The sequence below is a fragment of the Actinoplanes sp. NPDC051537 genome (assembly GCF_055586105.1).
In genome coordinates this window covers 66,084-123,754 of sequence record NZ_JBVJIU010000019.1, presented here as the reverse complement: position 1 = coordinate 123,754, position 57,671 = coordinate 66,084, and the positions used below count along the sequence as shown (strand labels likewise).

The following is a 57,671-nucleotide window of genomic DNA, read 5'->3' as shown; positions in this document are numbered from 1 at the left end:
GCGCGCAACGGCCGTCAGCCCGGGGTGGTGTCGGGCACGATCCCACGCTCTGTGCGTACCAACCGATAACGTTCAGTTACCAGCCGTGGCGGTTCCGGTACTCGTCGCGGTAGCTGTCGGTGTGGTCGTCGCCGTCTGCGGTTGCGAGACCACGATGGTGACTCGCGTGTCCGGTGGGACTTCCTGCCCCTCCGCCGGATCACTGTCGATCACCGTTCCCTCCGGCGCCGCCGTGCTGTTGCGATAGAGAACGCGATACCGCAGGCCGCTGCGATCCAGCGCCGCCCGCGCCTCGGCCAGCGACAGTCCGCGCAGCGCCGGCACGAGCACCTCGGTCGTGGTCGGCTCGGTCGTGGTCGGCGAGACCGACGGGGTCGTGGTCGTCGGCTCGCTCGACGGCGCGGTCGTGGTCGGCGGCGCGCTGCTCGGCGCGGTCGTCATCGTCGTCGCCACCGTGCTGGGCGTCGTCGCGGGTCCGGGCTCGTCGTCGGCGTTCTGCATGATCACGTAGACGCCCCAGCCCAGCAGGGCGAGCAGCACCAGCACGATGATCCCGATGAGGATCGGCATCCACCATCGATCGCGCTGACCCGGCGCGGCCACCGGCACCGGATCGTCCGACCAATCGGTGTCGTATCCGGGCCGCGCGGGCTGCGGCGCGCGCACCTCGGCCCGCCCCGACCAAGCCGATTTGGCCCGGCTCGCCGCCCAGTCGTCCTCGGCGGCCGGCATGACCGACGTCGCGTCATCGGGCTGCGGCGTCACCCGGGTCGCGTCATCGGGCTGCGGCGTCACGCGAGTGGCGTCATCGGGCTGCGGCGTCACGCGGGTCGCGTCATCCGACTTCGACGGCGGCGTCGCGCGTGTGGCGTCATCACCCGTCACCCGTGTCTCGTCGCTCTCGTCGGACATGCCCGCCCCTCCGCGTGTTTCACCCGCACGGGTCAACGTACTCAATCTTGAGGGTCTTGGGTTCCCCGGACCGGACAACACCCACCCGGTTTGACCACCGACGATGGATTAGCAGGTATAGGCAGTGACCGCTACAGTGCCCCGCATGGCCGACAGGGGCTGGACATCAGAGGTGGCCACCGCGGCCGGAGTCGCCGCGGGAACGGGCGCCGCGCAACTGGGTCTGGGCTACGGCCTGGGCGTCATCGTCTGGCCGGTGGCCGTTACGCAGGATCGCAGTGAGTGGCTGGGCAGCCTCGGCTGGGCCACGTGGATCACCGCGAGCGCCACCGTCTTCGGCGCCGTCATCGCGAGCAGGCTGGGTGGGGAGCGATCCGGCGGAGGTCGGCGGGCACTTCTCGCGATCTCAGCGGGGGTCGGCGCTCTGGTGGCCGTCGCGCTGATCGCGCTGCCGGCTCGTTCGGCCGTACGGCTGGACGCGCACTCGCCGCAAGCAATAGCGGCGGGTTATGCGTTGGTCGGCGTCGTCCTGGGCGTTCTGGTGGCCTACTGGGCCGTGACCTCCCGCCCGGTCGCCGCCAACCTCATCGCGACCGCCGCCTGGTTGTGGGCGCTGGCCATCACCGCGATCATCGCCGAGCTGTCGGTGAACCGCGACTCCGCCACGTACCTGACCAGCTGGCAGTTCGCCGGCGCCACCGACGGCGTCCGGTACGGCGTCATCTACTGGCCGAGCGCCGTGCTGACCCTGGCCGCCGCCTTCCTGATCGGCGTGATCGCCGTGGTCCCGGCCGTCCGCCGGGGCGACGTCGGCCTCGGCGCCGCCACCTCGGGCGCCGTCGGCCCGCTGCTGGTGGCCGCCTCGTTCCTGGCCCTCTCCCCGCGCCTGACCGACAGCCTCGGCCCGATCGAGTCGGCCTACCTGATCGCTCCCTACGCGGTGCTGGCCGGCCTGGCCGGCTCGGCCCTGACCGTGACCGCCGGAAAGTCCCTGGCCACCCGCACGGTCGACGACGCCGAGACCGCCGGCGAGCCCGAAGCGCCGCCGAAGGCGACCAACCCCACCGGCCGCGTCAAGGTCCCGGCCCAGCAAAAGGCCGAGCCCGAGCAGCCCCACCGTCAGCCGGCCGAGCCGACGTCGGCCGGGCCCACGTCGGCCGAGCCCAAGACAGCCGAGCCCAAGACAGCCGAGCCCAAGACAGCCGAGCCCAAGACAGCCGAGCCCAAGACAGCCGAGCCCAAGACAGCCGGGCCCACGCCGGCCGGGCCCACGTCGACCGGGCCAACACCGACCGCGGCGGCCCGCCCCGCGCCGACGCCGCGCCCGGTGAGCGGTCCGAAGCCCGACCCGACCCCGGCCTCCTCGTCGACGACCCGCACCCCGAACGCGCTCACCGACCCGCCGCGCGCCCCCGAGCCGGTCACCGCCCCGCCCAAGGCCCCGAAGCCGGCGACCGCCCACCCCGGCGCCGACGGCAACGACGCCGACCCGGAGATCGCGGCCGCCGCCCGCACCGGCCGACTGCGGGGAAGGAAGGCGGCGGCCAAGGCCCCGGCCGAGCCCCCGGAACCGAAGTCGACCGTGACCCCACCGCCGTCGATCCCGACGATCGCCCGGATCAACCCGCCGCCCGAGAGCTAGTCGGTGGGCCAGGTGTGCACGGGCTCGTTGCTCTGCTGAAGGGCCCAGTACCGCAACACCATGTCGTGCAGGGCGGCCTGGCGCGACAGCCCGCGACGCAGCTCGGCCGCGCACACGGCCTCGGTCTGCCAGGTGGCGCCGTTCCGGCCCAGCCGGCAGCGCTCATCGATGATGCCCAGCAAACGGTCCCGATGGGTGGGATCGACGCCGAAGCGGTCCAGGCCACGCTCGGCCTTGGGCAGCAGAACCGAGCGGACCAAGTCGGTCACCGGCACCTCGCCGAGGCCGGGCCAGTGCATGATCGCGTGGATGCCGTCGCGGGCGCCGCGGTGGAAGTTGTCCTCGGCGGCGGCGAACGGGAGCTGCGACCAGATCGGGCGCTCCTCGTCGGCGAGCTGCCGGATCAGGCCGAAGTAGAAGGCCGCGTTCGCCACCAGGTCGACGACCGTCGGGCCGGACGGGAGCACGCGGTTCTCCACCCGCAGGTGGGGACGGCCGTTCATGACGTCGTAGACCGGCCGGTTCCAGCGGTAGACCGTGCCGTTGTGCAGGCGCAACTCGCCGAGGCGGGGCACGCCACCGCCGTCGAGCACCGGTATCGGATCTTCTTCGTCCATGATCGGGAGCAGCGGCGGAAAGTAGCGGGCGTTCTCCTCGAAGAGGTCGAAAACCGACGTGATCCAGCGTTCGCCGAACCAGACCCGCGGGCGTACACCCTGAGCTTTCAGTTCGTCCGGGCGCACGTCGGTGGCCTGTTCGAACAGCGCGATCCGCGTCTCGGCCCACAGGCGCCGGCCGAGGAAGTACGGCGAGTTCGCCCCGATCGCCACCTGCATCCCGGCGATCGCCTGCGACGCGTTCCAGTGCTGCGCGAACCGGTCCGGCGGCACCTGGAGGTGGAACTGCACGCTGGTGCACGCGGCCTCGGGAACGATCGAGTCGCTGGCGCTCTGCAGCCGCTCGACGCCCCGGATGTCGACGTGGAACTGCTCGCCGCGCGCGCCCACCATCTCGTCGTTGAGCAGGCGATATCGGTGGTTGGCGGAGAGGTTGGCCAGCACCAGGTGATCGGGCGAGAGCGTGGGCAGCATGCCGATCAGCACGAGGCCGCTCTCCGCCTTGGCGGCACGGTCGGCGGCGCGCCGCAGGGTTTCCAAGATCTCCCGCTCGTACGCACCCAGCCCGTCCCCCGAGATCGACCGGGGCGGTGCGTTGAGCTCGAGGTTGAACTTGCCGAGCTCGGTCTGGAAGGTCGGGTCGGCCAGGTGGTCGAGCACCTCGGCGTTGCGCATCGCGGGCTGCGCGTCGTCGTCCACGAGGTTGAGCTCGATCTCCAGCCCCGTCATCCCGTCGACGGCCTCGAACAGCGCGTCGTCGAGCATCCGCGCCAGCGCGTCGAGACAGCGGCGCACCTTGTGCCGGTAGGTAACCCGGTCCTCCGGCGCAAAGGCGATGGTTGAGAGATCCTTGCCCACTTACCCTCCCGGCATCGCCAGGGACGAAACGGACTTCGATCACCACCCTGTGAGCGAACGTGTGCGCTCGGTCCACCTTGCCATTACCCGGAAGGGAGCGCCAGACGACATCGAGCCGCCGTCCGGATGCTGGACGGCGGCTCGCATGTAGACAGTTCGCAGAGCGTCAGTCCTGGCGGACGGCCTCGCCCTCGATCTCGATCTTGATCTTCTTGCCGACCATGACGCCGCCGGACTCGAGGGCCATGTTCCAGGTCAGGCCCCACTCCTCGCGGTCGATCTCGGTGTGCGCGCTGAAGCCGAAGACACCCTTGCCGTACGGGCTGGTGGTGGCGCCCTCGAACTCGACGACCAGCTCGACCGGCTTGGTCACGTCCTTGATGGTGAGCTCGCCGTCGAGGACGAACTCGGCGCCGGCGTGCGACTTGATGCCGGTGCTGCGGAACTCGAGCGTCGGGTACTTCTCGGCCTCGAAGAAGTCACCGCTGCGCAGGTGGTTGTCACGGTCGACCTGGCCGGTCTCGATGCTGGCCGCGACGATCGACGCGGTGACCGAGGACTGCAGCGGGTCCTCGCCGATGGTGATGGTCGCGGTCGCCTCGGCAAACTGCCCGCGGACCTTGCTGACCATGAGGTGTCGCGCCACGAATCCGACGCGCTTGTGCGCGGCGTCGAGCTCGTAGGTGCCCGCGGCCGGGATCTGGAGACCCTCGAACGGACGGGTGCTGGCGACGGACTCGGTCATGACTGGTTCCTTCTTTCGAAGCGCTGGTGGCGGTGTTTGCGTGACACAGCAACTATAGCGTACGCAATATTCCGCTTGTCAAGTGTTTGCGGTAGGATCTCTTACGTGAGTACCGACCTTGATGACCCCCGCTTCACCGCGGTCGGCCTGTTCGCCGAGGCGTACACCGGCCTGACCGCACGTTTTGCCACACAGTTCGAGGAGCACCGCCTCTCCGCCGTCGAGTTCGAGGTGCTCATGCGCCTCGCCCGCTCCCCCGGCAGCCGCCTCCGGATGACCGATCTGGCCGGTCAGACCTCCCTCTCCACCAGCGGCGTCACCCGCGTCGTCGACCGCATGGACCGCGACGGCCTGGTCTGCCGCGAAGCCTGCCCGAGCGACCGCCGCAGCTCGTTCGCCGTGATCACCCCGGCCGGCCGGCAGCGCCTCGAGGAGGTTCTTCCCGGTCATCTCGCCCTCGTGCAGCAGTGGTTCATCGGTCAGCTGAGTCCTGACCAATTGTCCGGCATGCTCGATTCGCTGCGGACGATTCGCGATGCGGTCAACCCCTGCGCTACTGCCGGTAGCGAGGAGACAACTCAGGTCGAGGCCGCCTGAGCCCGGCAAACGCACAACCGGCAGAACTACCGGCAGAACCGCCGACTCGGGCGACTAAAAGGGACATATCCCCCGGGTAGCCGTGGCGGCCGCGGCTACTGTGATCAGCGCAAGGGGGATGCGGCGCGACCGAGGCGACGTACGGGGCTGACGGGGGAGCCTTCGTTCTCGCCGCGTTTACTGGTGGGGCGTTGCGACGGCCGGCGCGTGGGGGGCACGAACGCCGGCCGTCCGCGCCACACCCCAGAAGACCCTGGAAGACCCCCAGCCTCAGAAGTCGGGCCCGACCTTCTCCAGCTCTCGGGGCAACAGGGTGATTCCCCCCGATTCGCACAATTCGCGCAGTCGGCGCAGGGCGGTGACCCGCTCTTCCCCATCGGGCGTGCTGACGGCGAGGCCCACCAGCGCCTCGACGATGTCCCGCCGATCGTGCGCCCCGTCGTAGGCCTCCGCGGCCCGCGCGAAGCACTCGGCCGCGTGCTTCTGCTCGCCCTGTCGCAGCGCGATCGCCGCCTCGACCACGGCGGCCGGCCCGTCCGGCGCCAGCTCGTCGGGCAACCGCAGCCGGGCCAGCACCTCGAGCGCCTCGTTGACCCGCCCGGCCTCGGCCAGCGCCAGCCCGATCGTGGCCCGCAGCCGGCGCCGGTGGTTGGGGTCGCCGACCCGCTCGAGCTCGGGCATCGCGCTCCGGCCCAGCCGCTCGGCCTCGTCCGGCTTGCCCTCCAGCCGCGCCACCTCGGCCAGGTTGGCCAGCGCGAGGGCGCGCAACCGCTCCTCGCCGCACTGGCTGGCCAGGTCGTCCACGGCCGCGAGCCGCCGCCGGGCCGCGGCCAGGTCGCCCTCGCGGATCTCGTGCCAGGTCAGGTTGTTCTCGGCGACGGCCATGTCCCGGGTCTTGTTGTTTCGCCGGGCCAGGGCCAGGGACGCCTCGCCGTGCCGCCGGGCCCGGTCGTGGCCGCCGGTGGTCATGAAGAGCGCCGCGAGCTGGGTGTGCGCGGCGAGCTGCCCGCCGACCGAGTCGAGCCGCTCGAACTCGGCCACCGCCGCCGTCACCGTCCCGATCTCCTCGGCGCCGGCGCCGTGCTCGATCGCGAGCTGGGCCAGCCCAATCTTGGCCCAGGCCCGGGTCGCCGGGTCGGCGTCGGCCGTGCGCGGGTCGTCGAGCAGGCGGCGCAGCCACTGCCGGCCGCTGACGTCCCGCCCGCGGAAGCGCCACCAGCGGGGCAGCGCCGCGGCCAGGCGCAGCGCGGTGTGCGGATCTTCGCCGGCCGCGAACGCGAGCGCGGTGCCGAGGTCGCCGGAGACGTCGTCGAGGCGGGTCGCGGCCTCGGCCAGCTTGGTGCCGATCAGGTCGGGAGCGATCTGCTGGGCGAGGTCGGCCAGCACCAGGGCGTGGCGCCGCCGCGCCTCGGTGAGCTCGCCCTCGGAGGCCGCCCGCTCGGCCGCATAATCCCGGACGAACTCGAGCAGCCGGAACCGGACCGTGCGGCTGCCCCGCACGCTGACCAGGCCCAGCTCGAGCAGGCGGTCGAGCAGGTGCACCACGTCGGCGCCGTCGGTCTGCGCGCCCGCGGTGATCTGCTCGGCGAGCGCCAGCGACCAGCGGTAGCGAAACATCGCGAGCAGCCGCAGCGCGTGCTGCTCGCCCGGGTTGAGCAGGCGGTAGCTGGCGGCCACGGCGTCGCGCAGGGAGACGACCGCCTCCAGCGAGGCGCCCGCGGGCCGGTCGAGGTCGAGCACGCGGTCGCCGTAGCGGTTGAGGATCTCGGGCACGGTCAGGACGCGTCCCCGGGCCGCGGCCAGCTCGATCGCGAGCGGGAGCCCGCCGAGGCGGCGGGCGAGCGTGGCCAGCGGCGCGATCTCGTCGGGCTCGAGCGGGGTGCGGCGAACCCGGCCCAGTCGTTCGAGGAAGAGACCCACCGCCGGGTACGCCGCGACGGCCGTCAGCACGTCGGGCGTCTCGGCCGGCGGGGCGACCAGCGGGGCGAGCGGCCACACGCGCTCGGCCGGCAACCCGATCGGGTGGCGACCGGTCGCCAGGAAGCGCAGCGCCGGGATGCGGTCGAGCAGCCGGGCCAGCATCTCGGCGGTCGACTCGGCCGATCGCTCGACCGCGTCGACGAACAGCAGCGCGGCCCGTCCCGCGAACCGGCCGGCCAGGTCGTCGGGGTGGCCCACGCCGAACGCGGCGGCGATGCTGCCGAGCATCTCGCCGACCGACGAGCCGTCGGTGATCACGACGCCCGCGACCCCGCCGGGGTACGACTCGGCGACCCGGTGCGAGATGGCGACGGCGAGGCTGGTCTTGCCGACCCCGGCCATGCCGACCAGCGTCACGCCGCGCGGACCGTCGGCGGCGGTGAGCCGGGTGATCAGCTCGGTGACGTCGTCGTCACGGCCGATCAGCTCAGTGCTCGGCGGGATCTGGAGGAACGACGTCGGCGGCAGCGCCTCGTCGGCCGCCTGGCCGCGGGCGGCGGCCAGGAACGTCTCCCGATCGGGCCCGGACAGGCCCAGCGCGGCGGCGAGCAGCTCGACCGTGGTGCGCTGCGGCCGGGACGCGCGACCACGCTCGAGATCACGAACCGTGCGCACCCCGATCGCGGCCCGGGCGGCCAGCTCCTCCTGGGTCAGCTTGGCGCGCAGACGGTTCCGGCGCAGCACGATGTCGAAGCTCGAGCCGGTCGGGCCCGCTCCCTCGTCTGCCGCCATGGTCCGAACCTATGCACGTAAGTCCATACCGGCGAGCAGACATCCAACCGTGTCGGAAAGCGGACCGATCAGTAGCAGGCTTATACGAACTTTGTCCGAATTAGAGGCCGAGCCCGCGAGCGATCAACATGCGCTGGACCTCGGACGTTCCCTCGCCGACCTCGAGGATCTTCGCGTCCCGGTAGAAGCGTCCGACGGCCGACTCGTTCATGAAGCCGTAGCCACCGTGCACCTGGGTGGCGTACCGGCTGTTCTCCATGGCCGCGTTGCTCGCGTGCAGCTTGGCGATCGCCGCGTACCGCTTGAAGTCCTCGCCGGCCAGCATCCGGGCCGCGGCGTCGTAGTAGCCGAGACGAGCCGTGTGCGCCCGCAGCTCCATGTCCGCGATCATGAACTGGACCGCCTGGTAGTCGCCGATCGGGCGGCCGAAGGCGCTGCGCTCGTTGGCGTACTTCACCGACTCGTCGACGCAGCCCTGGGCGAGCCCGACGGCCAGCGCCGCGATCGCTATCCGGCCCTCGTCGAGGATGCGCAGGAACTGGGCGAAACCACGCCCGCGCGGTCCGAGCAGGTTGCCGGCGGGCACGCGTACGTCATCGAAGGAAAGCTCGTGGGTGTCGGAGGCGCACCAGCCGACCTTGGAATAGCCCGGCGCCACCGTGAAGCCCGGGGTGCCGGCCGGCACGATGATCGTGGAGAGCTCCTTCGAGCCGTCCGGGTTCGTGCCGGTCGCCGCCATGACGGTGACCAGCAGCGTGATGTCGGTGCCGGAGTTGGTGATGAACGCCTTGCTGCCGTTGATCACCCACTCGTTCGTCGACTCGTCGAGCACGGCCCGGGTGCTGATCGCGGCCGCGTCGGTGCCCGAGCCCGGCTCGGTGAGACCGAACGCGGCCAGACCCTCGCCGCTGGTCAGCCGGGGCAGCCACTGCTCCTTCTGCTCGGGCGTACCGAACCGGTAGATCGGCGTGGCGCCGAGCGAGACCCCCGCCTCCAGCGTCACCGCGAGCGAGCTGTCCACTCTGGCGAGTTCCTCGAGGGCGATGCAGAGCGTGAAGTAGTCGCCGCCCATGCCGCCGAACTCCTCGGCGAACGGCAGGCCGAACAGGCCCATCTTCCCCATCTGCCGCACGAGGTCGTACGGGAACGTCTTGTTCTCGTAGTGCTCGGCGATGACCGGCGCGACCTGCTCACGGGCGAAGTCCCGCACACTGGCGCGCAGCGCCTCCTGCTCCTCGTCGAGCCGGAAGTCGACCATGTTCCCACTCCTGTCAGACGGGCGTGACGCCGTGCCGGCGCCGGGAGAAGCCGCGCTCCTTGCCGCGCGCGGCGGCAAGTCGGCGGACGATTTCGGTGCGCAGGTCGGCCGGCTCGACGACCGTGTCGACGACCAGTTCGCTGGCCAGCCGCATGATGTCGATGTCGCGCTCGTACTCGGCGCGGCGCTCGGTCACGAAGGCGGCCCGCGCGTCGGGGTCCTCGATCGCGGCGATCTTGTTGGCGTAGACCGCGTTCACGGCGGCCTCCGCGCCCATCACCGCGATCTTGGCGGTGGGCAGCGCGATCGTGGCGTCCGGATCGAAGCCGGGGCCGCTCATCGCGTACAGGCCGGCCCCGTACGCCTTGCGGACCACCACGCAGATCTTGGGAACCGTGGCCTCCGAGACCGCGGTGATCATCTTGGCGCCGTGCCGGATGATGCCCTGCTTCTCGACCGCCGAGCCGACCATGAAGCCGGGCACGTCGGAGAGGAACAGCAGCGGCACATTGAAGGCGTCGCAGAGCTGGATGAAGCGGGTCGCCTTGTCGGCCGAGTCGACGAAGAGAACGCCGCCCTTGAACATCGAGTTGTTGCCGATGACGCCGACGACCTCGCCGTTCATCCGGGCGAACCCGATCGTGAGCTCCCGGGCCCACAACGCCTGGATCTCGAAGAACGAACCGGCGTCGACCAGGCCCTTCACGTACCGCCGCATGTCGAAGGCCTGCCGCTCGCTGGCCGGGACCAACGCGCCGAGATCCACCCCCGCCGGCTCCTCGGCCCGCGTCGCGGGCGGCTGCTGCTCCCAGTTGGCGGGCAGGTAGGAGAGGTAGCGACGGACGGTGTCGAGCGCCTCGGGCTCGGTCTTGCAGAGGAAGTGACCGACCCCGGACTCGGCGCAGTGCACGCGCGCGCCGCCCATGGCCTCGAGCGTCGTCTTCTCCCCGGTGACCATCTCGACCATGCGGTCGGACCCGAGGTACATGCTGGCGTTGCCCTCGACCATGATGACCACGTCGCAGAACGCCGGGATGTACGCGCCGCCGGCCGCGGACGGGCCGAAGAGGGCGCAGACCTGCGGGATCGAGCCCGAGGCCCGCACCTGGGTGTGGAAGATCTTGCCGGCGCCCCGGCGACCCGGGAAGAGATCGACCTGGTCGGTGATCCGGGCGCCGGCCGAGTCGACCAGGTAGACCATCGGCACGCCGTACTGATAGGCGCGCTCGATGACTCGGATGATCTTCTCGACCGTGCGGGCGCCCCAGGAGCCGGCCTTGACCGTGGAGTCGTTGGCCATGAGGCAGACGTCGCGGCCGTCGATCCGGGCGGTTCCGGTGATCACACCATCCGCCGGGAGTCCGTCGGCAAGACTGTTGGCGTAGAGCCCGTCCTCGACGAACGAGTCCTCGTCGACCAGCAGCGCGACCCGCTCGCGGGCGAACAGCTTGCCCTTGGCCGCGTTGGCCTCGTGGTAGCGCTCCGCGCCGCCGGCCAGCACGCGCTTGCGGACCTGCGCGAGCGCCTCGTCGTCGATGGTCAACTTCGGTCCCTCCCGAGGCCCTTAACGACCGTTAGGAACTTAACGACCGTTAGGGTAGCGCACGCGATCGAGGATCGACAACGACGGACGGGAGCCTCCGCCGGCTGCGGAGACTCCCGTCCGTTTGTGGTGCTCCCGGCGTCGTGGAGGGACGCCGGTATTACCCGGCGCCTCGCGGCGCCGGTACGGGTCGCGCCCGGGACGGCGCTACCCGGTTCTCTTTCGCTGCCGCCTGTTTCAGCGCAGCGTTTCGAACTGGCTCAGCTGCTTCAGCGCAGCGTGTTGAGCAGGCCCAGCCCGGCGATGCCCGAACCGTCCGAGACGTTGCTGACGGTGCCGGTCAGGCCCTCGACCGGGGAGGACTCGCGGCCGCCGGTCTTGGTGGTGTCCGAGCCGGTGGCCGGCGAGACGGCGCCGTAGCCGCCGTTGTCGTCCGCGGCGTTGTCGTCGGCCGCGTTGTCGTTGTAGCCGTTCGAGGCCGGCTTCGCGCCGTGGCCGTAGCCGCCGTTGGCGGCGCCGTTGTCACCCATGTACGCGTCGTCGTCGCCGTTGTCACCGGCGTTGTCGTTCCCGTTGCCGTTGCCGTGACCGTGACCGTGGCCGTGGCCGTTGCCCTGGTGGCCGTTGTCGCCACCGAAGCCGCCGAAGTCGTCGCCGAGGTCGAGCCCGTTCACGCAGGCGGCGTGCGAGCTGGCCGCACCCAGGATGCCGAGCGAGTTGCCGCAGACGTTGATCGGCACGTTGATCGGGACGCCGATCTGGGTGCCGTTCAGGATCCCGTTGTCGTCGCCGTGGCCCTGGACGAAGTTGTCGTTGTGGCCCGACTCGTTGACCGAGACGGCGTGCGAGTCGGCGGAGCCGAGCAGCGCGACCGAGTTGCCCGACAGGTTCACCGGCAGGCTGATCGGCGCGTACAGCTGGGTGCCGTTCGCGATGCCGTTGTTGTCGCCGGCGATCTGCCAGCCACCCTCGGTGACGTGGGCGCTCTCCTTGCCGTGCCGGCGGTGGCCGCGCACGGAAACGTTGTTCGCGCAGAACGCCTGGGTGTAGCTGCCGCCCAGGATCGCGAGGGAGTTCCCGCACACGTTGATCGGAACGTCGATCGGCGCGTAGATCTGGGTGCCGTTCAGGATCCCGTTGTTGTCACCGGAGATCTGGCCGCCACCCCAGCCGCCCTCGGTGGTGTGCGCGCTCTCGGCCTTGCGGCCCCGCACGTTGTTGACGCCGACGGCGTGGGTGTCGGCGGCGCCGAGAACGGCGGCCGAGTTGCCGACCGCGTTCACCGGAACGCTGACCGGCAGGTACACCTGGGTGCCGTTGAGGATGCCGTTGTTGTCACCGGTGCGCTGAACGTCGCCGAGGTGACCGCTCTCGGTCGCGTTGACGCCGGCGGCGTGGGTGTTCGCCTCGCCGAGGATGCCCAGGGCGTTCCCGACGATGTTGACCGGGACCTGCACCGGGACGGCGATCTGCGTGCCGTTGAGGATGCCGTTGTTGTCGCCGGTCACCTGGTGGGTGTCGGCGTGAGCGGCGCCGGGGGCGAACAGCAGGGCGCCAGCGGCCAGGACACCGACGCTCAGAGTCTTGCGAACCCAAGTCTTCATGCGGAAGAAATGCCTTTCAGAAATGTTTCGGCAAATGGCGGGACATATTTAGTTGTTGACGTTCCGGAACTGCATTTCGGGCGCAGCGGTGCCCTGGCTCTTTTTCTTCTGCCCTGACTCCGCTTGTCGACGTGCGCCCATGTGGCGCTTCGGTGCGGTTGCGTGTGATTCAGGCGAGTGCGATTCGCCGCTTGTTCGCAAGCGGTTGAGGAATCGAGCCGGAACGCGACACCGATGGGTGCCGGCCGGACGCCATCACTCAGTCAGGTGAGACGGTCGGCGCCTCGGCGTCATAGCGCCGGACCTCGACGTCGGACACGATCGGCAGTCGGTGGCAGGCCATCGAGCTGTTCACGATCGCGGCCGGCAGGAAGGCCGCGGAGCCACCTTCCGTCGGTGTCCCCGACCCGCTGGTCGGAGTACCGCTGACGTCCCCGAGGTGCAGCTGCCAGTTGGCAGATCCGTCACCGCCGGGTGTGTCCTCGCCCGTGGTCGCCTGCTCGGTGGCCGCCGCGGGGGCGGTCCGGTGCCGGCGAACGATGTGGTGCGAGGCCGCCTTGATGTGCCGGGCCACGGCGCCGGCGCGAACCGCGCCCGCGGTCGGGGCCCGCAAGACCTTGCTGATCTTCGCGGAGCTCGCCGGTGCCACCGACGTCTCCGGTGCGACCTGGATCTCGGGCGCGACCTGGGCGTCCGGCGTGACCGCCGGCTCCTGGGGCCGCTCGTCGATCGGGCTTACGTCCGGGATGTCGGCCGTATCGGTCACCGCGGCGATGATCCGCCGCGGGGTGTCCGTGGATCCGCCGGTGAGGCGGAGTGGTCCGGCGACCTCCCGCAGAACCGTGTCGACGCCGCCCGTGACGGTGTCCACTGTGGTCCCGGTACTACCGTGGGTGACCTCGTTGACGGCTTCCACCGGGCGCGTGAGCACCCGTTTCGGAACCGCGAGGATGTCGGCCACGACGTGGTGCTGATGGGCCGGCACGGTCTCCAGCGGCTGGGCGGCCGCTGTCAGGAGTCCGGAGACCGGCGCGGTGGCGTCGCTGCCGACGACCGCGCCGAGCAACGAGCCGGTGGGCTCGTCGGCCCGGTCCGCGGCGTTCGCGGCGGCGCCGGTGAGCAGCCAGGCCGCACCGGCCAGACCGCCGACCACGAGCAGGCGCAGACCCCATCGGCTCCGTCGCCGCTCCGCCCCCTGGATGAGAGGCGGCAAGGACGGGGAGACATCGGTGGGGGGCACGGACGGCTGCGGGTGTGCCGCGCGCGCAACGCGCTCGACTCCCAGCCCCGTCATCGTTTCCGCCCCTCGTCGTCGGCATTTCGGCCGGTGGCGTATCCGCCGGGAATCCGGCGACATCGGCCACTCGTATTGGTAACGAAGCGGCCGAGCGGGGGTCACGCGGGCAAATCGGAAAAATGATCGCAGAGGGCTCCGGGATAAATCACGCCAATTCGGCTCTGCCCGTGGAATCACGCGGGAGTGAGGCGCGGTCCAGGTGGTGGCTGGCGTCGGCCACGAAGCGGCCGCATACCGGGGTTGTGTGTGGTCGTTTCGCGGACGCCGTCAGGCGCCGCCTGGGCCACGCCGCAGCCCCTCGTGATTTCACGGACAGAGCCGAGTGCGAGGTCCCGCTCGCAGAACACCCGACGGAAGAGTGCGGCCGAGCAGTTTCTCGGCCATCTCCGCGGTTTCGATCAGGCGGTCCAGGTCGATGCCGGTCTCGATGCCCATGTCGTGCAGCATGTGCACGACCTCTTCGGTCGCCACGTTGCCGGAGGCGCCCGGCGCGTAGGGACAGCCCCCGATCCCGCCCACGCTCGCGTCGAACTCGGTCACCCCGAGGTCGAGCGCGGTGATGATGTTGGCGAGGCCGGTGCCCCGGGTGTTGTGGAAGTGCAGTAGATCGGGGCGTACGGCGGAGAGCAGGTCACGCACCCGGCGAGGCGTCGCCATGCCGGTGGTGTCGCCGAACGCGATGCGGTCGGCGCCGTCGGCCCGGACCCGGGCCACGATCGCCGCCACCCGATCGGGATCGACGTCACCCTCGAACGGGCAGCCGAAGCTGGTCGCCACGATCACCTCGAGGGTCGCGCCGGCGTCGTGGACCAGCGGGATCAGCGCGGCGATGTCGGCGACGGACTCCTCTGTGGAGCGATTGAGGTTGCGGCGGTTGTGCGTGTCGCTGGCCGAGACGACGACCTCGATCTCGCGGAGACCCGCGGCGATCGCACGCTGGGCGCCTCGCGTGTTGGGAATGAGCGCGGAATACCGTACGTCCGGATTTCTTCGAATTTTGGCCCAGACGTCGTCCGCGTCCGCCATCTGCGGGATAGCCCGCGGATGCACGAACGAGACGGCCTCGATCCGCCGCACCCCGGTCTCGCTCAGCGCGTCGATCAGGCGAACCTTGGACTCGGTCGGGATCGGCTCCTCGTTCTGCAGCCCGTCCCGCGGCGCTACCTCTCTGATGCTCACCGACGTCATGGGGATCACCTCATCCGGGCGACGATGCCCGTGTCGTAGTCGCCGGTGAGGAACTCGTCGTTCTCCAGCAACTCCGCGAAGAAGGGCAGGTTGTTCTTGGGTCCGGCGATCACGAAGCCGGCCACCGCGGCGCGCGCCCGGGCGATGGCCTCGTCGCGGTCGGCGCCGAAGACGATCAGCTTGGCCATCAGCGAGTCGTAGGAGGGCGTGACGATGTTGCCCTCGGTGTAGCCGGAGTCGACCCGGACGCCCTCGCCCGACGGCTCGACCCAGGTCGTGATCGCGCCGGGGCCGGGCAGGAACCGCTTCGGGTCCTCGGCGTTGACGCGCAGCTCGATGGCGTGCCCGCCGGTCGTCTCCGGAATGGTGACCGGCTCGCCGGACGCGATCCGCAGCTGCTGCTCGACCAGGTCGATGCCGTGGATCAGCTCGGTGATCGGGTGCTCGACCTGGAGCCGCGTGTTCATCTCGAGGAAGAAGAACTCGCCGGTCGCGGGGTCGAGCAGGCACTCGACCGTGCCGGCGTTGCGGTAGCCGACCGCCTCGCCGGCCTTGACCGCGGCCTTCTTGAAGCGATCGCGCAGCGCCGCGTCGACCGCCGGGGACGGCGCCTCCTCGACCAGCTTCTGGTTGCGGCGCTGCACCGAGCACTCGCGCTCGCTCAGGGCGATCACCCGGCCGTCGGCGAGGCCGAGGATCTGCACCTCGACGTGGCGGACCCGGGGGAAGTAGCGCTCGATCAGCACCGAGCCGTCGCCGAACATCCGCTCGGCGAACGCGCGGACCTTGTCGTACTCGGTGCGCAGGCCGTTCTCGTCGTTCGCCACGGCCATGCCCATGCCGCCGCCACCGGCCGCGGCCTTGACCATCACCGGGTAGCCGATCGCGGTGGCCGCCTCGATCGCGGCCTCGACCGTCGCGGCCGGGTCGTGCGAGCCCGGCGCGACCGGGACGCCGGCCTCGGCCATCAGGTTGCGCGCGTTGATCTTGTCGCCCATCGCGGCGATCGCGTCGGCCGGCGGGCCGACCCAGATCAGGCCGTTCGCCTCGACGGCGCGGGCGAAGTCGGCGTTCTCGCTGAGGAAGCCGTAGCCGGGGTGGATCGCCTGGGCGCCGGTCGACTTGGCGGCGGCCAGGATCGCCTCGGCGTTGCGGTAGCTCTGGGCCGGGTTGGCCGGGCCGATGTTCACGGCCTCGTCGGCCTCGAGGACGAAGGGCAGGCCGGTGTCGGCCTCCGAGTGCACCGCGATCGTGCGAATTCCGAGCCGGTTCGCGGTTCGGATGACACGGCGGGCGATCTCACCGCGGTTGGCGATGAGCAGCGACTCGATCATTTTCTCTACTTTCCCGGCGCCGTTGCCGAGGTTCTTTACTTACTTTCCGAACTTATTTTCCGAGCAGGGCGTGCCCGGTGGCGTCGCGCAGCAGGGCGGCCCGGCGGCGGCGGTCGACCTCGCCGCCCAGGAACGGCGTCGAGTTCATCAGGCCGAACGCCGAGTGGGCGAGCACCCGGGCCTCCGCCGCCTCGAGCTCGGGCCGCAGCGTGCCCAGCACGCCGACCCACTCCTCGACGTAGAGGCGCTGGAGGCGGCGGATCTGCCGGCGCGGCTCGTCCGGCAGGCGGTCGAGCTCGTGCAGGTGCAGGGCGATGACGGCCGGGTTGGCCAGCGCGAACTCGACGTGGAAGTCGATCAGGTCGGCCAGGGCGGCGCCGGCGTCGTCGGGGTGCTCGGCGACCCGGGCCTTGCCGCCGTGCAGCAGGCCCTCGCTGACCGGGATCAGCGCGGCCACCAGCATCGCCTCCTTGCCGGCGAAATGGTGGTAGAGCGCCGGGCCGGTCACGCCGGCGGCCGAGCCGATGTCGTCCATCGATACGCCGTGATAGCCGCGCGCCGCGAACAGACCGACCGCGATCTCGAGGATCTCGTCGCGGCGCGACCGCCGCCGGGGCGCGGGCGGGCCCGGCCGCTGCTGCTGATCAACCGTCGTCACGAGGCAACTCTAACCCGCTGTCAAGCGATCGCCTTAACGGACGTTCAGGATGTGGACAGCGCCTCACGGATCTCCGCATACACCTTCTCAGCCACCTCGCGGCCCGGCGCCTCCGGGGCCATGCCGTCGAGCAGCTGCCGCATGACGGTCTCGGCCGCGGTCAGCTCGCCGGAGCGGAACAGCGCCTCGCCGTACATGCCGGCCAGCCGGTCGCCGTCGTCCTCGGCCCCGATCTCGCGCAGCCGGGCCGCCACGTCGCGCAGCACCGGCACGGCCTCGGCGTAGCGACCGCGAGACATCAGGACCCGGCCGTGCTCCCAGGCGGTCAGCCCGTTCTGCCAGATCGCGTTGGGCACGCCCGCCACCTCGGCGGGCAGCGCCGCGAACCGCTCGGCGGCCAGCCGGGCCGTCTCGAGGGCGGCGTCGGGATCGTCGGCGAAGTGCAGCGCCCCGATCCGCCGGCGCAGCACGCGCAGCTCGCCGATCAGGTCGCCGGCCTCGTGCAGGTCGTTCGCGGCGGCGAGGAAGGCGTCGGCCGCCTCGGCGTCCCGGTCGAGGTCGTAGAGCAGGCCCGCGGCCTCCTCGCCGACCTGGCCGCGGCCGGCCGGGTTGCCGGCGAGCCGCTCGATCAGCTCCCGGTAGCGGGCGACCGCGCCGGCCTTGTCGCCGATCTCCAGGTATTGCCGGGCCAGCAGGAATCGGGTGTTGTCGGCCTGGTCGTCGTCGCCGATCTCCTCGAGCGCGCGCAGCGCCTCCTCGGCGACCTCGGCCGCCTCGAACGCGCGACCGGCCATCGCGTACGCCTCGGCCAGCTCGTACCGCGCGTAGGCGCCGCCGGAGTCGAAGCCCCGCTCGGCGCAGAGCGCGACCGCCTCGACCAGGTCGGCGATCGCGTCGTCGGCCCGGCCGAGCCGCTTGAGAGCGTTGCCCCGGCCGACGTGGGCCGGCAGCGCCTCGCCCGGCTCGCCGGTGGCCAGCGCCGCCCCGAACGCCTCGAGCTGCGCCTCCGGGTCGTCGAGCAGCTGGCCGTAGAGGGTGGCGACATCGGCCAGGCGGCGGCTCGGGCCGTGCACCCGGTAGTACTCCCAGGCGTCCCGGGCCGCCGCCAGGGCCGCCTCGTGATCGTGGGCGTTGGCCCGGATTCGCGCCCGCAGCCCGGCGTGCATGGCGACCAGGCGCGGGTCGCCGGACTCGGCCGCGTACGCGTCGGCGCGGTCGCCGGCCTCGATCGCCTCGGCGACCTCCTGCCGGATCAGGTGCAAGATGGACAGTCGGGCCCAGGCGGCGGCGCGCTCGGCCGGACCGCCGTTCTTCTCCTGGTGGTCGACGTCGGCCTGGATCGCCGTGCCGTCGATGTCGCCCTCCTGGGCGCGGGCGGTCGCCACCCGGGCGCGCATCGCGAGCGCGTCGCCCTCGGCGCCGGCCGCCGCGTACATCTCGGCGGCCTCGGCCCACTTCGCGAGGGCGGCGTCGTCGCCGGCGGCCCGCAGCCGGGTGCCGGTCAGCGCCGTGAACCGGGCCGCGAGCAGCGGGTCGTCCAGCACCGGGAACCGCTCGGCGACGGCGTCGAGGGTCGCGGCCAGGGCGGCGTCCTGCTCCTGGCGGGACTGCTCGGCGGCCAGCTCCATCAGTTCGGCGGCGCTCGCCGTCGCCGGAACCTCCACCTCGGGTGCGGCAGCGGCGGGCGCCGGGGGACGGGCCGGGCGCGCGGTCGGCGAGAGCGAGACCTCGATCCCGTACGGCTCGGCGGCGATCCGGTCGGCGATCTGGCGACCCTGGTAGTCGTTGCCGTTCCGGGCGTCGAACCGGGCCGCCACCGCCATCGCCCGCGCGGCCATCTCGGTCGCCAGCGCGGCCACCGTGACCTCGCCGCTCTCCGGACGGCGCACGGTCAGGTCGCCGTGGCCCTGCTCGGTGAGCCGGCGCAGCAGCATCGCGGCGTCGGCCGCGAAGTTCATCTCGGCGGCCGGCGACGGCGCCTTCGCCAGCCAGTCGATGTGCCGCTGGAGCATCTCGAGGCCACGGGCCTCGTTGCCGGTGCGGCCGCAGAACGCGATGTGCGACCCGATGTTCCACAGGTCGGCGAGGTTGCCCCGCTCCAGCCGGTACGCCCGGCGGTGCGCGTCGGCCGCCTTGTCCAGGTCACCGGTGTGCAGGTAGGCCTGGGTCAGCTCGCGCAGGATGCCCTGCGGCTGCTCGTTGCAGGACAGCTCGCCGGCCAGCACCGGCTCGGCCATCTCGATGACGTCGGCGTAGCGGCGCCGCGAGTTCAGGTAGTTCGCCACGTCGGTCGGGTCGCAGCCGGCGCAGTCGGAGAGGCTGTCGCGCGGCGCGGCCTGCCACCGCGCGTACCACTCGTCGGCCTCGTCGTTGCGCCCGAGATGGTTGGCCACCAGGTAGCGGTGCTTGTGGACGGTCTGCAGGCTGTGACCGGCCTCGAGGTAGCGGCGTTCCATGTCGTCGAGCACCGCGAACGTGCGGTCGAGCGGGATCTCGGGGAACTGGCCGAGCGCGTTGACCATGTACTTGAAGTGCCACAACAGGGTGTGCATGCGGCGCTCGTGGTGCGGGCCCGGGTTGCGGTCGAAATCGCTGAGGCACCAGGAGAACGTGACGAACGACTTCACCTTCTCCCCGCCGTACGTGTACGCGTTCGTCGCGATCAGCCGGGCGGTGAACGCGAGATCGGCGTCGCCGGCCTCGTCGACCTGGCGCAGGATCTGCTCGACCAGCGCGATCTGGGCCGAGCCGTACGGCATCCGCCGCGCCTGGTCGAGCAGCTCCCACAACTCTTCGGCGGTCTTCATCGGTTCTCCCCCTCGCTGGGAACCGCCCGGTCCAGCAGGCCCATGAACGACGTGGTCAGCAGCGCCGCGTCGGCCGGCCGGATCGGGTGGTGGCCGAGCAGCAGCGCCTGGCCGTAGAGCGACTCGACGGCCAGCCCCGCGAGCTCGGGATCGCCGATCGCGACCACCCGGCGGACCAGCGGGTTGCGGTGGTTGAGCACGAGCTGCGGCCGCTCCGGCGGGGCGACCGAGGCGAGCGCGTCGAGCACGCCGCCCCACAGGTCGTCGGACTTGTCGCGGCTGGCCGTGAACTGGTCGTGGAACGCCGCGGCCCGGCTCACCAGGTACAGCGCCGGGACGGTGACCGGGTCGTACGCGCGAAGGACGACCTCGCAGCCGAGCCGGTCGAGCCGGCGCTGCGCGGCCGCCAGGAACGGTCGCAGCCGCAGCTCGGTCTCGGCGTCGAGCCCGGTGAAGCGGGTGGCCAGGTCGGCCGGCTCGAGCCGCTCGACCCGCACCTCGGGGTCCACTGTGGCCAGCCGCTCGATGATCTCGGTGTCGTAGACGTAGCCGCCGTTGACCAGGCCGACCTCCTGCGCCGCGGCGACGGCGGCGAGCTGGCGGAACTCGTCGGCGGTGGGCGCGAAGCGGATCAGCCCGTAGCGCTCGCGGAACTCGGCCAGCGTCATCGGGCCGGTGTTGGTCTCCATCGGCCACCACTGCTCGACCAGGCGCAGCATCTCGTCGTCGTGCAGGGCGAGCGCCTTGACCCCGAGGTGGTGCACGCCGAGGAAGCGGCTGAGCCGGCGCGGGTCGGTGGCGGCCATCCGCACGAGCCAGCCGCGCAGCTGGTCGGCGATCGCGTCGCGGGTGTCGTTGAGCAGGCCGTCGTCGTAGAGCGCCTCGCGGCTGGCGGTCGGGCGCAGCTCGGTGCTGTCGACCACGCAGCGGGCGAAGAACGCCCACTCCGGGAGCAGGCCCTCGACGCTCTCGGCCAGGAGCATCCGCTTCAGGTAGACCCGGTGCCCGCCGCGGGCCGCCGGGTTGACGGCCGTGGGCAGCACGAACGCGGCTCCGGTCAGGCCGGCCTCGGGCACGTTGAGCTCGACCACGTCGAAGGGGGTGAAGCCGAGGACACGTTCCGCGTACCCGAAAAGGGCCTCCCGGCTCGCCTCCCAGGGAACGGCGCCGCCGGTGACGCGACGGCCGTCGACGTCGATGGTCACGGGCAGCAGCGAACCGTAGAGCTGCACCAAATCCCGTACGGTCGCGGTTTGCAGAAGATGCTCGGAGCCGCGGCGCGGCAGCAGGGTGACCGTCGTCCCCGGCTCGCGCTCCTCCCCCGCACCCACCTCGTAGCGGCCGTCGGAGTAACCCGTCCAGAGGACCGCCGGCGCGCCCGCCCGGCGCGTGTGCACCCGGATCTCGTCGGCCACCATGAAGCAGGAGAGCAGGCCGATGCCGAACTGGCCGAGGAACTCGTGGCGCGCGAAGCCCAGCTCGTCCCGCTTCGAGCTGCGGCCGATGGTGGCGAGCAACTCGTGCACCTGCGCCTCGGTGAGCCCGATGCCGTTGTCGGCGACCCGCAACGCGTCGCCGCCGGTCGTGATCTCCACCCGGCCGGACGCGGCCTCCCCGGTCGCGGTGATCGCGTCGACCGCGTTCTGCAGCAGCTCTCGGACGTAGACGCGTGGGCTCGCGTAGAGGTGGTGACTCAGCAGGTCGACGATGCCCCGTAGATCGACCTGGAACGTGTTGCTCACGGGCGAGAAAGCTACCTTTCCCGCCCGTGCCACGAAAGCTGGTTCAGCTCATGCCACCCGGTTCGGCGCCGCGGGCGATCGGCGCCCGCACCAGGTTGCCCCACTCGGTCCAGGAGCCGTCGTAGTTGCGCACCTGCGGGTAGCCGAGCAGGTGGTGCAGGACGAACCAGGTGTGGCTCGACCGCTCGCCGATCCGGCAGTAGGCGATGATGTCGTCCGCCGACTCCAGGCCCAGCTCGTCTCGATAGATCTTGGTGAGCTCGTCGGCCTGCTTGAACGTGCCGTCCTCGTTCGCCGCCGACTTCCACGGCCGGCTCAGCGCGCCCGGGATGTGCCCGCCGCGCAGCGCGCCCTCCTGCGGGTACGCCTCCATGTGGGTGAGCTCGCCCGTGTACTCCTGCGGCGAGCGCACGTCGACCAGCGGCCGCCCGCTCGCGATGTGCCCCATCACCTGGTCGCGGAAGGCCCGGATCTCGACGTCGTTGCGCACCGGAACGGGATAGTCGGCCCGCGGGCGGCTCGTCTTGTCGCGGGTCAGCGACCGCCCCTCGGCCACCCACTTCTGCCGGCCGCCGTCGAGCAGGCGCACGTCGCGGTGGCCGAAGAGGCTGAAGACCCAGAGGGCGTACGCGGCCCACCAGTTGAAGTTGTCGCCGTAGAAGACGATCGTGTCGTCCCGGCCGATGCCCTTGGCCTCGCACAGCGCCGCGAACGCGGCCGGATCGAGGTAGTCGCGGGTGATCTGGTCGTTGAGCTCGAGGTGCCAGTCGACCTTGACGGCCCCCGGGATGTGGCCGGTGTCGTAGAGCAGCACATCCTCGTCCGACTCCACGACCACGAGGCCGGGCGTGTCGAGGTTGGCGGCCAGCCACTCGGTGGTGACCAGCTTGTCGGGGTGCGCGTACGCCTGCAGAGAAGGCGCCGGATCGTTCGCAACGGACATGCCGTTCACGCTAGCCCTTCGGCGCTCATTCGATGGGCGCCAACGCCGGACGCTTGGCCTTGATCACATCGCCGCTGGAGTGACCGCGCAGATGCCGGCCCATCCACGGCACCAGGTGTTCGCGGGCCCAGCGCAGGTCGGCGCCGCGGGCCATCAGCCACGGGGTCGGCTCGGGCGTCGGCGGCACCAGCATCCACTCGTCATCGATGCCCACGCCGAGCACGTTGAGCACGTGCGCGGCGACCCGCCGGTGGCCGGCCGCCGACAGGTGCAGCCGGTCGGGCGCCCACATGTGCGGGTGGTGGAAGGTGTCGTCGCCGAACAGGTCGATGACGTACGCGCCGTACTTCTCGCCGAGCATGCTGGCCCCGTCGTTGAGCACCGCGGCCCGCGGGCTCATGATGCGCTGCCCCGGCAGGTGGGCGGTGACGTCGGCGAAGCGGAAGAGCAGGACGTCGGCGCCGGCCTCCCGCAGCCGGGCGACCATCGGCTCCATCCGCGCGACCAGCGCGTGCGGGTCGACCCGGGGCCGCAGCACGTCGTTGCCGCCGCCGGCGAAGCTGACCAGGCCCGGCCGCATCGCCAGGGTCGGTTCGAGCTGGTCGTCGACGATCTGGTCGAGCAGCTTCCCGCGGACCGCGAGATTGGCGTACCCGAACTCGGGGCCGTAGTCCACGGCCAGTCGCGCGGCCACCAGGTCGGCCCACCCGCGATACGTGCCGTTCGGATACGCGTCGCTGAGACCCTCGGTGAAGCTGTCCCCCATCGCCACGAAGCTGCGCCAGGTCATTCGCCGCCCGCCCCCCTTAACGCCCCTTCACCTGTACCGTGCAGCCAGTTTTCCACCGGACGGGGAGCGAGCCCAGAGTGACGATGGCGACACCCGGGTAAACCGATGGTTTCCGTCGTACCCCCTCAATACGCTGCTCCGCATGCTGTTGCGAATGTCCACCTTGCTTCTCAAGACCCTGCGTGAGGAGCCGGCGGACGCGGAGGTGCCGAGTCATCGGCTGCTGCTGCGCGCCGGTTTCATCCGTCGCGCGGCCCCGGGTGGCTACACCTGGCTCCCGCTCGGCAAGCTCGTCCTCGACCGGGTGATCGCCGTCGTGCGCGAGGAGATGACCGCGATCGGCGGCCAGGAGGTCCTGTTCCCGGCGCTGCTGCCGCGCGAGCCCTACGACGTCAGCAACCGCTGGACCGAGTACGGCGACGACATCTTCACGCTGACCGACCGGCGCGGCGGCGACTTCCTCCTGGCGCCGACCCACGAGGAGATGTTCACCCTCCTGGTGCAGGACATGACGAGCTCGTACCGCGATCTCCCGCTGCTGTTGTTCCAGGTGCAGACCAAGTTCCGGGACGAGGCCCGGCCGCGTGCCGGCCTCCTGCGCGGCCGCGAGTTCCTGATGAAGGACGCCTACTCGTTCACCCTCGACGATCAAGGGCTGATCGCGACGTACGGGTCGGTCCGCGCCGCCTATCAGCGGGTCTTCGAGCGGCTCGGCCTGTCCCACACGATCGTCTCGGCGATGTCGGGCGCGATGGGCGGCTCGGCGTCGGAGGAGTTCCTGGCCATGGCCGATGTGGGCGAGGACACGTTCGTCGGCTGCACCTCGTGTTCCTACGCGGCCAACACCGAGGCGGTCGTGACGCCGACGCCTGCTTCTGGGCAGGCCGCGGCCGGCCCGCTCTCGGTGCACGACACCCCGTCCACGCCGACCATCGCCTCCCTGGTCGACCTCGCCAACTCGCGCGCCCTCGAGGGCCGCAGCGACTGGACTGCGGCCGACACCTTGAAGAACGTGGTGGTCACCGTCCACCACCCCGGCCGCGACGACGAGTTGCTGGTCATCGGCGTGCCCGGCGACCGCGAGGTGGACATGAAGCGGCTGGAGGCCGCCCTGTCCCCGGCCACCGCGACACTTTTCGACGATTTCGACGCCCGGCCCGACCTGGTCAAGGGCTACATCGGCCCGCAGGGCATCAAGGTGCGCTACCTCGCCGACCCGCGCGTCGCCGCCGGCACCGCCTGGCTGACCGGGGCCAACGAGGCGGGCAAGCACGCGACGAACGTGGTGGCCGGCCGCGACTTCACGCCGGACGGCACGATCGAGGCGGCCGAGGTGCGGGCCGGCGACCCCTGCCCGGCCTGCGGCGACGGCCTGTTGACGATGCGGCGCGGCATCGAGATCGCGCACATCTTCCAGCTCGGCCGGCGCTACACGGACGCGTTCAAGGTCGACGTGCTCGGCGAGGACGGCAAGCCGGTGCGCCCGACCATGGGCTCGTACGGGATCGGCGTCTCCCGGGCCGTGGCCGCCATCGCCGAGCAGCACCACGACGACCGCGGCCTGCTCTGGCCGGACGAGGTCGCCCCGGCCGACGTGCACGTGATCGCGGCCGGCAAGGACGGGCAGGTTTCGGCCGCGTTGAAACTCGGCGGCGAGCTTTCCGCGGCCGGATTGCGGGTGCTGATCGACGACCGCCCGCAGCTGTCGGCGGGCGTGAAGTTCACCGATTCCGAGCTGCTGGGCGTCGCCCGGTCGGTGGTGGTCGGCCGCCGCCTCGGCGAGGGCATCGTGGAGTTCCGCGATCGGCGCACCGGCGATCGGGTCGATGTGCCGCTTTCGGATGTGCCGCGTGTAGTCAGAGAGTCACTCGGGTAACAAGCTGCATAACGGGAGGTTTGCCATGGCGAGAGTGTCGGTCGCGGAGGTGATGACCCGGCGGGTCGTCTACCTGCCGGAGGCCACGACGCTGGACGAGGCCGCGCAGGCGATGCGCGACCAGGGCATCGGCGACGTGGTGGTGACCGGTGGGCCGACGATGATCGGCGTGGTCACCGACCGCGACATCGTCGTGCGGGCGGTGGCGTCCGATCTCCCGGTCAAGCAGACGACGCTGGGCGCGATCGTGTCCCGTGAGCTGATCATGGTGGAGCAGTCGGCCACGGTGGACGAGGCGGTGCAGGCCATGCGCGAGCGGGGCGTGCGCCGCCTGCTCGTCTGCGACGCCGACCGCAAGGTCGTCGGCATCCTGAGCCTGAGTGACGTGGCCCTCCTCCCGACGTCGGCGCCGGCCTGACTTTGCCGCGTAGATTCATTTCCGTGAGCGACATCCCAGTGAAGCTGGCGGAGATCGTCGAGGAGTTCGCCTCGGCGCCGCGCGAGGTCGTGCTCGAGATGCTTCTCGAGTTCTCCGACGAGGTGCCGCCGCTGCCGGCCGAGCTGGCCGGGCACGAGGGCATGGAACAGGTGCCCGAGTGCCAGACCCAGTTCTTCCTCAAGGCGGTCGTGCAGCCGGACGACACGGTGACGACCTGGTTCGACTGCCCGCCGGAGGCGCCGACGACCCGGGCCTTCGCCGGCATCCTGGCCGAGGGCCTGGCCGGCGCCTCGACCGCCGAGATCCTCGCCGTACCCGATGATCTCTACGCCCGGATGGGCCTGGCCAACGCGATCAGCCCGCTGCGCATTCGCGGCGGCTCGGCGATCCTGGCCCGGCTCAAGCGCCAGGTCGCCGAACAGTCTCGTTGATCTCGTCGTGGGGGAGCTCGCCTTGGACATCCAGGTCTGGTCCGACGTCGTCTGCCCGTGGTGCTACCTCGGCAAGAAGCGCCTCGAGCGGGCGCTCGCCGAGTTCCCCGGCGAGGTCACGGTGACCTACCGGGCCTATCAGCTCGACCCCTCGCCGGTGCCCCGGCCGGTCCGCACCAAGGAGGCGCTGGCCGCGAAGGTCGGCGGCCACGACCGGGCCGAGCAGATGTTCGCGCACGTCACCGCCGTCGCGGCGGGCGACGGCCTGCGGCTCGACTACGACGCGTCGATCGCGGCCAACACCTTCGACGCGCACCGGCTGATCGCGTGGGCGGCCGGCCAGGGGCTGCAGGCCGAGATGCTCGACGCCCTCCAGCGGGCGCACTTCACCGGCGGCGTCGACCTCGGCGCCCTTCCGGCGCTGTCCGAGGTGGCGGCGTCGATCGGCCTGGACGGCGGGGCCGCGCTCGCCTATCTGGAGAGCGACGCCGGCACCGGCGCCGTGAACGCGGACCTCGCCCAGGCGCGCGAGCTCGGCATCACCAGCGTCCCGACGTTCGTGATCGACGGGAAGTTCGCGATCCAGGGCGCCCAGGAGCCGGCCACGATCCGGGCCGCTCTCGAGGAGATCGCCCGCCGGGAAGCATCGGTCGACGTCGGTCTATAACGTTCCACGTGAAACCGCCCAAGCGGGCCCGGACATCAGACCAGCCGCGCCAGGTCCTCGATGACCTCGGCGTTCGGGAGGGCGCCGAGGGCGGGCCCGGCGATCGCGATCTTGCTGTGCCGGACGCCGGAGCCGACGATCACGTGCGGGGTGGCGACCACCCGGGCGTCGACCAGGATCGGCCAGTCGGCGGGCAGGCCGATCGGGGTGATGCCGCCGTACTCCATCCCGGTCAGCGCGACCGCCTCGTCCATCGGGGCGAAGCTGCACTTGCGCACGTTCAGGTGGCGCCGGACGACGCCGTTCACGTCGGCCCGCGTCGTGGCCAGGACGATGCAGGCCGCGTATCGGGTGACGCCTTCGCGCTTGCCCGCCACCACGACGCAGTTCGCCGAGACGTCGAGGCCGACGTCGTACGCCTCGCAGAACGCGGCGGTGTCGGCGAGGCTCGCGTCGATCGGCGCGACCAGCACCTGGTCGGCGTCGATCGGCGCCTCGGCCGGCCACACCGCCAGCGCCTTGGCCACCGGATCGGCCAGCAGGTCGGGGCGGGACTGGGCGGGTTCGAGCTTCAGGCTTCCCATCACGCCCGCCATCCTTGCTCAATACTTCGCGGCCAGGTAGTCCCGCCACGCGTGCGTGCCGGTCGGTGTCGCCGTCGTGGTCTGCGCGCCCGACCGGATCGCCCGGGCCATGCCGCCGGGGAACCGCAGCCGCCAGATCGGCCGCCGTGAGCCGCGAGCCGCGAGCCAGCCGCGGGCCATCTCGTCGAAGGTCAGCACCTCCGGGCCGGCGTACTCGGTGGTCTCGCCGGTCGCCGGCCGCGCGATCAGCTCGGCGATCCGGTCGGCCACGTCCTCGATCGCGACCGGCTGGATCTGCCACCCGGGGTCGATGATCACCGGGCCGAGCTTGCTCGTGGTCTCCAGGAGCTTCTCGATGAACGGGTGGAACTGCGCGGCCCGCAGGATCGTGTACGGGATGCCGGCGCCCTTCACCACCTCCTCGGTGTCGAGCTTGGCCCGGTAGTAGCGGTAGGCCACCCGGTCGATGCCGTTGATCGACACGTAGAGGACGTGCCGCACGCCGGCCGCCTTGGCCGCCGTGAGGAGCCGCTCGGTGCCCTCGACGTCGGTCTGCTGCGGGCGGCCGGGCGCCGAGGCCAGATGCACGATCACATCCACGCCCTCGACCGCTTCTTTCAGGCCTTCTCCGGTACGCAGATCGGCCGCGACCCACCCCGGGCGGGCGCGCCGGCTCATCGGCCGCACCCGGTGGCCGTCCTTCTCGAGCCGGGGCAGCACCGCCGTACCCAGCGTTCCGCTCGCACCTGTGACCAGCACCGTCATGGTCGTGTTGTCCGTCATGCCGTCCGGACGATCGACGCACCGGGTTCGTGACGTGTCGCCGGTCACCCCGACTCCTCAGCCCTCGGCGGATCTTGCCGACTGTCAGGGGTTGTGAGGGAACGTCGCGGCGCACGGATCGGGACCGTCAGTGGCCTCGCCCTGCTCGCCGGCGGAACGGCGGTCGCGGCCGTCGCCGGGGGCGCGCATTCGATCTTCGCGACGGTCCTGCTCGGCCTGCTGGCCCTCGGCATGGGTCACGCTCTGCTCGTCGAGATCAAGCGGCAGGCGCAGCGGTCGAGCCCCGGCGGCTGGCAGCGGGCCGACACGGTCAACGCGGTGCTGCTGGCGTGCTGGGCCGAGGCCGCGATGATCCTGACGATCATCGAGGCCGGTCCGGTTCCGGTGCGGGTGGTGGGTGGCGCTCTCTTCGCCGCGTACGCCGGGAGCTGTGCCTACTTCGTGACCGAGCGTCGGCGTACGGTCGCCGCCCGCTTTCTCCCCGCTCCCTCCCCCGATCCCGCGCCGAGTCACGCCGTCGGGGATGTCGCACCGATCGGGTCACCGGCCCTGCCGGGTCTCTGATCTACTGTCCGCCGTGCGTCGCCGATCACTCGCCCTGCTTCTCACCGCGGGCGCCCTCGCCGCCTGCAGCCCCCGCCGCACCGCGTCCCCCGCGGCGGCGGCCACCCCGCGTGCGGCGGTGGCCGACGACTACTGGTGGCTCTCCCTCGAACACGACCTCAGCCAGGGCTTCTGCTTCACCTGGGTGAAGGGCCTGATCCCGCAGCAGGTCCTCAAGCGGCTCGGCGTCAAGGAGCTGGAGCGGATCGGCTGGCAGCAACTGGTCGGCTCGGGCGACGGTCAGGAGGCCGGCTCTGCGTACCGCTACTTCATCGGCGTCACCCGGCTCGAGGGCTGGTCGCTGATCGTCGAGGACAACGGCGATCTCGGCGTGACCGACGCCATCGTGCGGCCGCTCTCCGCGGGCACTACCGTGGTCGCCCTGCATCGCGGCGCCGACGGGCACGGGCGCTTCCTGCTTCTCCAGGACACCGGCATCCAGTTGGACTTCGATCCGATGGCGTACGCGACCAGGTCCGGCAGCCGGGCGGCGGAGCTCGCGCCGATGCTCGCCGAGGCCGGTTTCGGCGTCGGCGTCGGCGACGATCCGGACCGCACCACCGAGGCCGGGTTCGCCCTCGCCGAGCGGCTGACCGGCGCGGAACTCACCCAGGAGCTGCTGCGGAAGCAGACGTACGTGCTCACGGCCGTGCCACGTTCGCGCGACTGAAAGAATCAATAGCCGTTCGGTTGTTGCATCGGAGATCCGTTCGGGGCCAACATTCACCCGTGACGATGCGCTCGGAGTTGCTGAGCATCGGCGAGGCGGCGATCCTGCTGCGGTCCACCCGACAGCAGGTCACCGACCTCTGCGCGGGCGGCCTGTTGCCGTACGTCGCCGATGGCCGGCAGCGACGCCTGCGCCGGGCCGATGTGGAGGCCCTGGCCCAGCCGAAGCTCTCGAAGCAGCAGCTGGAGCAGCTGTGGCTGCACCGGGCGATCGCCGGCAAGTTCGTCGCCAACCCGGCCGCACTGCTGGCGGCCGCCGCGATCACCCTGCGCCGGTTGCGCCGGCTGCACCCCGAGGGCGTTTCGTGGGACTGGCTCGATCGCTGGCAGGTCGTGATCGACAACGGCGCCGAGGCCGTGCTCGACGCGCTCACGTCCTCCGCCGAGTACGCGGTCGAGCTGCGCGCCACATCGCCGTTCACCGGCATCCTGTCCGAAGTGGAGCGGGTAACGGTGCTGGCCGCGCTGGCCGAGAGCCGCCGCGACCGCGCGCGACCGGTGCCCGCCGAGAAGGTTGAGCGAGTACTACGCGCAGTGTGAGTCATCGATCACAAAGTTAGAAAATGACCTTATGAAACGAGCCGCGGCGGGCGGATAGTGGATCAGTTCAAACCCCGGCCGCGCCGACGGCGTTTCCCGCCGCGCGACTGGCTGCGCCCCCGGGAGGCTTCGTGTCGATCATTACCCCCCATTCGACGACCGCGACCAGGCTGACCGGCCTTCTCGAGGCCCTTCTGCAGACGTCGTTGCCGGTGCGGATCCGAGCCTGGGATGGCTCCACCGCCGGCCCGGCCGACGCTCCGCTCCTGGTCATCCGCAACAAACGCGCCCTGCGCCGCATCATGTGGCAACCGAACGATCTCGGCCTGGCTCGCGCCTACGTGGCCGGCGAGATCGAGCTCGACGGCGATCTCTACGAGGCGCTCACCCGCCTCGCCGATCTCGTCTGGCGGCCACCGGATCTCCGGGACGTGCCGCTCCACGAGGTCGCCGGCGACCTGCTGCGGCTCGGCGTGCTCGGCACCCAGCCCAAGCCGCCGCCGGAGGAGATGCACGTCAGCGGCGCCCGGCACAGCAAGCGCCGGGACAAGCAGGCGGTGAGCCAGCACTACGACGTCGGGAACGACTTCTACCGCATCGTGCTCGGCGAGAGCATGGTCTACTCCTGCGCGTACTGGACGTCGGACGCGCCCGGGTACGGCCTGGCCGACGCCCAGCGGGACAAGTTGGACCTGATCTGCCGCAAGCTCGGCCTCCGGCCCGGCATGCGGCTGCTCGACGTCGGCTGCGGCTGGGGCAGCCTGGCCATGCACGCCGCCCGCGAGTACGGCGTGACCGTGCTCGGCATCACGCTCTCGGGCGAACAGGCCGACTTCGCCCGCAAGCAGGTCGCCGAGGCCGGCCTCACCGACCAGGTCGAGATCCGCATCCAGGACTATCGCGACCTCGACGACGGCCCGTTCGACGCGATCTCCAGCGTCGGGATGGCCGAGCACGTCGGCACCGGCCCGTACCGGGAGTACGCCGACATCCTCCACACTCAGCTCAAGCCCGGTGGCCGCCTGCTGAATCACCAGATCGCCCGCCTGCACCTGCCGCCGAAGCAGCCGCACCAGCAGCGCTCGTTCATCGACGCCTACGTCTTCCCCGACGGCGAGCTGGCTCCGGTCGGCACCACCGTCACGATCCTGGAAGAGGCGGGTTTCGAGGTACGCGACGTGCACGCCCTGCGCGAGCATTACGCCCGCACGTTGCGCGCCTGGGTCGCCAACCTGGAATCGGACTGGTCCACCGCCGTACGGCTGACCAGCCCCGGCCGCGCTCGCGTCTGGCGGCTCTACATGGCCGCGTCGGCCCTGGCTTTCGAACAGGCCCGAATCGGCGTAAACCAGATCCTGGCCGTCAAACCGCACCGTACCGGCCCGTCGGACATGCCGGCGACCCGCGAGACCTTCCTGACGTAGCCGCGCCGAGACCGCCGTGGTGCTCGGTCACCTGCCCCGACGGGGCACCACGGCCACACCTCGTTCGAGGGTGACGATCTGTCCATTTCGGTCAGTGACCTGCCGGTTACCACCCGATAGATCCCCAACTTATCCACAGCCATGAGCGCGATCTTCGTCCTCCCGCTAGCCTGCGACTCGTGGAAGAACGAAAACGGGCCGCCGCCGTGATCGTCCGAGACGGCCGTGTCCTCATGGTTCACGAGCGCAGCAGACGATCCGGCGGCGGTGAGTGGTGGACCCTTCCCGGCGGCGGCGTGGAGCCCGGCGAGACCCCCGAGCAGGCCCTGGCCCGGGAGGTCTTCGAGGAGACGGGCCTGGTGGTGAGCCAGGCCAAGCACGTCCTCGAGATGCCCTACCCCTCCGGCATGACCTCGGTCTTCGCGGTCGAGGTGGCAGACGGCGAGCCTCGCCTGGGCCACGACGACGGTGTGGGTCCCGAGCCGCTGGGCCTGGATTGGCTCCCGGCGCCCGAGCTGCCCATCGAATCCCACGGCGTTCCGATCCCACCGATGATCGTCGTGCTGCCCGCGTAGTTCCTGGTTCCTACAGCCGAAAGTTCTTACCACCGGACCCGCAGCAGGATCGGGTCGCCGCCGGCCAGGCTGCCCCGGGCGTACCGGATGGTCTCGTTCCCCATCCAGTCGATGCCGGTGACCAGCTTGCTCCGGTCGGCGCCGGCCGCCAGGCTCGGCGTCCGGACGTCCTTGCGCACCTCGCCGGTGCGGGCGTCGAGGATTACGACTCGCTGTGTCCAGGCGCTCGCGCTGCGGTAGGTCACCAGGGCGGCGGCGTGCTGATTGTCCGGGGAAAGCGCGAAATAGACGTCGCCGCAGTCCTTGATGCCCGGCTGCAGGACGCCGACGCGTTCCCCGGTGCCGGCGTCCTCGATGTCGGCCGAACAGGTCGAACCGCCGAGCGCCGGCCAGCTGATGATGCGGTTCGCGGTGGCCTGCATCCCGAAGTAGGGCAGCTCCCAGCCGTTGCCGCCGACGTCCGGGGTCAGCTGGGTCGCCCGGCCGCTGCGGATGTCGTAGCGGTTGAGGATGGGCCGGGTGTACTCCTGGCCCGGCTTGCCGGTCTGCTTGATCGCCCACCAGAACAGGGTGGTGGCGTTGCCGGTCATCGGCATCGAGCGCGGTTCGGACACGGTGGGGTCGGTCGGGGCCGGACGCGACGCGACCGTGCGGCCCGCGGCGTCGAGAACCACGACGGTCAGCGGGCCGAACTGGTTCTTGTTGCTCGACGGCGCGTAGCCCATCGTGGCGAGACCACCGCCCTCGATCGGGGCCGGCCCCATGTAGGTGCCGGCGGACAGGCCGGGCTGGGGGTCGCTGACCGGAACGACCACGTTCTTGCCCCCGACGGTCCGCAACTGCGCCGCGATCTCACCGGCCGAGCCCGGGACGTGCGTGCCGGAGGGGACGCCCGAGGTCGCCGGGGGCGCGTCCCGGTTCTGCCAGAGCCCGATCAGTCGCTCGCCGACCAGGCCGCCGCCGGTGATGTCGGGTGCCGGCCGGGCGTGCACGAGCGGATAGGAGGCGCCGAGCGCGAGCACGACGATGCCCGCCTTCAAGGCGGCCGCGCGGCGACGGATCTTCCGGGCCCGGGCGTGGACCGCGGCGCGGTCCGGGACGAGAGCCGGAGCGTTCGCGGCGCTGGCACGCACGGCTTCTTCGAGCTCGGGCGGCAGCTGAATCTCGGTGGTCACCGGTTCTCCTCACTCAGCTCGCGGCGCAGCGCCGTCATCGCCCGAGAGAGCCGGCTGCGCACGGTCCCCTCGGCGATGTGCAGAACGTCCGCGGTCTCGGCGGTCGACAGCCCAAAGAGGACCGGCACACGACGACGGCCCGGGCATCCACACCGAGCCGGCCAAGCGCCACCATCGCGTCGCTGCCATCGGATTCCGGCGGCCACACCGCCGGCAGCCCGCGGTCGCTCGCCGGCAGAGCCCGCTCGCGCCGCAGCTTGCGCCGCCACGAGGTGGCCCAGTTCAACCCGACCCGAAAGACCCATCCCGCCGGGTTGTCGGCCGCCGACACGTGCCGCCACCGAACAAACGCCCGCGCCATGGCTTCGTCAGCAGCCTCGCGAGCAAGAGAGGATTCACCCAAAGCCACCGCAAGCGCCCGATAGACGCGGTCAACCGTGGCAGCGTAGAAGCTCTCGTAGGAGTCCGCCCCCGCGTCCGCTCCCGCGCACCGCCTCGCCGACGATGCCAGTCTCCATGCCGGATAGACGCGCGAGCAGCCCGCGATGCTCCCACCCAGGAGCCGATTTTCTGTGGAGCCCAGGGGACTTGAACCCCTAACCCCCGCCTTGCAAAGGCGGTGCTCTGCCAGTTGAGCTAGGGCCCCGTTTTACGTGACCGCTCCGAGCCTATCGAAGGTCAGGAGCCGTAGTCGCCTCGTGCCACAGAGCCCGCTCGTCACTAGAGGCCTTGACCTTCTTAACAACAAGCGCAGCCACGGTAACGACACCGGCCACGATAAGAAGCTTCTTCAGCACGGGTTGGTCCCCCCAAACTTCGCGCAAGCAGGTCACCACCGCGCCCACCGCCGGCCCGCGGGGTTTCCGGGGGCTCGGCCCCCGGAGCAGATATGACGAGTGACCCCGGCTCACGGTGTGTGTGAGCAGGGGCCACCCTGTCACTCGTGGGGCTAGCTGGAATCGAACCAGCGACCTCAGAGTTATCAGCTCTGCGCTCTAACCGACTGAGCTATAGCCCCGCGCGATTGCGACACCGAAGATTACCGCACCGGGCCGCGGGCCACCAAAACGGGGTGGCCCGCAGCGGCGATGCGGGTCAGTCGCGCTCCGCGAGGGTGAGCTCGACGCCGCCGACCAGGTCGGCGCAGACGTTGTAGATGAACGCGCCGAGGGTCGCGAGCGCCGTGAACAGGACGACGTTCACCGCCCCGATCAGCATCGACGTGCCGATGACGCCCCACGCGGTGATCTGGAATCCGCTGCTGGAGGACGCGTCGGTGCCGCCGGAGGCGCTCACCAGCTCCTTGAGGCTGCTGTTCACCTCACCCCAGACGCCCATCGCGTCGAGGGCCAGGTAGAGCACCGAGGTGGCGACGACCACGACGATGAACAGCACCACGGAGACCGCGAACGAGAACTTCATCACGGACCAGGGGTCGATCCGCTTGAGGTTGAGCCGGGCACGGCGTGGTCCGCGGGCGGCGGCCGACGACACGGTCGACCGTGCCGACCGCACGGCCTCGGTGACGCGGGCCGCACCGACGGCGGCGGAGCCGGTCGTGTTGCCGGGGCTGCGCTGCTGCTGCTGCTTGGCTCCGGTCGTGTTTCCGGGCTGGTGTCCGGGCGCGCCGGGGCCGGCCCCCGGACCGCCGGCCGGACGCTGCGGTGCGGCCGGACCGGTGGGACGCTGCGGCGCGGCGCCGGGCATGGCGCCCTTGCCCTTGGTGACGATCGGCACGGTCGCCGAGCCCTTGGCCACTGCCGGCCCGGGCCGCTTCGCGTCGGACGAACCGTCCTTGTCGGCGGGCTCACCCGGCGGCGGGGCCATGCCCGGCGCCCGGGTGAACTTCGGCGGGGACGGGGCATCGGCGGGGGACGCGGCCCGAGCCGCGGCTTCGCGCCCGTTCGCGGCGGCGCCTTCTTTTTTGGCCGCCTCGTCCGGAGTCGCTGAGGCCCCCGCGGCCCCCGACTTCGCCTGTGTCTCCGGCATCAACTAGTCCTGTTCGTCAGGCTCGTCGGCATTGCGAGCAAGCGCCACGATGGTTACACCTTCTGGGAGGTCCATCAGCTTGACCCCCATTGTGTTCCGATCCCGCGTGCGCCGTACAGGCTTCACGGGAGTCCGGATGACACCACCATTGCTGGTGATGGCAAATAGTTCATCCTCGGGGCTGATCACGAGAGCGCCCACCAGTCCGCCACGACGCTCCGTGATTTTGGCGGTAAGAACCCCCTTCCCGCCACGGCCCTGCACCGGATACTCCTCGATCGGCGTCCGCTTTGCATACCCTCCGTCGGTGGCGACCAACACATCCATGCCGTCGCGAACCACTTCCATCGCGAGGAGCTCGTCGCTGTCGCCGAACCGCATGCCGATCACGCCGGAGGTCGCGCGACCCATCGGCCGCAGGGCCTCGTCGGTCGCGTTGAAGCGGATGGCCTGCGCCTTCTTGGAGACCAGGAGCAGGTCGTTCTCCGATGCCACCAGGGCCGCGCCCACCAACTCGTCATCCTCCCGCAGGTTGATGGCGATGATGCCACCGCTGCGGTTGGAGTCAAATTCCTCGAGCCGGGTCTTCTTCACGAGACCATTCTTGGTGGCGAGCACAAGGTAGGGCTCCACCTGGTAATTCGGGATCTGGATGACCTGCGCGATGTGCTCGTCGGGCTGGAAGGCGAGCAGGTTCGCGACGTGCTGGCCCTTTGCCACCCGGGCCGCCTCGGGCAGCTCGTACGCCTTCGCCCGGTAGACCCGGCCCTTGTTGGTGAAGAACAGCATCCAGTCGTGGGTCGAGATGACGAAGAAGTGCGAGACGATGTCGTCCTGCCGCAGCGTGGCGCCGCTGACGCCCTTGCCGCCGCGCCTCTGCGACCGGTACAGATCGACCTTCGTGCGCTTCGCATATCCCGTACGTGTGATGGTCACCACAACGTCCTCGCGCGCGATGAGGTCCTCCATGGAGACCTCGCCGTCGAACGGGATGATCTGCGTCTTCCGCTCGTCGCCGAACTTCTGCACGATCTCGCCGAGCTCCTCGGAGACGATCGCCCGCTGCCGCTCCGGCTTGGCGAGGATGTCCTTGAGGTCGGCGATCTCGATCTCGATCTTCGCGAGCTCGTCGATGATCCGCTGGCGCTCGAGGGCGGCCAGGCGGCGCAGCTGCATGTCGAGGATCGCGGTGGCCTGCACCTCGTCCACGTCGAGCAACTGCATCAGGCCCTGGCGCGAGTCCTCGACCGTCGGCGAGCGCCGGATGAGGGCGATGACCTCGTCGAGCATGTCGAGCGCCTTGACCAGGCCGCGCAGGATGTGCGCGCGCTCCTCGGCCTTGCGCAGCCGGTACGCGGTGCGCCGGCGGATGACCTCGATCTGATGGTCGACGTAGTGGCGGATGAACTGGGCCAGGTTCAGCGTGCGCGGCACGCCGTCGACCAGGGCCAGCATGTTCGCGCCGAACGTCTCCTGCAGCTGAGTGTGCTTGTACAGGTTGTTGAGCACGACCTTGGCGACCGCGTCGCGCTTCAGGACGATGATCAGCCGCATGCCGGTACGGCCGGAGGACTCGTCCTTGATGTCGGCGATGCCGGTGAGCTTGCCCTCCTTGACGAGCTCGGCGACGCGCTCGGCGAGGTTGTCCGGGTTGACCTGGTACGGCAGCTCGGTCACCACCAGCTGCGGCCGGCCGCGCTGGTCCTCTTCCATCTCGACCACGGCGCGCATGCGGATCGAGCCACGGCCGGTCCGGTACGCGTCCTGGATCGCCTGCTGCCCGACGATCAGCCCCTTGGTCGGGAAGTCGGGGCCCTTGACCAGCTCGAGCACCGCCTCGAGCATCGTCGGCTCGTCGGCCTCCGGGTTGTCCAGCGCCCACTGCACGGCCGCCGCGATCTCGCGCAGGTTGTGCGGCGGGATCTTGGTGGCCATCCCGACCGCGATGCCCTCGGAGCCGTTGACCAGCAGGTTCGGGAACCGGGCCGGCAGGATGGTCGGCTCCTGCGTACGCCCGTCGTAGTTGTCCTGCATGTCGACGGTGTCTTCGTCGATGTCCCGCAGCATTTCCATGGCCAGCGGGGACAGCTTCGACTCCGTGTACCGCATGGCCGCCGGCGGGTCGTTGCCCGGCGACCCGAAGTTGCCGTTTCCGTCGATCAGCGGGTAGCGCAGCGACCAGGGCTGACCCATCCGGACCAGCGCGTCGTAGATCGACGAGTCGCCGTGCGGGTGGTAGTTGCCCATCACGTCGCCGACGACGCGTGCGCACTTCACATAGCCGCGGTCCGGGCGGAACCCCGAGTCGTACATCGCGTAGAGAATCTTGCGATGCACCGGCTTGAGGCCGTCCCGCACGTCGGGCAGCGCCCGGCCCACGATCACGCTCATCGCGTAGTCGAGGTACGAGCGCTGCATCTCGACCTCGAGGCCGACGGGCTCGACTCGCTGGGTCACACCGCCGCCGCCGATCTCCTCGGGGGATTCGTCGCCGGCGGGTGGTTCGGGAGTGTCAGTCACTGTTAACCCTTACTCAAGGTGAAACCAGACAAGTACGGCTAAAGCACGCATCCTGCTGTGGATAACGTTGTGGAAATCGCGTGGACGCTGTGGATAGAGCGGTCCTCAGATGTCGAGGAACCGCACGTCCTTGGCGTTGCGCTGGATGAACGAGCGCCGCGCTTCGACGTCCTCACCCATAAGGACGCTGAAGAGCTCATCCGCTGTTGCAGCGTCATCGAGCGTCACCTGACGCAGCGTCCGCGTGGCCGGGTCCATCGTCGTGTCCCACAGCTCGTGGAAGTTCATCTCGCCGAGGCCCTTGAACCGCTGGATGTCGTCGGGCTTGGCGTTCGGCTTCTTCTGCTGCCGCAGCGCGATCAGGCCGTCCCGCTCCCGGTCGGAGTAGGCGTACTGCGCGTCGTCGCCCCGCTTGTTCCACTTGATCTTGTACAGCGGCGGCGCGGCCAGGTAGACGTGGCCCTGCTCGACCAGCGGCCGCATGAAGCGGAACAGCAGGGTGAGCAGCAGCGTCTGGATGTGCTGGCCGTCGACGTCGGCGTCGGCCATCAGCACGATCTTGTGATAGCGCAGCTTGGCGATGTCGAAGTCGTCGTGGATGCCGGTGCCCAGGGCCGTGATCAGCGACTGGACCTCGTTGTTCTTCAGCACCCGGTCGATCCGGGCCTTCTCCACGTTCAGGATCTTGCCGCGGATCGGCAGGATCGCCTGGATCTGGCTGTCGCGGCCCTGCTTGGCCGAGCCGCCGGCGGAGTCGCCCTCGACGATGAACAGCTCGCTGACGCGCGGGTCGGTGGACTGGCAGTCGGCCAGCTTGCCCGGCATCGAGCCGGACTCGAGCAGCGACTTGCGGCGGGCCAGCTTGCGGGCCTGCTGCGCGGCGATGCGGGCGCGGGCGGCCTGGGACGCCTTCGTGATGATCATCTTGGCGTCGGCCGGGTTGCGGTCGAACCAGTCGGCCAGCTGCTCGTTGGCGACCCGCTGGACGAAGCTCTTCATGTCGGTGTTGCCGAGCTTCGTCTTGGTCTGTCCCTCGAACTGCGGGTTCTGCAGCTTCACCGAGATGATCGCGGCGAGACCCTCGCGGATGTCCTCGCCGGAGAGCTTCTCGTCGCTCTTGAGGAACTTCTTCTCGGTGCCGTAGCGGTTGACGAGGCTGGTCAGCGCCGCGCGGAAGCCCTCCTCGTGGGTGCCGCCCTCGTGCGTATTGATCGAGTTGGCGAACGTGTAGACCGACTCGCCGTACGACTCGTTCCACTGCATCGCGACCTCGACCGCCATGCCCTCCTCCGGCGACTCGCTGCCGAAGTCGATGACCGTCTTGTGGATCGGGTTCTTGGTCTGGTTCAGGTGGCGGACGAAATCGGAGATGCCGTCCTTGTACATGAACGTGACCCGGCGGTGGTTGCCGTCGTCGTCGACCGACCGCTCGTCGGTGAAGTTGATCGTGAGCGCGCGGTTGAGGAACGCGTACTCCTGGAGGCGGCGGTAGATCGTCTGGAAGTCGAACTCGGTGGTCTCGAAGATCGTCGGGTCCGGCCAGAACTGCACCGTCGAGCCCGTCGTCGTCGTCTCCTCGCCCTTGACCAGCGCGCCCGGCTTGGAGGCGGCATAGTCCTGCCGCCAAACGAAGCCGGACTTGTGGATCTCGATGTGCATCCGGGTCGACAGCGCGTTGACCACCGAGACGCCGACGCCGTGCAGGCCGCCGGAGACCTTGTAGGCCGTGCCCTCGAACTTGCCGCCGGCGTGCAGGATCGTCAGCGCGACCTCGACGCCCGGCTTCTTGAGCTTGGGGTGCAGGTCGACCGGGAAACCGCGGCCGTTGTCGGTGACCGAGACGCCGCCGTCGGCCAGCAGGATCACGTCCACCGTGTCGCAGTAACCGGCCATCGCCTCGTCGACGGCGTTGTCCACAACCTCCCAGACCAGGTGGTGCAGGCCCCGCTCGCCGGTGGAACCGATGTACATGCCGGGACGCTTGCGGACTGCCTCGAGGCCTTCGAGCACGGTGATCGACTCTGCACCGTACTCCTGCTTCTTCTCTGCCACCCTCGGCCACTTTCTCGCACAAAGCCCCTGGTGAGAGGCCCCGCAACGGGGTTGGCGGACACACGGCGGGCGGCCGGCGGACACGACGAGCCACACGTGGGGAAACCCGCGGGGAGGAGCGGACCACCGGTGGAACCGTGCACGCCGGTCGCCGCGGCAGGCCCGCGGATCGTGATCGGCTGGAAAAACCGCGTAGCGTGACGAGTGCCGACCGGCCGTCACCACTGCGCAATGCTTTCCCGGTCTCCGTCGATTCTACCTCGCAGAAGCCAGTTCATGAGGGTGCGGCACCCCGTCCGGGTGCCTCAGATCGCCGTAGCGCCATCGGAGCCGTCACCCACGTCTCCCCCTACACGGAAGAGCCGCCCAGCGCAACGGCAACTGATCCGGCTGTCGATCGTCACCGCGCGCCTGCCGGGCCGAGCGGCCACGCGCTGCGACACTGCCTCACAACACCGGGGTGTGGTGTCGTAACCTTCGCCCGGCGCGAACCGGTGCGTGGCCGGAAGTCACACCGCGAGGTTGCATCGGCGCTCCGCCGCGGCGAAGCTCTGCGAGGCATGTCGAGGAGGGATGGCCCCCATGGCGCATGACAAGGGGCTGGACAACGTCGCGGTGCACTGGCCCCGGACGAACCAGTACTACGACCCGGTGGCACCCGCCGAGTTCGTCGATTTCGGCGCGATCGCCGACGCGCCCGAGATCGCCGCGCCGACCGGGGCGCTGGCGTTGCACATCGCCAAGACCGGCACGGTGCGCGCCACGGCGTACACGGAGCTGGTCGACCTGCTGCTGGGCCTCGACGGCGTGCTCTACGCGACCGACGCGGCGGCCGAGGACGAGGACCCGGTCATCGACCCGGACGGCTGCGCCTGGATCGCCGGCGGACTCGAGCGCTTCGTCGAGGGCCACGAAAAGTACGGCGATCTGGTCACCTTCGAGACCGTGGCCGAGGTGATGCGGGCGGCGATCAGCGAGGGCCGTCTCGCCGAGCAGCAACTGCGCTGGCTGGAGAACCGGCTGTCGGCCCTGCGCGACGACGCCGGCAACGCCCCGCATTGGAGCTTCGCCCGCTCCGAACTGGCGATTCTCGCCGGTTTCTACCGCCGGTGCGCCGATCGCGGTTTCGCCGTTTTCGCCGACTACTGAGCAAACGCGCAAACCCGCCTCAATGCGGCGGTCCGACTACTCTCCGCGTCACCCGTACGTGTCTCGCGGCCCCCGCCCCTGGACCCGTCGCGGGCCTTTGCTCCACGACGGCGCGGCCGGCCCGTGGATGTTCAGCTTGGTCACCACGTTGTGGCCGACCTCGGCCGCGATGCTTCTCAGCAGGGTCGCCGCGAGCATCCGCAGCTGCGTGGCCCACGCCGTCGACTCGGCCTCCACGGTCAGCACCCCGGCGTCGAGCTTGACCGGCCGGCTGTGCTTGGCGATGTCCGGGCCGACCACCCGCTCCCAGGCCCCGAAGACGGTCGCCTCGGCCTTGGGCTTCTCCCAGCCGCGCGCCTTCATGATCCGGCCGAGCACGTCGCCGAACAGCTGCGGGTCGCGCGGGTCGGGGCCGGGGCCGGAGTAGCCGCGCGGGCGCCTGCCACTGCCACCGTCCCCGGTGCGCCGGCGCGGGTTGGCGGCCGCGGCCTTGCGCTTGGCGAGGGCGGCGTCGAGCACGGCCCGCGCCAGTTCCGGCCCGGACGAACCGTCTCCGGACCCCGCACCGCCGTCTCCGGCGGACTCCCCGGCCCCCTCAGCGGGCCCCTGAGCCTCGGAACCGGCCCGGGAAGGGATCTCCCCACCCTCGGCGGTCGCGGGGCGCTCAGCGGGCCGCTCAGATCGACTCGGGTCCGATCTCGGCTCGGCCACGGTCTCGTACCACTCGTCGCGCCGGTCCTTGCGGAAGCTCCCCTTGCCGTCCTCGCGGAAGCTCCCTTTGCCGTCCTCGCGGAAGTCGCCCTTGGGAAAGAACCGCTCGGCGGTCGGGTCGTAGGGCGGGCGGTCGTCAGCCGGCACGGGTCACCGATCCCAGCGTCACGTCGAAGCGGGCGCCGCGCAGCGCCGCCGGCACATCCTCCGGGACGGCGCAGGTGACCAGCAGCTGACCGGCCTCGGCGACCAGGGCGGCGAGGCGGTCGCGGCGGCCGGCGTCGAGCTCGGCGAAGACGTCGTCGAGGACCAGCACCGGCTCGATGCCGTCCGAGCGCAGCAGGTCGTAGGCGGCCAGGCGCAGCGCCAGCGCGAACGACCAGGACTCGCCGTGGCTCGCGTAGCCCTTGGCCGGCAGGTCGCCGAGCGCGAGCGTGAGGTCGTCGCGGTGCGGGCCGACCAGGGTGACCCCGCGCTCGATCTCCGCCGTCCGGCGTTCCTGCAACGCCGCGAGCAGGGACTCTTCGAGCGCCGGGCGGTCCGGCGCGAGGTTTTCGCCGAGATTCGACGCGTACGCGATGGCGGCCGCGGCCCGGCCGGCGGCAACCGCGTCGTAGGCCTTCGTCAGGTGCGGGCCGAGGGCGGCGACCAGCTCGAGGCGCCCGGCCAGCAACTCGGCGCCGTGGTCGGCGAGGTGGTGATCCCAGACCTCGAGCGTGGAGAGGTCCTGCCCGCGGGTGCCGCCGACCTTGCGGGTGAGGTACGCCGTGCGCAGCAGCGCGTTGCGTTGCTTGATCACCCGGTCGTAGTCGGCCCGGACGCCGGCGTAGCGCGGCTGGCGCGCCACCAGCAGGTCGTCGAGGTAGCGGCGGCGCGCGGCCGGGTCGCCGCGGACCAGCTCCAGATCTTCCGGCGCGAACAGCACCATGCGCAGGGCGCCGAGCACCTCGCGCGGCCGGCGCGCCGGCGACCGGTTGAGCCGGGCCCGGTTGGCCTTGCCGGGAACGATCTCGAGCTCGACCAGCAACTCGCGTCCATCGTGGACGATCGCGCACCGGATGACGGCCGACGCGGCGCCGGCCCGGACGAGCGGGGCGTCGGTGGCCACCCGATGACTGTCCAGTGTGGCCACGTAACCGAGCGCCTCGATCAGGTTGGTCTTGCCCATGCCGTTCTGGCCGACCAGAACGGACACGCCCGGGTCGAGGTCGACCGCCACCCGCTCGTACGAACGGAAGTCGGCCAGCTCGACCCGGCGCACGTACATGTCCTGTTCAACCGGTTTCTGGTCAGCTGACGACGGCGTGGCCACCGAACTGCTGACGCAGTGCGGCGACGGCCTTCATGGCCGGCGAGTCGGGCTGGCGCGACTCGAACCGGGTGAACAGCGAGGCAGCGATGACGTGCAGCGGCACGGCCAGGCGGACGGCCTCGTCGACGGTCCACCGGCCCTCGCCGGTGTCCTCGGCGTAGCCCTTGAGCTTGGCCAACTCGGGGTCGCCGTCGAGCGCACGGTCGAACAGGTCGAGCAGCCAGGACTTGACGACGCTGCCCTCGCGCCAGCTCTTGAACGCACCGGGCACGTTGTCCACGTACTCGGACGCCTCGAGCAGCTCCCAGCCCTCGGCGAAGGCCTGCATCATCCCGTACTCGATGCCGTTGTGAACCATCTTGGTGTAGTGACCGGCGCCGACCGGTCCGGCGTGCACGAACCCGTACGGCCCGGCGGGCTTGAGCGCCTCGAAGATCGGCATCGCCTTGGCGACGTTCTCGGCGGTGCCACCGACCATCAGCGCGTAGCCGTTCTGGCTGCCCCAGATGCCGCCGGAGACGCCGCAGTCCATGTACCCGATGCCCTTGGCGGCGAGCCGCTCGGCACGTGGCCCGTCGTCGGAGAACTTGGAGTTGCCGCCGTCGATGATCAGGTCACCCTCGGACAGCAGCTCGGACAGCTGATCGATCGTGCTCTCGGTGATCTCGCCGGCCGGAACCATGGTCCATACGACTCGCGGAGCGCTGAGTTTCTCGACCAGTTCGGCGAGCGAGCCGACGTCCCGCTTGTCCGGATGGTGATCGAAACCGACCACTTCGTGTCCGGCCGAGCGGATGCGGTCGGCCATGTTGCCGCCCATCCGCCCGAGACCGATAAGGCCAAGCTGCATGGTGTTCCCCCTAGATGTGCGGTTCTCTCGCCTTCAGTATCAGCGCGTTACCCGGATCGGCATGATCAGATAGCGGTAACCGGGCACGATTTCGCCGTTTTCGCCTGCGGGGGAGATCACAGCCGGCTTGAACGCGTCGACGAACGACAGCATCGCGTTGGGTGCGCCGAGGTTCTGCAGGCCGTCGATCAGATACTGCGGGTTGAAGCCGATCGTCAGGGGCTCTCCGGTGAAAGTCGCCTCCATCGCCTCGCTGGCCCGCGCCTCTTCCGTCCCACCGGCCTCGACGACCAGACCGTCCTCGCTGAAGCTCAGCAGCACCGGGGTGGTGCGCTCGGCCACCAGCGCGACCCGGCGAACCACCTCGACGAGGGCGGCGACGCCGACCCTGGCCTCAGCGTTGTGGCTGGCCGGGAACAGCGAGCGCACCGGGGGGTAATTGGCGCCGTCGAGCAGGCGGCTGGTGGTGCGCCGGGTGCCGCCGGCAAAGCCGATCATGCCTTCGCCCGCGTTGCCCTGGGAGAGCGCGAGCGTCACCGAGCCGCCCAGCGGGCCGAGCGTCTTGGCCGTGTCGTTCAGCGTCTTCGCCGGGACGAGCGCGTTGAGGCTGATCTCCGAGTCGTCCGGGTTCCACTCCATCTCGCGCATGGCGAGGCGGTAGCGGTCGGTGGCGAGCATCGCCATCGACGAGCCGTTCAGCTCGATGCGGACGCCGGTCATCATCGGCAGCGTCTCGTCGCGGCCGGCGGCGATCGCCACCTGAGCGACCGCGGCCGCGAAGGCGGCGGCGTCGACGGTGCCGGCGCTGGACGGCATCTCGGGCAGGGTCGGGTAGTCCTCCACCGGCATGGTCGGCAGCGTGAACCGCGCGCTGCCGCACACCAGCTCGAGGTGCGCGCCGACCGCGGCGATGTCGACCGGCTTGTTGGGCAACGCCTTGGTGATCTCGGCGAGCAGACGGCCGGAGACCAGGGCGGCCCCGTCGGCGTCGGCCTGCACCTCGACGCTCACCTGGCTGGAAACCTCGTAGTCGAAGCCGGAGACGTGCAACCGGCCATCGGTGACTCGCAGCATGACGCCGGCGAGCACCGGCACCGACGGCCGGCTGGGCAGGCTCTTGGCCGTCCAAGCCACGGCGTCAGCGAGTGCGTCTCGCTCCACCCGGAACTTCATGCTGTCCTCCGCGTCGCTTCCTCATGTCAGGGCCGTGGACCACCACGAACTTTATTGCGGGCAGCAAGTCCGTGCGTGCCCGGGCCTACCGGTGCGAGGCGGTGGGAGCCGGCGGCCGGCCCAATCCACAACATCCCCAACGCCGTTGATTGCTTTTTGTTGTCTTAGAAAAATATCTAGTCGTCTTCATAGGGCCTGTGCATAGTGTGGAGAACTCGAGTTAGTGCAGGTCAACGGGTTATCCACCGGTGATTCACATGTGGGCAACCAGGGTACAAACCCCGGTCTGCGTCCACAGTCGTCGACCTGACTTCGGTTGTCCACCGTTGTCCACCGGCTATCCACCGGATTTCCACTGGGTTTGTCCCCCGCCCTGTGTACAGCGTCGGGACGCTTGCGGCTCGTCGTCCCCAGAGTCTTCAACAGGCAATCCACACGCGTCCACAGGACGTGGACAACCGAGTGACTCTCCGTGTCTGTCCACATCGATTTCCCCAGGACTCGTCCACATCTGTGGGCAACGCGGCCGAGCGTTATCCACGGCTGGGGATGAAGGCCTGTGAACGCCTGTGAATTAGTGTGGATAACGTTGGCACGAGACGGTTGCGTTCTGTCGTTGACAACGACGGCGGGAGATGGGTCGGTAGCCGGCCGGCCGAACCTGTGAATCCCCTGCGGTTATGCACAGGCTGGGGATAAAGGTATGGAAAACCGGCAAATGGCACACTTTGGAGTGATCGAGTCTGTGGGTAAGCCGGCGAGCTGTGGACAAACTCGGGGTGCGTGTCCGCCGATCCGGTGACCTGTGGATGTGGTTGGTGGCCGGGCGTGGGGGCTTCGGTGCTCGTTCGGATCCCGCCGCGGTCCCGCTCTCGGTCCCGCTGGGGTCTCGCCTCGGTCCAGCGGTGGTCCGCCTTCGGCCCCGTTGTGGTGCCGCCGTCGGCTCCCGCTGTGGAGTCCTCGGCCCGCGGTGGTGTCGCCCTCGGCCCCGCCTCCCGTCCAGCCTTGGTCCAGGCTTGGTGAAGCTCGGTCCCGCCTTGGTCCCGCCTCGGTCCCGCCTCCGTCCCGTGAGGACTCGTGTGGACAACCGACCGGAATTGTCGTAGCCAGGGCCTACTGTCCGGCCCACCCAAATCAGGGGCGGGGGAGGCGGCGGCCCCGGGTGGCGGCTCAAAACGGCGAGCGGCCGGCTGCGCCACGCCCGGCTCGCCGCGGCCGGCTCGCCACGCCCGGCTCGGGACGGTGAGCAGAGCGGCGGACGAGCGATACGCGGCGGTCCAGAAAGGCGATCGGCAGGGCGGGGCTGGCCCGGAGCAGCGGACGAGCGACGACCGAGCTTCACGCGGCGTGTGCGGCGGTGAGTGGCGACCCGCAGGGCGACGTCGGACCGCAGGCGGCGAGCGGCAGACCGCAGGCGGCGAGCGGCAGACCGTAGGCGGCCGCTGCCGGACCCAGGCGGCGGGCTGTGCGTGCCGGGCGTAGCAGCGGGAGTGATCCAAACCGCGTAACGGGCGGCGGAGTTCGCAGGCAGCTCAGCCCGGCGCCCGCGGCACAGGCTTGGGGATTACGGCCTCGCGGTGCTCGGCGGGGCGGCCGACCCCTGCGGTTGTGGACCGGCCGATCCCGTACCCGCGAAAGAGATTTAAGTGCTCTGTTTGATGCGGTTGGTCAGCTCGGCGATCTGGTTGTAGAGCGACCGCCGCTCGGCCATGTGTTGGCGGATCTTGCGGTCGGCGTGCATGACCGTGGTGTGGTCGCGGCCGCCGAAGGCCTGGCCGATTCGTGGGAGGGAGAGGTCGGTCAGCTCGCGGCAGAGGTACATGGCCACCTGGCGGGCGTTGACCAGCACCCGCGACCGGGAGTGTCCGCGCAGGTCTTCGAGCGAGACGCCGAAGTAGTCCGCGGTGGAGACCATGATCTGGTCGGCGGTGATCTCGGGGCCGGCGCCGTCGGGCATGAAGTCGCGGAGGACCTCTTCGGCCAGCGAAAGCTGGACCGGGGAGCGGGTCAGGCTGGCGAAGGCGGTCACCCGGATGAGTGCGCCCTCGAGTTCGCGGATCGAGTTGGAGACGCGCGAGGCGATGAACTCGAGGACGTCGTCGGGGGCGTACATCCGCTCCTGGGCGGCCTTCTTCTGGAGGATCGCGATGCGCGTCTCGAGGTCGGGCGGCTGGATGTCGGCGAGCAGGCCCCACTCGAAGCGGGTCCGCATGCGGTCCTCGAGCGTCGCGAGCTGGCGCGGTGAGCGGTCGGAGCTGATGACGATCTGCTTGTTGGCGTTGTGCAGCGTGTTGAAGGTGTGGAAGAACTCCTCCTGGGTGCGCTCGCGATTTTCCAGGAACTGGATGTCGTCGATCAGCAGGATGTCGACGTCGCGGTAGCGCCGCTGGAACGCCTGGGTCTTGTCGTCCCGCAGGCTGTTGATGAAGTCGTTGGTGAACTCTTCGGTGGACACGTAGCGGACCGAGCGGGCGTGGCCGAGGGTCGTCGCGTAGTGGCCGATCGCGTGCAGCAGGTGGGTCTTTCCCAGACCCGAACTGCCGTAGATGAACAGCGGGTTGTACGCCTTGGCGGGCGACTCGGCGACGGCGACGGCGGCCGCGTGGGCGAAGCGGTTGGACGAGCCGATGACGAACGTCTCGAACATGTACTTCGGGTTGAGCCGGTTGCCGTCGTTGGTCCCGCGCGGGTTGGTGGACGGGCGGAGGTCCATCGGCGCGCGGCCGGGGCCGTTGTCGCCGCGGGTGGGCAGCGCGTCCTCGATCAGCGTCGGGCGGTCGTCGGGTCGGCGCTGGTTGTCGCGCAGCTGGGCCGGGTTCGACGCCATCCGGTGCGGGGCGGCCTCGTTCTGGTCGGTGGCCGGGTCGGTGGCCGGCGCCGGCGCGAGGTGGCCGTGCGGCGCCTGATGCTGCATCGGCCGCTGCTGCATCGGCGCCTGGGTCATCGGTGCGGGCTGCGGGGGCTGCATCTGCTGCATCGGGGCCTGGGTCTGCGCCTGCGGGACGGGCGCGGACGTCGGCGCGGGCGGCGGATCGGCGAACAGGGCCTCCTGCCCACCACGCGCGGCGGGCACGTTGCGGTAGGAGGGGCGCTGGGCGCTTTCCCCGTACGCGTCGAGCGCGTACGCCGGAACGTCCGGCCGGCGTTGCTCGGGCTCGGCGTAGTGCCGCGGCTGGGGCTCGGCCGGCTCGGCCGCGACCGGCTCGATCGGCGTGCCGTAGACCGTGCCGGGCAGACCGGTGCCATCCTCGGGCGGCTTCACCGTGACGGCGACCTGTATCGGCCGGTTCAGCTTGCGGCTCAGTGCCTCGGTGATCGCCGGGCGCAGGCGCGACTCGATGACGTCGCGAGTGAAGGCGTCCGGCACGGCCAGGAGCGCGGTGTCCTCGACGATGGCGCGCAGCTTGGTCAGCTGCAGGTAGGCGCGCTGCTGAGGAGACGAGATCTCGTCGGCAAGCTCCTCCAGCGTCGCCTTCCACACATCGCTCAGGTCGACCTGATCGGCCACCGCCGCGCCACCCCCATCGCCACCGACCCCCGGTGACCTTGTCCGGCTAACCGCCTTTGCCCCGCCGCCGCCTGGTTTTCCAGGCGTCCGACGGCTCCCCCAATCCAGCACCACATTTAACGTGCTGAACACGCTTGACGCCACCGGTTGTCCACAGGTTATCCACAACCTGTGCACTCGCGGGCGGCGCTCCCCGGCCGGACGGTCGACAGACTTACCGGAGCCTGACGGCGCGGTTGCACAGGCTCACCGTGCCGAACGATTCACTTGCTTGTCCGGTTTTGGTCCGTTACGTCGTGGTATGCACAGAGCGCTGATGACCAGCAAACGGGCACGCTAACAGCGACGTCGTCGAAGCTACAACTGTCCCACCGCTCGACAAGCGCCCGTGAGCGCGAAAAGATTCACTACCCGCGCAGAAAGACGAGCTGTCGCGGGTGATGATCTCGTCTGTCGGCGTGCCGACGCACGATATAGTTGACCGGCATCGCCGCCCTGCGTAGGGTCGGGCGGTTGCTCCGCCGCGTTCTGATAAAGTGGCGTCTTGCAGCCCGATGCCCCCTTGGACGTTCGTCCTCTCGAGTCTCGTAATGAAGACGGAGTTTTGACGTGAGCAAGCGCACCTACCAGCCGAACAACCGCCGGCGTGCCAAGACCCACGGCTTCCGGCTGCGGATGCGCACCCGGGCCGGCCGTGCCATCCTTTCCGGTCGCCGCGCCAAGGGCCGCGGCAAGCTGTCGGCCTGAGCCGACCGCTTGCGGGCCGGAATGCCCAGGTAGTCGTGCTGGCCGCGGCGCAGCGTATGCGGCGTAGCGCCGAGTTCGCCGCGACGATTCGCGGTGGCCGGCGAGCGGGCCGGGGCACGGTTGTGGTTCATCTGCTTCTCGAGGAGCCGGTGCGAGCCTCCACGGCGCGCGCCGGCTTCGTCGTATCCAAAGCGGTGGGTAACGCGGTGGTCCGCAACAAGGTCCGCCGCCGGCTCCGCCACCTGGTCCGGCCCCTGCTCGGCGACCTGCCGGAGGGATCGATGCTGGTGGTGCGGGCGTTGCCGCAGGCGGCCGAGGCGTCGTTCGCGACCCTCGGCGCCGACCTCGAGGCGGCCCTGGCGGCGGCCCGTCGACCCCGGCGGCCGCGATGAGCGTGCTCGCCCGTGTGCTGACCGCGATGGTCGTCGCGTACCGTCGTTATGTGAGCCCGGTGCTGCCGGCCCGCTGTCGGTTCTATCCCTCGTGCAGCGCGTACTCGTTGGAGGCGCTGACGAAGCACGGCGCGATACGAGGGACGGGACTGACCGTATGGCGGCTCCTACGCTGCCACCCCTTCCACCCTGGCGGGTACGACCCGGTGCCTGACCCGATCCGTCACCGTCCTGCCGATGTGACTGGAGCATGAATTGAGCCTCGACTGGATCTACTACGCCATTTCGTGGATCCTCCTGCGCTGGCACGCCTTGTGGAACTCCATCGGAATCCCGGACAACTTCCTCGGCACCAGCTGGGACTGGGTCCTCGCCATCGTGTTCCTGGTGGTGACGGTCCGCGTCATCCTCTTCCCGGTCTTCGTCAAGCAGATCAAGAGCCAGCGGGCCATGCAGGCGTTGCAGCCCAAGGTCAAGGCCCTGCAGGAGAAGCACAAGGGTGACCGGGAGACGCTCCAGAAAGAGATGATGGAGCTCTACAAGACGGAGAAGGCCAACCCGCTCATGGGCTGCCTTCCGATGTTCTTGCAGATCCCCGTCTTCCTCGGTCTCTTCCACACGCTGCGCCGGCTCAACCCCGGGAACACCCAGACCACGTTGTACGGGTGGACCGACGCGCAGTTCAAGGAGGCGACCCACGCGACGCTGTTCAACGCGCCGCTCGCCTCGAAGTTCGGCTCGACGGCCCAGGAGCTCGCCGCGCTGGGCGCCAACAGCGTCACCGTCAAGGTCGTCGCCGGCATCCTGGTCCTGATCATGATGGGCACGACGTACGCGACCAGCCGTCAGATGATCCTCAAGACCGGTTGGGCCGAGGACCCGCAGCAGAAGATGATCCAGCGCCTGATGCTGTACGGCATCCCGCTGTCGCTGCTCGTCTCCGGTTCGCTGTTCCCGATCGGTGTGATCATCTACTGGGTCACGAACAACCTGTTCACCCTGGCCCAGCAGCAGTGGGTGCTCCGCAAGTTCCCGCCGCCGCAGATGGCCGGCAAGTCCGGCTCGTCGGCCAAGCCGTCGGCCGCCCCGGCCAAGAAGGCCACCGGCGCCGCCCCGAAGAACCCGGTGCAGCCGGGCCGCAGCGGTGGCCTCTTCGGCCGCAACAAGGCCCAGGCCGAGCCCGAGACGCCGGTCGTCGACACCAAGGCGCTCGCGCCTCGGCCCGGCGCCAAACCGGTGAATCCGAAGAAGGGCGCACGGCCCGCCAGTAAACCCAAGGGATGATCGCAGCTCGGGGGCCTCGCGAGGCGCCCGAGCGCTCCCCTTCCTGAGACCTCCCCGCGGGCGCCGCCGCGGGAACCATTGAGTACGGAGATGACACCGTGACCGACACCAGCACTCCCGATTCTTCGGTCTCCGCCGCGTCGACCGAGGCCTCCGCGCCGGAGGAGACGGCCGAGGAGACCAAGAAGTCGGAGACCGTCACCTCCGAGGGTGACCTGTTCCGGCAGAGCGAGATCGCCGCTGACTACGTCGAGGGTCTGCTGGACATCCTCGACTACGACGGCGACATCGACGAGCTCGTGTCGGCGGGGCGCCCGATGGTCGAGGTGGTCGGCGGCCGTCTGCAGCCGCTCGTCGGCCAGCGCGGCGCCACGCTGGAGGCGCTGCAGGAGCTCACCCGGCTGGCGATCTTCCGCGCCACCGGTTCGCCGAGCCGGCTGCTGCTCGACATCGGCGGGTACCGCGCGTCCCGCCGCAAGGAGCTCGCGGCCGTCGCCCGCAACGCGGTCGAGAAGGTCAAGGAGCACGGCGACCCGGTGCGGCTCGAGCCGATGTCGGCGTTCGAGCGCAAGTGCGTGCACGACGTGGTCAACGCGATCCCGGGCGTGCAGAGCGAGTCCGAGGGCGTCGAGCCCAGCCGCCGGATCGTGGTGCGGGCGGCGGACTGACAATGACGGAACCCCGCTTCGGCGCGGGTGAGAGCGGCCCGGGCGAGTCGTCGCCCGGGCCGTCGTCTTTCCCGGGTCGTAAATCGCCTCGGCGGCCGGTCAAGTTTCCGGGGCGGTCTGCCCCGCAGACAGACAGGTCTGCCCGTTCTTCCTCCCCGGCGCCGGCGTCTTCGCCGCCAGCTTCACCGCCGGGTTCGCCACCTTCTTTGCCGCCAGCTTCTCCGCCAGGTTCTCCGTCCACTTCGCCGCCCTCTTCGCCGCCAGCTTCTCCGCCGGGATCGCCGCCCTCTTTGCCGCCAGCTTCTCCGCCAGGTTCGCCGCCCTCTTCGCCGCCGGCTTCGCTGGCTTCCCCACGGGGCGGGTCTGAGTCGGGTGACGGGCTTCCCCCGGCGGAGATCGCGGAGGTGGCCGCGCGGATCTTCGGCGACCGGTTCGAGTTGGCGGTGGAGTATGCCCGACTGCTTGTCACCGACGGCGTCGTGCGGGGACTGATCGGGCCGCGGGAGGCGCCGCGCATCTGGGAACGCCACCTGGTGAATTGTGCCGTTATGACGGAGATCATCCCTATCGGCGCTTCGGTGGTTGATGTGGGTTCTGGTGCCGGTTTGCCCGGTATCGTGCTGGCAGTGGCGCGGCCGGATCTCACGATCAGCCTGGTCGAGCCGCTGGCACGACGAACCGCGTTCCTGTCGGAGGCGGTGACCGCACTCGGCCTCGATGCGACCGTCACGGTCGTCCGGGGTCGCGCCGAGGACGTCGTCGACGGGCCCCCCGCCGGCGCCGACGTCGTCACGGCGCGGGCGGTCGCGCCGCTCGACCGGTTGGCCGGCTGGTGCCTGCCGCTGGCTCGGGTGGGTGGACGGCTGCTCGCACTCAAGGGCAGTTCGGCCGCCGAGGAGGTCGCGGAGCACCGGTCCGTGATCGCCGAGCTGGGCGGCGGGACGCCGGTTCTCCGGGTCTGCGGGACGGGACTGATCGAGCCGCCGGCGACGGTCGTGGAGATCGTCAAGGAACGGGACGTCGTGCGGTCACGGCCGAAGCCGTCCAGCCGGGCGGAGGCATCGGGGCGGGGCGCGGGCGGAAGAGCCGGCGGCCGGGACTCCGGACGGAGAACGCGGAGGGGTTAAATGGCCAGGCGGGGCGCGCGGAAGCGGCATGTGAAGACCCGACGTCCCGATCAGGTCAAACCTCAAGTAGGACAGGGTGGGGTTCCGGGGCCGCGCGAATCGTCCAGCGGGGACCCGGGACCGTCTTCTGTCTCGGCGGGCTCGGGCTCGGGCGGGTCGTCTGGCGTTGACGATGGGCGGGGGCTGTCGGGCGGCGCGTCTGGCGTTGATCAAGGGCTGCGCGGGTCGGGCGGCGCTGACGGCGAGGCGCGGGGGGCCTCGGGTGGTAGTCGAGGGCGGCGCGGGTCGGGCGGCCTTGACTCGGGGGCGGTCGCTCGAAAGGGCGGTGCCGATCGGGGGCGATCCTCCGATGTGGGGACGGCGGTGGCTTCCGAGTCGGGACCTGGGGGCGTGCCCGGGCCCCGCGAGGCCGGCGCGGCGCCGATTGTGGCGGACCAGAGCTCGGTGTTCGTCGAATACGTGTGGCCGGGCGAGGCCTCGACGGGGTCGACCGAGGCGATTCTGGCTCGGCCCTGGCTTTCCGGCGGATTTGGGCCCTCGATTGCTCTGTGCCAGGGGGCTGGCCCATCGCGTACGGGTAAAAATGTCTCCGCGAAAGAGTCGCCTCGCTCCGAGGAAGCAGGCGGAGAGATTGCGGGGGTTTTAGACGTATTTGGTGGGGAATCGGCAGCCACAAGCGTGTGCGCCGAAGCGGCCGCGTTGCGCCTGGTGCCCGGCGTGATGGTCTTCGCGGTGCCGGAAGCGGATGATCTGTCTACGTTGCACTCGCCTCATCGGGCGGACGGCCGTGGCGGGGCTCGCCCAACAAACGTAGGCTGGCCGGGCGTCGATAGGGTGGACCGGTCTGACGCCGGAACGCACGAGTCGCCTACCGACCCGTTCCTCACTTACAGGGATAAACCGGTGCATGAGTTCGGTGTTTCACGTGAAACCGAGTCGCCTCTCGGCCCGATTGGGCGCGGGGGGACCGGCATCGGTGGGCCTATTGGCGCTAACACCATGGATCAAGGCGTGCCCGCGCCTCGCGTAGGCAGCGGTTATGTGCCTCGCGCTTCCTCGTCGGGGCAGGTTTATGGAACGCCGGCGCCGCCGCCGGGCCCGGAGGAGCCGCGCTTGCCCGCGCCGCGCTCCGGCCCGCCCGCGGTGGCGTCCTCCCCCGTCCCGGTCTCGGCCGCTCCGGCGCCGACCTCGGCTGTCCCGGCGCCCGCTTCGCCCGCCCCGGTGCCGACTTCGGCTGCTCCGGTGACCCCGGCTGCTCCGGTGACCCCGGCTGCTCCGGCGACTTCGGCCGCTCCGGCGACCTCGGCTGCGCCCGCACCGACTTCGGCCGCTCCGGCGCCGACCTCGGCTGCTCCGGCACCTACCTCGGGTGGTCCGGTCGCCCCGGCCGGACCCTCATTCGGGCCCGCGAGCCCCTCGTTCGATGCGGACGAGCATGTTTCACGTGAAACGCCGAGCGAGGATGAAGACGATCCGCCGCTCGCCATGGAAGCGTTGCGAGCTGTGCAGATCCTCAACCCGAGCGGCGAAATCACCATGCCGCGTCCGGACCACCCGAGGGTGCTCTGCGTCGCGAACCAGAAGGGCGGCGTCGGCAAGACGACCACGACCGTGAACCTGGCGGTCGCCCTGGCGCTGCATGGCAACCGCGTGCTCGTCGTCGACCTTGACCCGCAGGGCAACGCCTCCACCGGTCTCAACGTGCCCCACCACGCCGGCGTACCGGACGTGTACGACTGTCTGATCGACAACGTGCCGCTGTCCGAGGTCGCGCAGCCGGTCGAGGGCATTCCGAACCTGTTCTGCGTGCCGGCCACGATCGACCTCGCCGGTGCGGAGATCGAGCTCGTCTCGGTGGTGGCACGCGAGTCGCGGCTGGCCCGGGCCATCGCCGCGCACCCGGAGAAGTTCGACTACGTCTTCATCGACTGCCCGCCGTCGCTCGGCCTGCTCACGGTCAACGCGCTCTGCGCCGCGCAGGAGGTGCTGATCCCGATCCAGTGCGAGTACTACGCGCTGGAGGGGCTCAACCAGCTGATCAACAACATCAACCTGGTCCGGCAGCACCTGAACCCGACGCTGGACGTCTCGACGATCCTGCTGACCATGTACGACCGACGCACCCGGCTCGCGGACGCGGTCGAGCAGGACGTGCGCAACCACTTCGGCACCAAGGTGCTCAACGCCGTCATCCCGCGGAACGTGCGGGTGTCGGAGGCTCCGAGCTATGGCCAATCCGTGATGACCTACGATCCGGGTTCAAGGGGCGCTACCAGCTACTTCGAGGCCGCCCTGGAGATCGCGATGCGTGGCGTCAACACGGGAGGCACGGCATGAAGAATCGTCCACGGGGCGGCCTGGGCCGCGGCCTGGGCGCGTTGATTCCGACGGCACCGGCCGTCGAAACCGCTTCTTCTCCCCCGGTCGCTCCCGCGTCGGCGCCGATTCCGCCGCCGGCCTCCGCGCCGTTCGAGGAGGCTGCGAGCTTCCCCGGTGATCAGCTCGCGCCAGTTCCCGGTGCGCGCTTTGCCGAGCTGTCGGTCACGTCGATCGTGCCGAACCCGAAGCAGCCGCGACACGTTTTCGACGAGGAAGCGCTCGAGGAGCTCAAGACCTCCATCAACGAGGTCGGCTTCCTTCAGCCGATCGTCGTGCGCGATCTCGGCGACGGCAACTACGAGCTGGTCATGGGCGAGCGGCGATGGCGTGCGGCGCAGGCCATCGGCAAGGACAAAATTCCAGCGATCGTACGCGAGACGCGTGACGATGCGATGCTCCGTGACGCCCTGCTGGAGAACATCCACCGTGCGAATCTGAATCCCCTCGAAGAGGCGGCCGCCTATCAGCAGCTGCTCGAGGAGTTCGGCGCCACGCACGAGGAGCTGGCGCGGCGCATAGGCCGCAGCCGGCCGCAGATCTCGAACACGATCCGGTTGCTGAACCTGCCGGCGCCCGTGCAGCGGCGGGTGGCCGCCGGGGTGCTGTCGGCCGGGCATGCGCGGGCGCTGCTCGGTCTCGACGACGGCGAGGCCCAGGAGAAGCTTGCGCTTCGCATAGTGGCCGAGGGTCTCTCGGTACGCGCGACTGAGGAGCTCGTTTCGCTGGCGCTGGCGGACGGACCGGCCAAGAAGGCGGCGCCCACCCGTCGGGCCAAGGTCCACGCGCCGGCGCTGAACGAGCTCGCCGATCGGCTGTCCGATCGGTTCGACACTCGGGTCAAGGTCGACATAGGCCGGAACAAGGGCAAGATCACGATAGAGTTCGCGACGGTCGACGACCTCGAGCGGATCGTCGGGATGATCGGGGTCGAGGAAGAGGGGCTGTCGTCGGCCAGTAGCGACGAGTAGCCAATTGCGGCGGGGGTCAGGCACGTGATTCGTCACGTGCCTTTCTTGTTGTCTTGACCCGTTTTCGGCGCTTCGAGAGCTTCGATGGGTCTTGTGGGGCTTTTTGGTGGGGCTCCCCCGCCATTTTCGGCCTCCGCAAAACCCCAGGAGAATGGCTCTGACAGAACCAAAGCGGAGCCGCCTCCACGCTTGACTTAGATCATCATCAATAATGTAATACTGTTGTGAAGGGATGACGTATGACTGTCGAGCGGCCGGATCCTCCCCGCCTTAGCGGCGAACGGGAGACGTTGCGAGTCTTCCTCGACTTCCACCGGGCGACGCTCGCGTTGAAGTGTTCGGGACTGACGGATGAGGAGTTGCGGTCCCGGTCGTCGCCACCGTCGACGTTGACATTGCTCGGCTTGGTGCGCCACATGGCCGAGGTCGAGCGGACGTGGTTCCGGCGCGTAATCGCCGGCGAGGACGTCCCGCTGATCTGGTCCCCTGCGGGCGACTTTCAGGCCGCGTACGACGCCGGCTCGTCGACGGCGGCCGAGGCGTTCGCGGTCTGGGAGGGCGAGGTGGCCCGGTCCCGTGAGATCGAGGAGGCGGCCGATTCCCTCGACGTGACCGGCCACCAGGCGCGGTGGGGCGAGGACGTGTCGCTTCGTTTCGTGATGCTGCACATGATCCACGAGTACGCCCGCCACAACGGTCATGCCGACTTCTTGCGGGAGTCAATCGACGGCGTGGTTGGCGCCTGATCGGCGTCTCCCGTCACGCTCGCCCCCGGTGGTGCGTACGTCTCCGTTTCACGTGAAACGGAGACACAGGCGGCGGTGACGGGTTCGTTGGTCGACCTGATCTGCTCGCAGGAATAGCAGTCCGCGTCCCGATGGTGAGGAGGCACCCCATCGGCCCTGGGTGCCCGCGACGACCCGCCGCAGCGCATTGGCGAACTTGGTCGCCACGCTGGGCGCTGCCCGTTTGTTTGCCCTAGCGCTTGCCCTAGCTGTTGCCCCTGCGCCGTTGCCTAGCCTCGCTGCCTCGTGCTTGCCGCAGCTGGCTCTCTCCGCTCTGGCCGCCGGCGAGTGCGCCGCCGTTTCACGTGAAACGGCTCCTCTCTTCCGGACCCCAGCGCGTCGCTCAGAGCCCGGCCTTCCTGCACCGGTTCGTCCTGGTGCGTTACGCGACGGGTGGGCCGCCGAGGCGGAGCCATCTCATGGACTCGTGGCCATGTTTCACGTGAAACGCGCTTTGCTCGCCCCCAGACACGACGTCGTGGCCAGCGGCCTCGCCCGGGTGCCCGGCTCGCCTCACCGAGCTCCCGTGATCAGGCGTCCAGATCGCGGTGGCGGTGCTCGGCATGTTGCTAGCCGCATCTCACCTGGTCGCCATGGGCGGGTGGTGGTGTCGTCCTTGCCGGCAGGGCCGTCGGCCAGCCGGCCCCGCACCGTGTTCGGCAGTCGGCTCCAGGCCACGAGCGCTGGCTCCGATTGGCGGCAGGTAGGGCCCGCCGTCGAGATTTCGACCGTGCCCGACCGAGGGTCGTCATACCCCGACCTCGGCGCCCGCCACCTACGCGGAACCTCTCGGCATCGAACGAGTCGCCGACGCAAGCTCGATCCCCCGAGGTTCCAATCGGCGCGACTTGTTTCACGTGAAACGGCCCGCCCTAGAATCTCCCGGAGCCCGGAGCCCGGAGCCCGGAGCCCGGAGCCCGGAGCCCGGAGCCCGGAGCCCGGAGCCCGGAGCCCGGAGCCCGGAGCCCGGAGCCCGGAGCCCGG

General features: G+C 70.3%; 51 protein-coding genes and 2 tRNA genes (1 of these 53 only partly in view). 22 read left to right on the top strand and 31 right to left on the bottom strand.

Annotated elements, in window-relative coordinates; all coding sequences use genetic code 11:
• Positions 1-69, top strand: the 3' end of a protein-coding gene (locus ACZ6TB_RS38145) for a hypothetical protein (protein ID WP_465563203.1). The gene continues 228 nt to the left of window position 1, outside the view; 69 of the gene's 297 nt are visible here — the last part of the coding sequence; its start codon lies beyond the left edge, outside the window; its stop codon occupies positions 67-69.
• Positions 70-72: 3 nt separating this feature from the next.
• Here ACZ6TB_RS38145 and ACZ6TB_RS38140 read toward each other — a convergent pair whose 3' ends face one another.
• Positions 73-912 carry a PASTA domain-containing protein gene (locus tag ACZ6TB_RS38140; RefSeq protein ID WP_465563201.1) on the bottom strand — a complete coding sequence of 280 codons (840 nt, stop codon included), beginning with the start codon at positions 910-912 and terminating at the stop codon, positions 73-75.
• A 145-nt stretch (positions 913-1,057) separates the two neighbouring features.
• Between ACZ6TB_RS38140 and ACZ6TB_RS38135 the strand changes: the two genes are divergently transcribed.
• Complete coding sequence (locus ACZ6TB_RS38135; protein WP_465563198.1) at positions 1,058-2,554, top strand: Hansenula MRAKII killer toxin-resistant protein 1; 1,497 nt, start codon at positions 1,058-1,060, stop codon at positions 2,552-2,554.
• Here the strand turns inward: ACZ6TB_RS38135 and ACZ6TB_RS38130 are convergent.
• The gene (locus tag ACZ6TB_RS38130) at positions 2,551-4,029 is read right to left on the bottom strand and encodes a glutamate-cysteine ligase family protein (RefSeq protein ID WP_465563195.1); all 1,479 of its coding nucleotides are present in this window, start codon (positions 4,027-4,029) and stop codon (positions 2,551-2,553) included. The two genes, ACZ6TB_RS38135 and ACZ6TB_RS38130, sit on opposite strands and share 4 nt — an antisense overlap.
• Before the next feature lie 166 nt (positions 4,030-4,195).
• Complete coding sequence (locus ACZ6TB_RS38125; protein WP_465563192.1) at positions 4,196-4,774, bottom strand: YceI family protein; 579 nt, start codon at positions 4,772-4,774, stop codon at positions 4,196-4,198.
• A gap of 105 nt (positions 4,775-4,879) precedes the next feature.
• Between ACZ6TB_RS38125 and ACZ6TB_RS38120 the strand changes: the two genes are divergently transcribed.
• Positions 4,880-5,371 carry a MarR family winged helix-turn-helix transcriptional regulator gene (locus ACZ6TB_RS38120; protein WP_465563189.1) on the top strand — a complete coding sequence of 164 codons (492 nt, stop codon included), beginning with the start codon at positions 4,880-4,882 and terminating at the stop codon, positions 5,369-5,371.
• 270 nt (positions 5,372-5,641) lie between these two features.
• Here the strand turns inward: ACZ6TB_RS38120 and ACZ6TB_RS38115 are convergent, their stop codons facing one another.
• The 12 genes from ACZ6TB_RS38115 to ACZ6TB_RS38060 all read right to left on the bottom strand — a co-directional run bounded on the left by ACZ6TB_RS38115 (position 5,642) and on the right by ACZ6TB_RS38060 (position 23,247).
• A complete protein-coding gene (locus ACZ6TB_RS38115; RefSeq protein WP_465563186.1) occupies positions 5,642-8,083 on the bottom strand; it encodes an ATP-binding protein in 2,442 nt (813 codons plus the stop codon).
• Positions 8,084-8,183: 100 nt separating this feature from the next.
• On the bottom strand, positions 8,184-9,341 hold the full coding sequence (locus ACZ6TB_RS38110) for an acyl-CoA dehydrogenase family protein (protein ID WP_465563183.1): 1,158 nt from the start codon (positions 9,339-9,341) through the stop codon (positions 8,184-8,186).
• Positions 9,342-9,354: 13 nt separating this feature from the next.
• Positions 9,355-10,884 carry an acyl-CoA carboxylase subunit beta gene (locus tag ACZ6TB_RS38105; RefSeq protein ID WP_465563180.1) on the bottom strand — a complete coding sequence of 510 codons (1,530 nt, stop codon included), beginning with the start codon at positions 10,882-10,884 and terminating at the stop codon, positions 9,355-9,357.
• Between the two features lie 269 nt (positions 10,885-11,153).
• On the bottom strand, positions 11,154-12,488 hold the full coding sequence (locus ACZ6TB_RS38100) for a chaplin family protein (protein ID WP_465563178.1): 1,335 nt from the start codon (positions 12,486-12,488) through the stop codon (positions 11,154-11,156).
• 259 nt (positions 12,489-12,747) lie between these two features.
• The gene (locus ACZ6TB_RS38095; protein ID WP_465563175.1) at positions 12,748-13,728 is read right to left on the bottom strand and encodes a hypothetical protein; all 981 of its coding nucleotides are present in this window, start codon (positions 13,726-13,728) and stop codon (positions 12,748-12,750) included.
• 363 nt (positions 13,729-14,091) lie between these two features.
• A complete protein-coding gene (locus ACZ6TB_RS38090; RefSeq protein WP_465563171.1) occupies positions 14,092-14,973 on the bottom strand; it encodes a hydroxymethylglutaryl-CoA lyase in 882 nt (293 codons plus the stop codon).
• Positions 14,974-14,978: 5 nt separating this feature from the next.
• On the bottom strand, positions 14,979-16,307 hold the full coding sequence (locus ACZ6TB_RS38085) for an acetyl-CoA carboxylase biotin carboxylase subunit (RefSeq protein WP_465563168.1): 1,329 nt from the start codon (positions 16,305-16,307) through the stop codon (positions 14,979-14,981).
• A 52-nt stretch (positions 16,308-16,359) separates the two neighbouring features.
• Positions 16,360-16,965 carry a TetR/AcrR family transcriptional regulator gene (locus tag ACZ6TB_RS38080; protein ID WP_465563165.1) on the bottom strand — a complete coding sequence of 202 codons (606 nt, stop codon included), beginning with the start codon at positions 16,963-16,965 and terminating at the stop codon, positions 16,360-16,362.
• A gap of 44 nt (positions 16,966-17,009) precedes the next feature.
• Positions 17,010-19,772: a tetratricopeptide repeat protein gene (locus ACZ6TB_RS38075; RefSeq protein ID WP_465563162.1), complete on the bottom strand. Its 2,763-nt coding sequence runs from the start codon at positions 19,770-19,772 to the stop codon at positions 17,010-17,012.
• A complete protein-coding gene (locus ACZ6TB_RS38070) occupies positions 19,769-21,514 on the bottom strand; it encodes an HSP90 family protein (protein ID WP_465563160.1) in 1,746 nt (581 codons plus the stop codon). Before ACZ6TB_RS38070 ends, ACZ6TB_RS38075 begins: the two co-directional genes overlap by 4 nt.
• 43 nt (positions 21,515-21,557) lie before the next feature.
• A complete protein-coding gene (locus ACZ6TB_RS38065) occupies positions 21,558-22,457 on the bottom strand; it encodes a sulfurtransferase (protein ID WP_465563157.1) in 900 nt (299 codons plus the stop codon).
• A gap of 25 nt (positions 22,458-22,482) precedes the next feature.
• The gene (locus ACZ6TB_RS38060) at positions 22,483-23,247 is read right to left on the bottom strand and encodes an SGNH/GDSL hydrolase family protein (RefSeq protein WP_465563154.1); all 765 of its coding nucleotides are present in this window, start codon (positions 23,245-23,247) and stop codon (positions 22,483-22,485) included.
• Between the two features lie 142 nt (positions 23,248-23,389).
• Between ACZ6TB_RS38060 and ACZ6TB_RS38055 the strand changes: the two genes are divergently transcribed.
• From ACZ6TB_RS38055 to ACZ6TB_RS38040, 4 genes are read left to right on the top strand one after another with little or no spacing between them, the layout of a single operon-like run.
• The gene (locus ACZ6TB_RS38055; RefSeq protein WP_465563152.1) at positions 23,390-25,123 is read left to right on the top strand and encodes a proline--tRNA ligase; all 1,734 of its coding nucleotides are present in this window, start codon (positions 23,390-23,392) and stop codon (positions 25,121-25,123) included.
• Positions 25,124-25,148: 25 nt separating this feature from the next.
• Complete coding sequence (locus ACZ6TB_RS38050) at positions 25,149-25,541, top strand: CBS domain-containing protein (RefSeq protein ID WP_465563149.1); 393 nt, start codon at positions 25,149-25,151, stop codon at positions 25,539-25,541.
• 23 nt (positions 25,542-25,564) lie between these two features.
• Positions 25,565-25,993: a SufE family protein gene (locus ACZ6TB_RS38045; RefSeq protein WP_465563146.1), complete on the top strand. Its 429-nt coding sequence runs from the start codon at positions 25,565-25,567 to the stop codon at positions 25,991-25,993.
• A 22-nt stretch (positions 25,994-26,015) separates the two neighbouring features.
• Positions 26,016-26,660, top strand: a complete 645-nt coding sequence (locus ACZ6TB_RS38040; protein ID WP_465563380.1) for a DsbA family oxidoreductase — start codon at positions 26,016-26,018, stop codon at positions 26,658-26,660.
• Between the two features lie 35 nt (positions 26,661-26,695).
• Here the strand turns inward: ACZ6TB_RS38040 and ACZ6TB_RS38035 are convergent, their stop codons facing one another.
• Entirely contained in the window at positions 26,696-27,244 is a 549-nt protein-coding gene (locus tag ACZ6TB_RS38035; RefSeq protein ID WP_465563378.1) for a YbaK/EbsC family protein, read from the bottom strand.
• An 18-nt stretch (positions 27,245-27,262) separates the two neighbouring features.
• A complete protein-coding gene (locus ACZ6TB_RS38030) occupies positions 27,263-28,027 on the bottom strand; it encodes an SDR family oxidoreductase (RefSeq protein WP_465563143.1) in 765 nt (254 codons plus the stop codon).
• Positions 28,028-28,120: 93 nt separating this feature from the next.
• Here ACZ6TB_RS38030 and ACZ6TB_RS38025 point away from each other — a divergent pair, with 93 nt between their 5' ends.
• The 5 genes from ACZ6TB_RS38025 (at position 28,121) to ACZ6TB_RS38005 (ending at position 31,898) form a co-directional block, all read left to right on the top strand.
• A complete protein-coding gene (locus tag ACZ6TB_RS38025) occupies positions 28,121-28,591 on the top strand; it encodes a hypothetical protein (protein WP_465563142.1) in 471 nt (156 codons plus the stop codon).
• A gap of 13 nt (positions 28,592-28,604) precedes the next feature.
• A complete protein-coding gene (locus tag ACZ6TB_RS38020) occupies positions 28,605-29,300 on the top strand; it encodes a DUF6461 domain-containing protein (protein ID WP_465563140.1) in 696 nt (231 codons plus the stop codon).
• A 65-nt stretch (positions 29,301-29,365) separates the two neighbouring features.
• Complete coding sequence (locus ACZ6TB_RS38015) at positions 29,366-29,899, top strand: helix-turn-helix domain-containing protein (protein ID WP_465563376.1); 534 nt, start codon at positions 29,366-29,368, stop codon at positions 29,897-29,899.
• A gap of 131 nt (positions 29,900-30,030) precedes the next feature.
• Positions 30,031-31,323 (top strand): class I SAM-dependent methyltransferase, encoded by a 1,293-nt coding sequence (locus ACZ6TB_RS38010; RefSeq protein ID WP_465563136.1) that lies wholly within the window; start codon positions 30,031-30,033, stop codon positions 31,321-31,323.
• Between the two features lie 179 nt (positions 31,324-31,502).
• Entirely contained in the window at positions 31,503-31,898 is a 396-nt protein-coding gene (locus tag ACZ6TB_RS38005) for an NUDIX domain-containing protein (RefSeq protein ID WP_465563133.1), read from the top strand.
• A 26-nt stretch (positions 31,899-31,924) separates the two neighbouring features.
• Here ACZ6TB_RS38005 and ACZ6TB_RS38000 read toward each other — a convergent pair whose 3' ends face one another.
• From ACZ6TB_RS38000 to gyrB, 8 genes are all read right to left on the bottom strand, one after another.
• A complete protein-coding gene (locus ACZ6TB_RS38000) occupies positions 31,925-33,073 on the bottom strand; it encodes a hypothetical protein (RefSeq protein WP_465563130.1) in 1,149 nt (382 codons plus the stop codon).
• On the bottom strand, positions 33,070-33,201 hold the full coding sequence (locus ACZ6TB_RS37995; protein ID WP_465563128.1) for an RNA polymerase sigma factor: 132 nt from the start codon (positions 33,199-33,201) through the stop codon (positions 33,070-33,072). The genes ACZ6TB_RS38000 and ACZ6TB_RS37995 overlap by 4 nt, the downstream gene beginning before the upstream one ends.
• Before the next feature lie 445 nt (positions 33,202-33,646).
• A tRNA-Ala gene (locus tag ACZ6TB_RS37990) sits at positions 33,647-33,719 on the bottom strand.
• A gap of 22 nt (positions 33,720-33,741) precedes the next feature.
• Entirely contained in the window at positions 33,742-33,870 is a 129-nt protein-coding gene (locus tag ACZ6TB_RS37985) for a DLW-39 family protein (RefSeq protein ID WP_433307920.1), read from the bottom strand.
• Between the two features lie 147 nt (positions 33,871-34,017).
• Positions 34,018-34,091 (bottom strand) — tRNA-Ile (locus ACZ6TB_RS37980).
• 77 nt (positions 34,092-34,168) lie between these two features.
• The gene (locus tag ACZ6TB_RS37975) at positions 34,169-35,062 is read right to left on the bottom strand and encodes a DUF3566 domain-containing protein (RefSeq protein WP_465563121.1); all 894 of its coding nucleotides are present in this window, start codon (positions 35,060-35,062) and stop codon (positions 34,169-34,171) included.
• Between the two features lie 3 nt (positions 35,063-35,065).
• Positions 35,066-37,582, bottom strand: a complete 2,517-nt coding sequence (gene gyrA, locus ACZ6TB_RS37970) for a DNA gyrase subunit A (RefSeq protein WP_465563118.1) — start codon at positions 37,580-37,582, stop codon at positions 35,066-35,068.
• Between the two features lie 105 nt (positions 37,583-37,687).
• Positions 37,688-39,634, bottom strand: a complete 1,947-nt coding sequence (gene gyrB / locus ACZ6TB_RS37965) for a DNA topoisomerase (ATP-hydrolyzing) subunit B (RefSeq protein WP_465563115.1) — start codon at positions 39,632-39,634, stop codon at positions 37,688-37,690.
• A 582-nt stretch (positions 39,635-40,216) separates the two neighbouring features.
• Between gyrB and ACZ6TB_RS37960 the strand changes: the two genes are divergently transcribed.
• Entirely contained in the window at positions 40,217-40,783 is a 567-nt protein-coding gene (locus tag ACZ6TB_RS37960; protein WP_465563112.1) for a hypothetical protein, read from the top strand.
• 48 nt (positions 40,784-40,831) lie between these two features.
• Here the strand turns inward: ACZ6TB_RS37960 and ACZ6TB_RS37955 are convergent, their stop codons facing one another.
• The 5 genes from ACZ6TB_RS37955 to dnaA form a co-directional block, all read right to left on the bottom strand.
• The gene (locus ACZ6TB_RS37955; RefSeq protein ID WP_465563374.1) at positions 40,832-41,419 is read right to left on the bottom strand and encodes a DciA family protein; all 588 of its coding nucleotides are present in this window, start codon (positions 41,417-41,419) and stop codon (positions 40,832-40,834) included.
• Positions 41,420-41,630: 211 nt separating this feature from the next.
• Positions 41,631-42,761, bottom strand: a complete 1,131-nt coding sequence (gene recF, locus ACZ6TB_RS37950; RefSeq protein ID WP_465563108.1) for a DNA replication/repair protein RecF — start codon at positions 42,759-42,761, stop codon at positions 41,631-41,633.
• A gap of 22 nt (positions 42,762-42,783) precedes the next feature.
• Positions 42,784-43,656, bottom strand: a complete 873-nt coding sequence (gene gnd / locus ACZ6TB_RS37945; RefSeq protein ID WP_465563105.1) for a phosphogluconate dehydrogenase (NAD(+)-dependent, decarboxylating) — start codon at positions 43,654-43,656, stop codon at positions 42,784-42,786.
• 39 nt (positions 43,657-43,695) lie between these two features.
• The gene (gene dnaN / locus ACZ6TB_RS37940; RefSeq protein WP_465563102.1) at positions 43,696-44,829 is read right to left on the bottom strand and encodes a DNA polymerase III subunit beta; all 1,134 of its coding nucleotides are present in this window, start codon (positions 44,827-44,829) and stop codon (positions 43,696-43,698) included.
• 1,642 nt (positions 44,830-46,471) lie between these two features.
• Positions 46,472-48,337: a chromosomal replication initiator protein DnaA gene (gene dnaA, locus ACZ6TB_RS37935; RefSeq protein WP_465563099.1), complete on the bottom strand. Its 1,866-nt coding sequence runs from the start codon at positions 48,335-48,337 to the stop codon at positions 46,472-46,474.
• 609 nt (positions 48,338-48,946) lie between these two features.
• Here dnaA and rpmH point away from each other — a divergent pair.
• The 5 genes from rpmH to ACZ6TB_RS37910 all read left to right on the top strand — a co-directional run bounded on the left by rpmH (position 48,947) and on the right by ACZ6TB_RS37910 (position 51,428).
• A complete protein-coding gene (gene rpmH / locus ACZ6TB_RS37930; protein ID WP_465563096.1) occupies positions 48,947-49,084 on the top strand; it encodes a 50S ribosomal protein L34 in 138 nt (45 codons plus the stop codon).
• A 35-nt stretch (positions 49,085-49,119) separates the two neighbouring features.
• Positions 49,120-49,476, top strand: coding sequence for a ribonuclease P protein component (gene rnpA, locus ACZ6TB_RS37925; protein WP_465563093.1), 357 nt, complete (start codon positions 49,120-49,122; stop codon positions 49,474-49,476).
• Positions 49,473-49,730, top strand: a complete 258-nt coding sequence (yidD, locus tag ACZ6TB_RS37920; RefSeq protein WP_465563091.1) for a membrane protein insertion efficiency factor YidD — start codon at positions 49,473-49,475, stop codon at positions 49,728-49,730. The genes rnpA and yidD overlap by 4 nt, the downstream gene beginning before the upstream one ends.
• A 1-nt stretch (position 49,731) precedes the next feature.
• The gene (gene yidC, locus ACZ6TB_RS37915) at positions 49,732-50,760 is read left to right on the top strand and encodes a membrane protein insertase YidC (protein WP_465563088.1); all 1,029 of its coding nucleotides are present in this window, start codon (positions 49,732-49,734) and stop codon (positions 50,758-50,760) included.
• A gap of 98 nt (positions 50,761-50,858) precedes the next feature.
• Positions 50,859-51,428: a Jag family protein gene (locus ACZ6TB_RS37910; protein ID WP_465563085.1), complete on the top strand. Its 570-nt coding sequence runs from the start codon at positions 50,859-50,861 to the stop codon at positions 51,426-51,428.
• Positions 51,429-51,527: 99 nt separating this feature from the next.
• On the opposite strand, the gene ACZ6TB_RS37905 is transcribed toward ACZ6TB_RS37910, so the two are convergent.
• Complete coding sequence (locus ACZ6TB_RS37905) at positions 51,528-51,782, bottom strand: hypothetical protein (protein WP_465563403.1); 255 nt, start codon at positions 51,780-51,782, stop codon at positions 51,528-51,530.
• Here ACZ6TB_RS37905 and rsmG point away from each other — a divergent pair.
• From rsmG to ACZ6TB_RS37885, 4 genes are all read left to right on the top strand, one after another.
• The gene (rsmG, locus tag ACZ6TB_RS37900; RefSeq protein ID WP_465563371.1) at positions 51,770-52,555 is read left to right on the top strand and encodes a 16S rRNA (guanine(527)-N(7))-methyltransferase RsmG; all 786 of its coding nucleotides are present in this window, start codon (positions 51,770-51,772) and stop codon (positions 52,553-52,555) included. The two genes, ACZ6TB_RS37905 and rsmG, sit on opposite strands and share 13 nt — an antisense overlap.
• A 1,041-nt stretch (positions 52,556-53,596) precedes the next feature.
• Complete coding sequence (locus ACZ6TB_RS37895) at positions 53,597-54,892, top strand: ParA family protein (RefSeq protein WP_465563368.1); 1,296 nt, start codon at positions 53,597-53,599, stop codon at positions 54,890-54,892.
• Positions 54,889-55,902 (top strand): ParB/RepB/Spo0J family partition protein, encoded by a 1,014-nt coding sequence (locus ACZ6TB_RS37890; protein WP_465563082.1) that lies wholly within the window; start codon positions 54,889-54,891, stop codon positions 55,900-55,902. Before ACZ6TB_RS37895 ends, ACZ6TB_RS37890 begins: the two co-directional genes overlap by 4 nt.
• A gap of 239 nt (positions 55,903-56,141) precedes the next feature.
• Positions 56,142-56,648, top strand: a complete 507-nt coding sequence (locus tag ACZ6TB_RS37885; RefSeq protein ID WP_465563079.1) for a DinB family protein — start codon at positions 56,142-56,144, stop codon at positions 56,646-56,648.
• Positions 56,649-57,671 lie beyond the last annotated feature (1,023 nt).

Coding starts and splice junctions, on each gene's coding strand:
- recF (WP_465563108.1), bottom strand. CDS start 42,761: ATGTACGTGCGCCGGGTCGAGCTGGCCGACTTCCGTTCGTACGAGCGG.
- ACZ6TB_RS37890 (WP_465563082.1), top strand. CDS start 54,889: ATGAAGAATCGTCCACGGGGCGGCCTGGGCCGCGGCCTGGGCGCGTTG.
- ACZ6TB_RS38030 (WP_465563143.1), bottom strand. CDS start 28,027: ATGACGGACAACACGACCATGACGGTGCTGGTCACAGGTGCGAGCGGA.
- ACZ6TB_RS38090 (WP_465563171.1), bottom strand. CDS start 14,973: ATGACGTCGGTGAGCATCAGAGAGGTAGCGCCGCGGGACGGGCTGCAG.
- ACZ6TB_RS38015 (WP_465563376.1), top strand. CDS start 29,366: ATGCGCTCGGAGTTGCTGAGCATCGGCGAGGCGGCGATCCTGCTGCGG.
- ACZ6TB_RS38075 (WP_465563162.1), bottom strand. CDS start 19,772: ATGAAGACCGCCGAAGAGTTGTGGGAGCTGCTCGACCAGGCGCGGCGG.
- ACZ6TB_RS37885 (WP_465563079.1), top strand. CDS start 56,142: ATGACTGTCGAGCGGCCGGATCCTCCCCGCCTTAGCGGCGAACGGGAG.
- ACZ6TB_RS38055 (WP_465563152.1), top strand. CDS start 23,390: ATGCTGTTGCGAATGTCCACCTTGCTTCTCAAGACCCTGCGTGAGGAG.
- ACZ6TB_RS38085 (WP_465563168.1), bottom strand. CDS start 16,307: ATGATCGAGTCGCTGCTCATCGCCAACCGCGGTGAGATCGCCCGCCGT.
- ACZ6TB_RS38060 (WP_465563154.1), bottom strand. CDS start 23,247: ATGACCTGGCGCAGCTTCGTGGCGATGGGGGACAGCTTCACCGAGGGT.
- ACZ6TB_RS38125 (WP_465563192.1), bottom strand. CDS start 4,774: ATGACCGAGTCCGTCGCCAGCACCCGTCCGTTCGAGGGTCTCCAGATC.
- yidD (WP_465563091.1), top strand. CDS start 49,473: ATGAGCGTGCTCGCCCGTGTGCTGACCGCGATGGTCGTCGCGTACCGT.
- ACZ6TB_RS38135 (WP_465563198.1), top strand. CDS start 1,058: ATGGCCGACAGGGGCTGGACATCAGAGGTGGCCACCGCGGCCGGAGTC.
- dnaN (WP_465563102.1), bottom strand. CDS start 44,829: ATGAAGTTCCGGGTGGAGCGAGACGCACTCGCTGACGCCGTGGCTTGG.
- ACZ6TB_RS38050 (WP_465563149.1), top strand. CDS start 25,149: ATGGCGAGAGTGTCGGTCGCGGAGGTGATGACCCGGCGGGTCGTCTAC.
- ACZ6TB_RS38100 (WP_465563178.1), bottom strand. CDS start 12,488: ATGAAGACTTGGGTTCGCAAGACTCTGAGCGTCGGTGTCCTGGCCGCT.
- gnd (WP_465563105.1), bottom strand. CDS start 43,656: ATGCAGCTTGGCCTTATCGGTCTCGGGCGGATGGGCGGCAACATGGCC.
- ACZ6TB_RS37975 (WP_465563121.1), bottom strand. CDS start 35,062: ATGCCGGAGACACAGGCGAAGTCGGGGGCCGCGGGGGCCTCAGCGACT.
- ACZ6TB_RS38065 (WP_465563157.1), bottom strand. CDS start 22,457: ATGTCCGTTGCGAACGATCCGGCGCCTTCTCTGCAGGCGTACGCGCAC.
- ACZ6TB_RS38140 (WP_465563201.1), bottom strand. CDS start 912: ATGTCCGACGAGAGCGACGAGACACGGGTGACGGGTGATGACGCCACA.
- ACZ6TB_RS38035 (WP_465563378.1), bottom strand. CDS start 27,244: ATGGGAAGCCTGAAGCTCGAACCCGCCCAGTCCCGCCCCGACCTGCTG.
- ACZ6TB_RS38110 (WP_465563183.1), bottom strand. CDS start 9,341: ATGGTCGACTTCCGGCTCGACGAGGAGCAGGAGGCGCTGCGCGCCAGT.
- ACZ6TB_RS37960 (WP_465563112.1), top strand. CDS start 40,217: ATGGCGCATGACAAGGGGCTGGACAACGTCGCGGTGCACTGGCCCCGG.
- ACZ6TB_RS38115 (WP_465563186.1), bottom strand. CDS start 8,083: ATGGCGGCAGACGAGGGAGCGGGCCCGACCGGCTCGAGCTTCGACATC.